Below are 57671 nucleotides of genomic sequence, written 5' to 3' on the forward strand. Positions count from 1 at the left end.
CGCAGATTTCCGCCAGCCAAGAATCAGCTCCCCTCCTGCAGAGTCCGGCGACAGGCAGCACACGCCTCACGGGCTGGTTTTTCAAGGCGGCAGGGGAGGGTGGTTACTCCACCGGTAGATCTCTGTGTTCTACGCTGGTGGAGAATACGATCTGTGTTTTGGTGCGGCCGAACTGCTGGAGTTCGTTGATGAAGTGGTCCAGTTCCATGGTGGAACGGAAGGCTACTTCGATGAGCATGGAGTAATCGCCGGTGACGCAGTTGCATTCGATGACGTTTGGGATGGACTGGATGAAGGGATAGAAGTCTTTTTTTTGGTTGGGTTCTACTTCCAGGTTGATGAATGCTTTTATATGATAACCGAGAAATACCGGGTTGATCTGGGCATGGTAGCCTGTGATCAGCCCGTTTTTTTCGAGGTGTTCGATCCTGGCGGAAACAGCGGGGGATGAGAGGAAGACTTCCTTTGCGATTTCCTTTACCGGGGTGCGGGCGTTTTTCTGAAGCATTTCGATGATCTTTCGGTCGATGTTGTCGAGTTTGTGTTCCATGTAGAATGTCTCCTTTCGATGAAAAAATGTCATTTGTAACTGGTACAGAGCTGCGTAGGGAAGTGGATTGAAAATATGTTTTTCTGTATTGATTATACTGCGTGTGTTATCACAACACAAGAAACGACTTAATAAAAATAAGAAAAATAAAAGAAATTCTTAAAAAGATTAATATAAACTATTGAAAAACACGGATAGTCGTGGTTTTCTATTAAAAGTATTTACAAGCCACAAAGAAAGTGTTAGCTTCTTAGGCATCAGAAAAACAGCTGCTGATAAAAATGAAAATAACAGAATGATTTGTAAACAGTGAATATCCGTCGGACTGAAAAAGATGAGATCAGAGGGCGGAGCAAATCAGATGTGCACAGGATCAGAAGAAAGAAGAGGGATGATAAAATGACAACAGAAACAAGACTGGAAGCAGATTCGATCGGAACTATGGAAGTGCCTGCAGAGGCTTATTACGGAGTTCAGGCTTTAAGGGCAAAACAGAATTTTCCTATTACAGGTACAAAGCTTCATCCGGTATTTATCAGGAACCTGGCACAGATTAAAAAAGCAGCAGCTATCACTAATAATAATGCAGGGCTTCTTCCGGAGGATAAGGCAGACGCCATTGTCAGAGCCTGTGATGAAGTGATCGCAGGAAAATTGGCTGAGGAATTTATCGTAGATGCCATTCAGGGTGGTGCCGGAACCAGCGCAAATATGAATATGAATGAGGTGATCGCAAACAGAGCCGGTGAGATCCTCGGATGTCCGAAGGGAAGCTATAAAATGGTCCATCCAAATGATCACGTAAACATGGCACAGTCCACCAATGATGTGATCCCGACGGCCGGTAAGCTTACCGTTCTGGATCTTCTTGCACCTCTGGAAAAAGCACTGGTAAGACTTGAGAAGGAGCTTGCAAAAAAGGCAGAGCAGTTCGATGATGTGATCACTATGGGACGTACACAGCTTCAGGATGCAGTTCCGATCCGTCTTGGCCAGGTGTTCCACGGTTATGCGTCCATGGTTTCCAGAGACCGGAAACGTATCGAAAAGGCTCACAGGGAAATGTACACTGTAAACCTTGGAGGAACTGCAGTGGGAACTGCTATCAACGTGTCCGATTCTTATTTTTATAAGATCGTGCCAAATCTGGAAAAGCTTACAGGCTATCCGCTGAAACAGGCTGAGGACCTTTTTGATGCAACAGAAAATCTGGACGGTTTTGTTGCCGTATCTGGTGTGGTAAAAACCTGTGCGGTGGATCTTTCCAAGATGTGCAACGATCTTCGACTGATGTCCTCCGGCCCGAAAACCGGATTTGGGGAGATCAACCTTCCGGCGAAGCAGAATGGGTCGTCCATCATGCCAGGTAAGGTAAATCCGGTCATTCCGGAGGTAGTAAGCCAGGTTGCTTTCCACATCGTAGGACATGATACCACCATTACCATGGCAGCAGAAGCCGGACAGCTGGAGTTGAATGCTTTTGAGCCGGTTGTATTTTGTAATCTTTTTGAATCCATTACGACTCTGGAAAAAGCAGTGGATACATTGATCGTAAACTGCATCACAGGAATCACCGCAAACCGCAAACACTGCAAAGACCTGATGGAAAGCAGTGCAGGAATCGCAACGGCTCTCTGCCCGCATATTGGCTACAAGGCGTCTGCAACCATCGCAAAAACTGCAGTAAAAACTGGCAAGTCTGTCCGGGAACTTGTTCTGGAACAAGGGATCATGACTGAGAAAGAGCTGGAAGAGGTTCTTGATCCGTATCTGATGACAGAAGTCGGAGAAGAGCGGAAAGAGGATGAAGCAAGAAGGAAAGCCTGCTGAGAAAGTTATCTGTACCAACGTATGACGGGAACGTCTGATGCAGCAATTCATTTCAGAGCAGCTGAACCTGATGCGGGATTTTATGGAAATGCTATAGGCAGATCAGGAATGAGATATCAATGAGTATTATAAGGAGACTTGCCACAGTGCAGGTCTCCTTTTATAATGGAAGAAACGCGATAAGAAAAGAAGGGAAAGATGCATGCTTAAACGAACAGCCATACGGGCACTTTGTAATACAACGGCATATCAGAGAGGCCTTGATATTTACCGTACCGGAAAGAGGATCCAGTCGCTGGATATTAAGTCGGAAGGAGCTGTGGATAAAATATCTGCAGCAGTGAAGGGAAGTGGGCGTAATGTATACAATACAGGCTTTCAGTATGATACAGAAGCGGACCGCATAAAAGAAGCATACTGTGACTGCCCGGCCTTTCGCAGCTATTCCGGGATCTGTAAGCATTGCGTGGCAGTGCTTCTGGAATATGGAGACCGTAAGGCCTATGAGCGTGTGGAAATCCGCAGACAGCAGGATGAGGAACAGAAGCAGGCAGAGTTATTCAGCGGAACAGCATTTCCGGCTGCTTTATCCGGACCAGGGCAGCCTGCAACGAAAACCACCGTTGAGCTGAAAAGCCTCCTTAATCGCCAGCTATACAGCCGTATGCTTCCGTTTTCCGGGGATCCGTATTTTGGCAGGGTGGAGCTGGAAACCTGCCTGAAATTTAATTCTGTGAGAAATTGTTTTACCGTGGAATTCCGCGTTGGCTGTGAGAAAAAATATATCCTCAAGGATGTGTTGGCCTTTGTGTGGAATCTGGATCATAATGAGAAGGTTTCTTATGGAAAAAATCTGGAATTTATCCATTCAGATGAAGCCTTTTCAGAAGGATCCAGAAGCGTGCTGGCCTTTATCCGGGAATGGGTCGAGAATCATCACGGCACTTACATGTCCAGATATGAACAGCTGAAGAATATAGCTGTGGAAAAGGTGAGGGATCTTACCGTTGACAGAAAAGAACTTGAGGATCTGCTTCTTATACTTGGCGAAAAAAGTTTCAAGTTCAAAATGAACAATGATCCGGAAACAACATGGCATTCTGTCAGAGAAATTCCGGACAGGACGCTGATGATCCGGAAGAAGGATCAGGGGTTATCTCTTGAGATCGCGCCGGTATACAGTGTGACAGGCATACGGTATCATATGTATTTTGATAATGCGAAGGTATATCTGGTTTCCAGGCAGGAGCTTGGAGCAGTGGAGGAATTTGTTGCTTGTCTGGAGCGGCTTCCTGCAGGCCGAGGCTTTATTGATGAACCGGATGTGCCTGCGTTTGTGCGTGAGCTGCTTCCTTCCCTGAAAAAATTTTTTCACTGTGATCTCAGGGATTTCCCGGAAGAAACAGGTCTTGAATGCTACAAGGCTGCATATGAGATCTATCTGGATGCGCCGGAGCGTGACTGGATCACCTGTAAGGCATTTTCTGTTTACGGGAAGGATAAATTTTCGGTTTTTGACCGAGATGTGTCTGCCCGCACCAGGGATATTCCGGGAGAGCTTGGTGTGTTTGCGCTGCTGTCAAAATATTTTAACGGATATGATGACCAGCGGATGGAGCTGGCATTGGATTGTCGTGCCGAGGAACTGGAATCTTTGTGCAGGGAAGGTTCAGGGAAACCCGACAGTGTGAAAGATTCCGAAGAAAAGCTCTACCAGCTTCTTACTGAAGGGATCCCCGCCATGCAGAAAGTTGCAGCTGTCTATATTTCCCAGTCCATCAAACAGATGAGGGTGACAAAGCTGCCAAACATCCGTCTTGGCGTTTCTCTGTCAGCCGGACTTCTGAACCTGGATCTGGATGTGGAGGGGATGGATCAGGCGCAGCTTTTTGATATTCTTTCCAGGTACGATCGCAGGAAAAAATATTTCCGCCTGAAGGATGGCAGCTTTCTGGATGTTTCCGATGGTCAGCTCAGGGAGCTTTCTGCTCTGAAAAATGGACTGCAGATCAGTGATCGTGAACTGAAAAAAGGAAAGACTCAGGTTCCGGCCTATCGTGCTATGTATCTGGACAGTCAGCTGAAGGGCGGCGATCTGATCAAGGTAGAGAAGGACAATGCCTTTCGTGCGTTGATCCGGAACATGCAGACAATGGAAGAACATAAATTTCAGATTCCCAGGGAGCAGGAAAAAATCCTCCGGGGCTATCAGAAAGAGGGCTTTTACTGGATCAAAACTCTGAAGCATAATCAGTTTGGAGGGATCCTGGCAGATGATATGGGACTTGGAAAAACCCTCCAGGTGATCACATTTCTCTGGTCAGAATTTCAGGAATCTGCGCCGGGAGAAAACAGACGTGCCCTTGTGATAACGCCTGCTTCGCTGGTGTTTAACTGGATGAACGAGATCGAACGTTTTGCGCCGGGACTTCCGGCTACCGTTGTGACTGGTGATGTGAAGGAGAGGAAAGCACTGATCAAAAATGCGGGAGAACGGGAGGTTCTGATCACCTCCTATGACCTTCTGAAACGGGATCTGAAGGCTTATCAGAACCTGGATTTTGCTGTGCAGATCATTGATGAGGCGCAGTATATCAAGAATCACGGAACTCAGGTGGCAAAGGCTGTGAAGGAGATCCGGTCGGAATTCAGGCTTGCGCTGACCGGTACACCGGTGGAGAACAGGCTCAGTGAGCTGTGGAGTATTTTTGATTTTCTGATGCCGGGTTTCCTTTATTCTTACGAAAAATTTCGTAAGGAAATCGAACTTCCGGCTGTGCAGTACAGCAATTCCGATGCGATGGAGCGTCTGCAGAAAATGATCCGTCCTTTTGTGCTGCGGAGATTGAAGAGGGATGTGCTGAAGGATCTTCCGGATAAGCTGGAAAAAGATATGTTTTCCCCGTTGGAAAGCGAGCAGAAGGAGCTGTATGAGGCCCATACGGAACGGCTTCGCCTGATGCTTGGGATGCAGTCGGATGCGGAGTTTCGCACTTCTAAACTGCAGATCCTTGCAGAGATCACGAGGCTGCGGCAGATCTGCTGTTATCCGGGACTGGTATATGAAGGATACAAAGGGAATTCTTCCAAGCTGGAGATGTGCATGGAGTTGGTTCAGAATGCGGTGAATGGCGGACATAAGCTCCTGTTGTTTTCCCAGTTTACTACCATGTTGGATGTGCTGGCTGTCCGTCTGAAAAAAGCAAAAGTTTCTTTTTATATGTTGACCGGATCGACTTCCAAGGAAAAACGGGCGCAGATGGTACATGCATTTAATGAGGATGATACTTCTGTTTTCTGCATTTCTCTGAAAGCAGGAGGAACAGGCCTGAATCTTACGGCAGCTGATATTGTGATCCACTACGATCCCTGGTGGAATCTTGCTGTGCAGAATCAGGCAGCAGACCGTGCCCACCGCATCGGTCAGCAGAACGTTGTCAGTGTCTACCGCCTCTTTATGAAAGACACCATAGAAGAACGAATCCGGGCTCTTCAGGAAAGAAAACGGGAACTGGCTGATGAGATCTTAAGCGGCGAGGGAATCGGCCAGGCTTTGATCAGCAGAGAGGAAGTACTGGAGCTGCTAGGCAGGTAAAATTCTTAACTGAATCAAGTAAGTTCCTTGCTTCAATTACGAAAAGCAATACGCGGTGAGGGGACTTGCTTGTATCGGGAAGAATGCAGGCTGTGAATATCCGCCTGACTCAACAAAAACACCCCCGATGGAAATCGCGTGTGTAAATCACATACGATATCCGTCAGGGGTGTTTTGTTTAAAGTTTTATTTTATGCAAAAAACTTGTCGTACAGACCAAAGAAGAAGATAAACAGAATGATCAGCGGCAGGATATAAGTGATGTATCCGCGCATCCATTTCCGGATCTTCATGCCTTTTCCGGTGTTGGCTTCTTTTGTGAAGTTTTCCCAGCCCCAGCCCCGTTTGGAAACACAGAAAAGCAGGTATACAAGAGAACCAAGCGGGAGCAGAATGTTGCTTACCAGAAAATCTTCAAGGTCGAGAATTGCGCCGCCGAATACCTTGAGCCAGTCCCAGGACCATACATTGTATCCAAGTACGCATGGCAGAGACAGAAGGATGATGGCGATGGCATTTACAAGACTGGATTTTTTTCGGCTCCAGCCGGTAAGCTCCATACCGCAGGAAATAATATTTTCAAATACAGCCAGGATGGTAGAGAAAGCTGCAAATGACATAAAGATAAAGAACAAGCTTCCCCACAGTCTTCCAAGCGGAATGTGGTTGAAAATATTCGGCAGTGTGATGAAGATCAGGCTCGGTCCGGAAGTCTGGTCAACATTGAATGTGAAACATGCCGGGAAAATAATAAGTCCGGAGGTGATCGCAACAAAAGTATCCAGAAGCGCAATATTCATGGATTCACCAAGCAGTGCATGATCTTTTCCGATGTAGCTTCCGAAGATAGCCATAGCACCGATACCAAGGCTGAGAGTAAAGAATGCCTGGTTCATAGCACCGGTAATGGTAGAAATAATACCGATTTCTTTCATACGCTCGAAATCCGGGATCAGGTAGAATTTCAGTCCCTCTTTGGCACCATCCATGGTAAAACTGTTGATGGCAAGAACAACCATGATCACCAGAAGAGAGATCATCATAACTTTGGTAACTTTTTCAAGGCCGTTCTGAAGACCGCGGGAGCAGACAAAAACACCTGCAATAACAACAACGATCATCCAGAATCCCATAGTAACGGGCTGGCCAAGCATGTTGGTAAACTGTCCTGCAACACCGTCGGAATCAAGTCCCTGGAATTTACCAGTGGCTGTCATATAGAAGTAATTCAGCATCCAGCCTGTAACAGTGGTGTAAAACATCATCAGGAGATAACATCCGATCAGAGTGATATATCCATGGATGTGCCATTTCTGTCCTGGTTTTTCCAGTGCGTAATATGCTTTGACAGGACTCTTCTGGCTGGCACGTCCAACAGAAAACTCCATAGTCATAACAGGAAGTCCAAGAAGGGCCAGGAAGATCAGGTAAAACAGTACGAATGTGCCGCCACCGCCCTGTCCGGCCATGTAAGGGAATTTCCAGACGTTTCCGATTCCGATGGCACAGCCAGCAGAAATCAGAATGAATCCCAGACGGGATCCAAGTTTTTCTCTTTCTTTCATAACTCACCTCATTATTGCAGTATGGTAAACTGCTATTTGTATAAAGTCGCAGGTTTTATCTTAACACATTCCGGGATATTGCACAATAAAAAGAACTTGCATTTTACATAAAACATATGTTAGAGTAAAATGCAATTTTAATAAGGAGAAGCGGTGAAACGTTACGCTTTAATGAGATAAAGATCATATGCCGATAGAACCTGGATAACTGTTCTTTTCAGTCAGGGATACAAAGTTTTTTGGAGAGATTCCGTAATATTTCCGGAAACATTTGCTGAAATATCCGGAATCAGAAAATCCGCATAAAGAAGCTACATTTTGAATGGAAGGGCTGTCTTCCAGAAGAAACTGTCTGGCTTTTTTCATGCGGCAGACATTGATATATGAGGTAAGTGTAACTCCGGATTCCTGACTGAATACAGCAGAGAGATGCTGGGGATTGACAAAAAAATGGGAAGCAATGGTTTCAAGACGAAGATCCGGATGATTAAAATTCAGACAGATATATTCCTGAACCTGGGATACAAGAGCTGACTTCCGCGGATTTTTTTCATCAGCAAGAGAATCCAGAACTGCCTTGCAGGTAGACTGGAGCAGTTGTTTTAACTGCAGGGCACTCTGGCAGTTCTGGTAAGTATTCAGGGCGTTTTCCAGAAGAGGAAAAAGCGTTTCACGCTGACTGCACTCCGTGATAAAACCGTCAAGTACAGTAAGAAAAGCAGCAGCTACACTCCAGGTCTGCCGGATATGGATTTTTTTGGTGATGATATCGTTGAAATATTCATCAATATATTTACAGAGAGCCGGTGAATTTTGCTGGCGCAGAAAGATCAGGATATCATTATAAACCAGAGGCTTTAATGTAAAATCACCGGAATGGGACTGGGGCATGAAATAAAGAAATCCGGAAGAAGACGCAGTTCTGTTATGAAAAACAGAAAGAGCCTCTTCATAGGAATAGCGGATTCCTTCCACGCCTTCATGAGGTGTTCCACAGCAGAAAAAAGTGGAAATCTGTGCGATATTATCATATATCCCGGCAAGTCTGAGACAGGATTGTTCCAGATCGGTAAAAGAAAAATCAGAGCTTTTTTCCATGATGATATACTGTCTCATCTGAGAATAGTCAATGTAAATAAGCTCTTTGCACACAGGCTGTAAGATTTCCCTGCATATATTTTCCAGGATGGTGTGGAGCAGAGAAAAATCACCTTTTTCATCCCATATTTCCGGATTGGCATTGTGGATCTCCATAAGAATGGTAAGATAATCGGAAGTTTTATGAACCGGAATTTTTTCCAGATCATCCGGGGAAATGGTTGTTCCGCTGATCACCTTCTGGAAGAAATTAAGCTGCATTTGCCGTGTATACAGATCGCGGAACTGAAAATAATTATTCACATAACTGTTTCTGGAATTTTCCTGATCGATCTCGTCACTTACTTTCTGGAGTGTCTCCATAAGCTCCCGGTGATCCAATGGCTTCAGGAGGTATCCGCGGACCTGAAGAGAGATAGCTTTTTTGGCATAGTCAAAATCTTCGTATCCTGTGGAAAGGATGAACCTGGTATGACAGTCTGTTCCAAGAGCTGCGATCATATCCAGACCGCTCATAACCGGCATGGATATATCCACAAGGGCAATATCGGGTTTAACATTTTCAATAAGCCGGATTCCGGCCTGTCCGTTATTAGCTTCCCCTGCAATGTTATAAAGGTTTTGTTTTTCAAGAAAATTGATCAGAGATTTTCTGAAAAAAATTTCATCGTCAATAATTACGAGTGTTTTCAATTTATATTTCCCCCTCAATCAGATTTTTTTGTCAGGTATTACTATGGTTACAGTGGTTCCCTTTTTAGGTGAACTTTCGATGGTGAGTCCGTAATTCTCACCGTAGAGAAGAGCAATCCTGTGGTTGATACTTGGAAGCCCGAAAGAATGTCGGGCAGTTTTGAAGTCTCTGATAGAACGGTTAAGTTCGGCAAGTTTTTCCGGCGGGATACCGGAACCATTATCAGAAACAGAAATACAGATGGTACCATTTCTGATAGAAACATTTAAGTGAATATGGCATATCTGGCTGGTAAGTCCGTGGACAAAAATATTTTCCACAACAGGCTGTATGGTCAGCTTGGGTATCTCTGCCCCATGATCCTCCCAGGACGGCTCATAGGTGATCTCGTAATCAACAAAATCCATATACCGCAGATTCTGGATATAAAGATACTGTTCTGTAAGAAGCAGCTCCTGGCGCAGAGGAATGATAAACTGTCCCTTTGAAAGAGAGTTTCTGTAGAAAGATGACATGGAAGACACTGCTTTTACTGCAGTATCATTCATGTCAAGTTCTATGAGAGACTTGATGGTGTTTAAAGTATTATAAAGAAAATGGGGATTGATCTGGGACTGTAAAAGACGTACTTCCATTTTCTGTTTGGCATTTTGTTCCTCATAGATATCGTTAAGTAATGTCTGGATCTTCTGCATCATAAGGTTAAACTGGTTATAGAGAACTGCAAGTTCATCATTTGAAGAGTAACTGGCAGAAATATTCAGCTTTCCGGCAGATGCAGATTTCATTTTTTCCACAAGTTTCTGTATAGGTGCGGTGACAGTACCTGTACATAATATGGAAAAAAATACAGATAAAATAAACACTACAATGCTGATCAGAAGAATGTTGTGCAGGATCACCATATGATCCAGAGTCAGGCTTTCCAGAGGAATCAGGTTGATCACATTCCAGTTTAGGTCAGGATAGGATTTGCAGATAAAAAGAGTGTCAGTGCCGTCTACGGAAAAAAACTGCCTGTCGGTTTCTGTCAGGGTTTTATAATTCTCTGAACTGATTTTTGTATAGGATGAGAAGTCTTTATAAATACCTCCGGATGAAGAAGAGGAAAGTATCTGTCCATTTTCATCAGTAATATAGAAATCCCTGGAAGAGCTGTCCGGAAGGTCGCGGAATGCAGAGGAAATATTTGTTTCTCTGATCAGAAGGACCAGGGCGCCCAGATATTTGGTGTTATCAATGTTTGTAATACTTTTTAAGGCTACAAAGGTTGGCTCCCCACTTATCTGGAAGGGTCCGAGAAACTGAAAGGCCAGATTAGTCTGAAGGCTGTCAAGGACTTCGGGACCTAAAATGGAATCAAGCTGATCTGTTTCTGTGGTACTGCTGTGAAACCAGTGGTTTTCTGTATCCAGGATATCCCAGGCATAGATGTTTTTGTGAAGTCCGATGATACGCTGGGCCTGGTCTGTAAGCTCGGAATTTACCAGAAAATGTTCCAGTGTGTTTTCGGGAACTGTGGGATTTTCTTTTAAAACATCGGCGATATTGCTGTTGATGGAAAGGGTGATGGCATAGTTTGATATATTATCGATCTTTTCTCCAAGGTTGCTGGTGATCAGGGATAGCTGCTGCTGACTGGAAAGTGCGGCACGCTTGATCAGTACTTTTTTGGATGCAGTATAAAAAAACACGGAAGTAAGCATGAGTATCAGAGAACTGAGCAGCAGATATGTAATAAAAAGCCTGCGTTTCAGACTGATTCCTAAAAATAAGTGAAACACCTTTTTTTTCAGATTTTCTATCATGGAATCCCCCCTCTGGTTTTATTGGCTACATTATATAATAAGGGAAAAATTCTCACAAGTGTGGGGGAAAGATTGGAGAAAATATTCCAGGTACAGCGAAGATTTTCCATGTATTTTTCCGGACGGATTTAATATAATGGTCTCATCGATAAGGAAAGCGGAACAAAATATTCAATCCGGATGAATAGAAATGTACCAAAAGGAGGACGAAAATGAAATTAAAAAAAGTGATGGCTGCTACACTTGCCACAATGATGTGTCTCTCTTCATTCAGCATGATGAATGTGTGGGCAGATAAAAAAGAGGATTCCGAACCACTTGTGATCAATTATATCAGTGCCAGGGGCGAAACAGATGCGGCACTGAAAACATTGAAGAAGCTTGCAGAAGATTATAAAAAAGATCACCCGGATTTTGAATTCAATGTAGAGTCTATTGCAGACAGAGAAACATATCTTCAGAAGATCAAGATCCTTGCATCCAGCAATGAACTGCCGGACTGGTTTGACGCAGATCCGGAGGCATTTTTTGAAGGACTTTGCAAAAAGGATCTGATCTACAGTGTGGATGACCTTTATGATGAACTGGGTATCAAAGACAAGTTCTTTGATATTGCACTGAATTATCCGAAACTCAGTGACGGAAGCAATTACCTTATGACCTGGCAGGGAAATGTAGAGTATTTCTGGTATCACAAAGACATGTTTGAAAAAGCCGGAATTACTGAAACACCTCAGACACTGGAAGACCTCCTGGATGTGTGCAAGAAGCTGAAAGATGCGGGAATGACCCCGATATCCGCAGGAAATTACGACATGATCATGCGTTATCCTGCATTTAAGGCTTTCAGACTGGAAGGAAATGACTTCATTGACAATGCAAGAATGGGAAAAGAAAAATTTAATTCTGAGACAGGTATCGCAACAGCCCAGTATACACAGGATATAGCCCAGTATTTCAGTGAAGGATGGACAAGTTCAGATACTACCGCACAGATGGATCTGTTTCTGAACAGTGGTGCGGCAATGTTATACACCGGAACATGGGATACACCGGATCTTGTAGATGATGAGGGAAATCTTAAAGATGACATTTCCATGTTCAAACTTCCTGTAGACAGCGAAGGAACCGCTACAGGAGAAAATGATTACTATGCGAATTGTGGAATCGGAACTGCCATTCTCAAGGATTCCATGAGTGATGAGATGAAAGATTTCATCAGTTATGTATGGGATAATTTTGCTGATACGGCAATGTATGAGTTCAATATGCTTCCATCCATGATGCCAAGTGATTCGGAGAAGCTTCCGGAGCTTACACAGCAGATTTTAAGTGATCTTGAGAACTGCGGCACTTTTGCCCAGTGCTGGGATGTTCGTCTGGATCCTTCTACAAACGAGGTTTACAGAAAAGAGTTGGCAAGCCTTGGAATGGGAGAATCAACTCCTGAAGAGTTCTGCGAAAACATGGACAAAGCTGTAGAACAGTATGCATCTGATTATTTTGACACTGAAGAATAACTGAGAGAATACGCAGATGCGGAATTTTATCTGCATCTGCGTATGAAAGGGGAGAGGATATGAAGCCCAGAAATAAAATCCAGCCTTTACCGTTTGTTCTTCCTGCACTGTTCGTATATATTCTTACTGTTATCATCCCAATTCTGTGGTCAATGGGTTACAGCCTTTTTTCCTGGAATGGAATCGGTGATATGAAGTTTATCGGACTGGAAAATTATGTGAGGATGTTTCAGGATGAGACATTTCGTGAGGCTGTTGTAAATAATCTTAAATTTGTTGTATTGGGAAGTTTGTTCCAGTTATGTGCAGGACTGATCCTGGCAATTTTGCTTACACATATTTCCAAAGGTGGAAATATTCTGCGGGTTATTTATTTTATTCCATGTATCATTTCATCTATGGCGATCTGCCAGATTTTTTCCAAAATGCTTTCTGTCCAGCCCCAGGGCCTGGTTTGCTATGTGATGGAAAAACTGGGAATGGAACCTATCGCTTTGCTGGCAAATTCCCATACAGCGCTGATTACCATAACCATGATCGATGGATATAAATACTGTGGTCTGTACATGATCATTTTTTATTCCGCATTTGTATCCATATCAAAGGATGTGATCGAGGCATCTACAATGGATGGCTGCAATGTTTTTCAACAGTATCGTTACATAAAGCTTCCACTGGTGAAAAATATATTCAGCATTGTCATTGTAATGCTTGTAAATGGTTGTCTGAAAACCTTTGATGTATTCTATATTCTTGACAATAAATCCAGATCAACAGAGATGGTGGCAACTTATATGTATAAAACCGCTTTTAATTCGGCTGACTTTGGCTATGGAAGTACATTGTCCGTTTTTCTGGTCATTGAATGTCTGGTAGCAGTAGGGATTATACAGAAATGCCTGGGATCGGCGAAAGGAGATGGGTCAGAATGATAAAATCAAGAAAAAATATACCTATTCGTGCTGTGTTCTATGTAGTGATCCTTATTTTTGTCATGATACAGGTCTACCCTATTTTCTGGGTTATCTGCTCCAGTCTGAAAACACCGGATGAAATGACATATACTGCACAGTATGCCCTGCCATCAGGATTTTATCTTGGAAACTATATCAGCGCACTGACGATCTCATCCATTCCAAGATATTTTCTTAACAGTACGGTTGTGGCAGTTCTCACACTTCTTGGCATCGTAGTCCTGGGATGCCCGGTTGCATTTGTGATCAGCAAGGTAAAGGTAAAATATGCCAATGCACTGATGGCATTTTTCCTGTTTGGAATGATGGTGCCTATTTTTTCCTGCCTTATACCCATGTTCCAGATTTATAACAGGATCGGACTGAGAAATACATACTGGGCACTGGTGCTTCCGCAGATCGGGTTCGGACTTCCAATGTGTATCTATCTTTACACCGGATTTTTTAAATTTATGCCGGATTCTCTTCTGGAAGCAGCAGTTATTGACGGTGCCACAATGGGAACCACATTCCGCAAGATCGTGGTACCTATGGCTAAAAATACTACAATGACAGTTCTTACATACAATTTTGTTTTTGTATGGAACGAATTTACATATGCCAATACATTTATCTCATCTTCTGATATGAAAACTCTGCCAATTGGCCTGAATGACTTTGTGGGGCAGTTCGGAAGAGTGGACTGGGGAAGTACATTTGCGGCGATCGTAATATCGATCCTGCCTACACTGATCGTGTATTTTATTCTTAACAAAAACATAATCGAAGGTATGGCTGCAGGTGCGGTCAAGAGTTAGGAGGCTGAAATGGAAACAAGGATTGAATTGAAACAAGGATGGAAAATTTTGCAGGATGTTCATGATACAGGGGAAAAGACCGGGCTTTATGCTGCCAGGGAAGCGGATACTTCCGTAGGTTCCCAGGTGTCTGAATGGGAGGAACTGGAGGAACTGAAACATCTGCAGCTTATCTATGCCAGACAGCCATATTTCGGGCGTGAACTGAGATATTTCAATCAGGCGCCCTGGTGGTACAAAACAGAGTTTGAAGTTCCGGATCAGAAAGTTACGGATGCTGTCCTTAAATTTACCAATGTTGATTATTATGGAAAAGTATGGATTAACGGAGAATTTCTTGGAGAGCATGAAGGATATTCCGCTCCATTTTCCTTTAATGTAAAAGATAAGCTTGTTTTTGGAGAGAAAAATTATCTCATTGTAAAGGTAAGTTCTCCATGGGATGATGAGGTGGAGCTGGATGCACAGGATTCCAGAACCCACCTGGTAAAAAGAAATATGGTAAAAGGTACCTACGAACATTCTGATACATTTATCCAGAGAGATGTAAATCCTGTAGGAATCTACGGAAAAGTGGAACTGATCCTGACAGAAGAAGGTGTTCTGGAAGATCAGACAGATCTGAAGTATGAACTGGATCCGGATGTAAGGAAAGCAGACGTATATGTGGAAACTGAAGCGCGAGGTCTGAAATCCGGGGAGACATATGATTTTAATGTAAAGATCCGGGAAAAAGAGTCCGGTCTTATAAAGGCAGAAAAAACTGTTCAGATAATGGCAGAGAAAGCAGAGACAGGTTTTAAATGTGAGCTTAAAGTGGAAGATGTCAGACTGTGGTCCACATGGGATCATGGTTATCCCTGGATGTATCAGGCAGAACTTACGTTAAGCAGGGGAAAAGACATACTGAGCAGCAGAACAACGAATTTTGCTTTTCGGGACATTCAGATTGAGCGTAATGAAAAAATAACAAGATTCTGGCTTAATAACAGGAAACTGTATATAAGAGGAACCTCTTATTTTCCGGATTGTTATATTTCTGCAATGACAAAGGAACGGTACCTGAGAGATCTTCTTAATGTAAAGGCGGCAGGTTTTAATCTGGTACGAGTACATGTCCACACAGAGCAGGAAGTTTTTTATGATCTGTGTGACGAGCTGGGAATTGCAGTTTTTCAGGATTCGGAGTACAACTGGACGCATCCTTCAACAGATGAATGGGCGCAGAGATTTGCAGATGTTTACAGAGAAAATGTGAAACTTCTGAAGCATCATCCGTCTCTGATCTGCTGGATCATTATGAATGAACCGGGATGTATTGATCCGGATGGAAATGTGAGAAGGAGATTTATGGAGGAAAATCCGGGACCTGCTTTGTACAGGGAAGTACAGAAGATGGATCCGGGCAGACCGATCATCAAGGGTTCTTTCTGCGAAGACGATCTGCTTAGCGGGGACAGCCATAATTATCTGGGTTCTTTATGCGGTGGAGAATATGCAGATATTTATGAGCAGACAGAAAAGCTGAATACAGAGTACGGATTTGATGCACCGGGCAGCAGTGAAAATCTGAAAACTGTTCCGGCGGTATATCATCGTCTGGAAAAACTGGTGGATGATATCCCGAAGATCCAGGAATATCAGTATAAGCTTCTGAAATATTATACAGAGCATTACAGGATCCAGAAATATGAACCTTGCTCAGGATATATACAGTTTATGTTTATCGATCTGTGTCCTCAGAGCTTCTACGGATTATATGACTGGTGGGGAATTCCCAAAAAGGGTCTTCAGGCTATACTGGAAAGCAACGCACCAGTGGGTGCTTTTGCAAAGCACAAAGATTATCTGGACAGTCTGTATATTGTAAATGATACAGATGGAGCTCTGGGAGAGTGTGAACTTACATGGATCATTACAGAAACATTGAACGGAGAACTGGTGGAAAAGGGAAGTGTTAAAGCAGAAGTTCCGGCAGACAGCCGTGTCATGGTAAAAACCTTTGAGAAAGAATACGGAAAAGGCAAGAAGTGGAACCTTACACTAATTCTTTCTGATAATAGCGGTAAATGTATGGCAAAGAATACCTATCAGGATATCTGTACTTTGCTTTCAAGAGTTGATGGGCATCCGGACCGTATGAGCCATGAGTTTGGAATGAGACTCTACTGGGCCTGAGCTATCTGCAGCTCACAGGCACTTTCATCCTTGACTTGTGTCAAAAATCACAACATGTTATACTTTGTGTATAAAGGAAGATTTTAGGCGTGGAAGGAGCGATATTATATGCGTTTACAGAAAGTACAGGATGCTCTGAACAAAAAAAATATCACATTCGAATACACAGAGGAAGATGGTTGCGGAAGTCTGGATTTCATGTTCCGTGGACTGAAATTCCATGTATGGGAATACGAGGACAACGGTTGGGGTGCCGAGACCAATATTTATGCGGCTGGAAGAAGTGAGGACATTGACGGAGATTATGAAGAGAAGATTTCTGCAGAGATTCTTTCCTGGCCGGATATGATCAATAACTGAATATAATAATATTGAATAAAGTGGCTGTAACTGAACGAATACGCTCAGTTACAGCTACTTTTTATCGGAGAAAAGTTTTCTGAAGAACTATAGCTGTACGTTCAGGTATTCACTGGGAGACATCTGACAGTTCTTTTTAAAAACCTTGCTGAAGTAATTTCCATTGCTGAAACCAAGATGCCAGGCAATGTCGTCGAGAGTTATATCCGTAGACTGCAGAAGCCGTTTCACCTCGGTGAGCTTTAACTGCATAGTATAGGAAAAAAGATTCTGACGTTTTTTTAAAACAATCTGGACAGATGCTCCTTACTTAGAAAAAAGATTCTGCAATATCGGCCAGGGAGATATTTTCCAGATAATGTGCATTGATATAATCAAAAACATCACTGATTACCCTACTGGTGAACGCAGAGCAGGGTTCGGGTGATGAAGCAGAATCGGAAGTCCCAGTTTTGCCTGCTTCACTTTCCAACTGAGAAATTGTGGCTGAAAGCGCATTGTTCAAATTCTGGGGATCAACAGGCTTCAGTATGTAATCAATAACACCGGCCTGGATCGCAAGTCTTGTATATTTGAAATCGCTGAATCCGCTGATCACACTGATTTTGCTGTCGATGTGAAGTTCTTCCGGCTTTTTTTAGAGCTGTATTCCGTCCATGACGGGCATTTTCATATCTGTGATAATAATGTCAGGATGCTCTTTGAGAATGATCTTCAGGCCATCTTCGGCATTATCTGCTTCCAGAAGATCACTGTTTGCTCGGATTTATCCCATGGTGTTTTGAACTTCCGGATAAGGAATATGAAGAAGCTTGGGAGCAGATTATGAATGTCTGTGGAACGGTCCATCTTAGCCATTTTCAACGACACAGACACAGACAGCAATGGCAAATCTTCTGAAAGATTATCCGCAGACTTATGTGACAAATATGGTCTATCCGTAAGGTTTTTGGTTGTTACTGAAAAAGATTTCATGGTTCAGGATTCCACATCAGTGACATTGATCTCATCCTGGAATCCGTCAGTATAATGCAGTTCATAATCTTCTGTGATAAAAACGGCCTGCACGCCTTTTTTCTCTGCAAATTTCAGCCCGTCTTTCAGGCCAAGGGCGAAACAGGTGGTGCTTAAGGCATCGCCGTCCACAGACTGGTCGGAGATGATCGTCACAGAAATCAGGCCGTTATCATAAGGATAGCCGGTTTGGGGATTCAGGATATGATGATATAATTTACCGCCCTGCTTAAAGCACCTCTCATAAATCCCAGAGGATACAACGGATTTTCCGGTGATATCCATAACGGCTTCGGTTTCGTTGCGATCTGCAAAGGGCTTCTGGATGCCTACTTTGAAGGGAGTGCCGTCAGGCTTCGAGCCGATGCAGAGGACGTTGCCGCCAAGGTTGATGATGGCACTGTTTACGCCTTTTTTTACCAGAAAATCTTTCAGGCGGTCTGCAATATAGCCTTTGGCAATGGCGCCTACATCGAACTGGATGTCATCAGAGGGAAGTGTGATATCCTGACCATCAATGGTGACGCCGTCGGAGCTGCACAGGGGGAGAACTTTCTGGATATCTGCATCATCCGGAGCCTTCGGGTCTTCTGCTGTGAAATCCCAGAGAGAGGTCAAAGGCGCAATGGCGATGTCAAAGGCACCGTCGGATTCCCTGGTGATAGAAAGTCCTTGGGAAAGCAGAGCAGCAAGGTATTCGGATATATGCCAGGTGTCTGCTGTGCCGCTGACCGGATATGGAGTAGTCTGCCCGTCAGCATTGGGATCTTTATCCGATGTATCTTTGCGGTGATTTAATTTATAAAGCTCGCTGTTCTCATTTGTCCGGCTGAAGATCAGCTCATACCTATCGCACAGTGCCAGACAGTCATCCAGGAGGGATTTATCCTGGGAATCGTAAATTGTGATCTGTACAGCTGTATTCAATTTGATACTGCTGATACTGATGGGCTGATTTCCGGTGGTGGATGTATCTGCATCCGTGATATTTCCGCAGCCTGTGAAAAGGAGCATTGGACAGACAAGAACTGTGCACAATATTAAATAGAAGAAACGGGAATGCGAGCGGCTTCTTTTGGAATGAAAAAAATAAGTTGACATAATATTCTCCTGTTTTCTGATTGACTGACTTAACTGAAGAGCATTTATTTGATGTAAATCTATGTAGTACATGTGGATGGGGTTATTCACTTGACCGGATCAAGTAGCGACGCGGATTGCGGATATACGCTTGACCGACATCGGACAGATTTATGAAATCTCATTATACCATGTATTTCTGAAATCAGAAAGGCATATGCCTGTCGCAAAAATCATTGTATTTTGCAATAATATAAGATATAATTTCTCCGAAAAAAGAACATATTTGCTATGGATGATATGGATCCGAATGATTGACCGGAATTTTTACAGATAAAAGGAGAAATTTTTCATGATAAAAGTAATTGCAAGTGATATGGACGGCACACTTCTTGGTGATGACCATAGGATCGCACCGGAAACCCTTGCAGCAATCAGGCGTGCCTGCGATGCGGGAATCCGTTTTATGGTTGCCACCGGCCGGAATTTTCCCGGTGCCATGGAGGAGCTGAAGGGAACAGAGCTGACCTGTGATTATGTGGTGAGCAGCGGTGCTGAAGTACGGAATCCGCAGCAGGAGGTTGTAAAGAGTACACCGATCTCTATTGAGCTGTGTGAGGAGGTCTACAATACGGCAAAAAAATACCCGGTATCTGTAGCATTTTTTACGGATCGCTATGATTACCGTATTGGAACAAAGAAAGAAATTGAAGACGGGATCATTCAGCAGATCCGTCTTTTCAATATGGACATAGATACCAGCGAGGAGATTGTACGGAAATCCCCGCAGTACCGCAGGATCGCCGGAAACACGAAAGGGATTTCCGATATCCGTTCCCTGGAGAGCAGCGGTGCGCCGGTATATAAGATCTTCATTTTTGCGGCAGATGTGGAGCAGCTGGAGAAACTCAGCGATGAGCTGAAAGAAAATCCAGCCGTTGCAGTGGCTTCTTCCTTTATATATAATCAGGAGATTACAGCAGTAGAGGCGCAGAAAGGCCCGGTGCTGAAAGAATATATCGAGTCTCTGGGTTATACCATGGATGAGGTCATGGTCCTTGGTGACAGTCTTAATGATTATTCCATGATTTCCATGAATTTCGGCGCAACTGTTGCAATGGAAAACGCAGTTCCGGAGATTAAAAGAGCAGCAAAATACATCACAAAGAACAACAATGAATTTGGTGTGGCCTATGCTATTGATCAGGTTTTGGAACGCCAGGGAAAATAGTTTTTCCCCCTTTTGAAAAAGTGTCATATATATTATAATGTAGAAAGATGAATACAGAAAAGCGAAAGGCTTGCGTTCCGGTGTATGAAGCAGAGTGGAATGAGAAGTTTCGCTTTACAAAAAACACAGACAAAGAGAGGAAATCACGATGGAAAAAATGAAAAATGTTTATATTATGGATCACCCGCTGATCAAACACAAAATTTCAATGCTCCGTGATAAAAATACAGGAACAAACGAGTTCCGTAAACTGGTGGAGGAAATCGGAATCCTGATGGGATATGAGGCGCTTCGTGATCTTCCTACAGAGGAAGTGGAAATCGAGACACCGATAGAAACCTGTAAGACACCGATGATCTCAGGTAAGAAGCTGGCAGTGATCCCGGTCCTCCGTGCAGGACTTGGAATGGTAAACAGCATTCTCACACTGGTACCGTCTGCAAAGGTCGGACATGTGGGACTTTACCGTGATCCGGTAACACATGAGCCCCATGAGTATTACTGTAAGCTTCCTGAATCTATTGACGAGCGTATTTCAGTGATCGTTGATCCGATGCTTGCAACCGGCGGTTCTGCCGAAGCTGCCATTGATTTTGTCAAGAAACAGGGCGGAAAGAATATCAAGTTTATGTGCATCATCGCAGCTCCTGAGGGACTGAAACGTCTCCATGAGGCACATCCGGATGTACAGATCTACTGTGGTTCCCTTGACAGAGAGCTCAATGAGAACGCTTACATCTGCCCGGGACTTGGAGATGCCGGAGACCGTATTTTTGGTACTAAATAATTTTGAAAAAATCTTAAAAAATACTTGACACACCCGGCACTGTTATGGTATTGTACCTAAGAACGCTGCCGAAGACAGTAGGTGCCGTAAGGCATAAGGATTAAAACGCCTACCGAGGTCCAAGTATTCTGAGTTAAGATTACACAAGGCCTTATTGCGAAGCAGTAAGGTCTTTTTTTTAAACAGATTGACTTATTGCGACGGCGGTATACAAAATCTATAAGGAGGTGTACCATTTCATGGCAAAAGTAGAACTGAAACAACCAATCGTAGAAGAGATCTCTAACAGCATTAAAGACGCACAGTCTGTTGTACTTGTAAACTACAGCGGTCTTACAGTTGAGCAGGATACAATTCTTCGTAAAGAGTTAAGAGAAGCTGGTGTTCAGTACAAGGTATACAAAAATACCATGATGCGTCGTGCATTCGAGGGTACAGCATTTGAGAGCCTCAGTGATCATTTACATGGCACAAATGCGATCGCTATCTCCGAGACAGACGCAACTGCTCCGGCAAGAATCCTTGCTAAATATGCAAAACAGTTCCCGGCACTGGAGCTGATCGCAGGTGTAGTTGAAGGTAACTACAATGATCAGGCCGGAATTCAGGCACTGTCCACAATTCCTTCAAGAGAGGAACTTCTTGGAAAACTGCTTGGAAGCATGCAGTCTCCGATCGCAAACTTCGCTCGTGTGCTTAATCAGATCGCAGAGCAGAACGGCGGAGCTGACGCAGCAGCTGCTGAGTAATCCCAGCAACGTGCAATTGGCGGCATAACGACCGCATGATTATTAATTAAAATTTATAAATGGAGGGAAATTAAAATGGCAAAATTAACAACAGAAGAATTTATTGCAGCAATCAAAGAATTATCTGTATTAGAGTTAAATGACCTTGTAAAAGCTTGTGAGGAAGAGTTCGGCGTTTCCGCAGCAGCAGGTGTTGTTGTAGCAGCAGCAGGTGCAGCAGGCGAGGCAGCTGAGGAGAAAGATGAGTTTGACGTAGAGCTTACAGAGGTTGGCGCTAACAAAGTTAAAGTTATCAAAGTTGTTCGTGAGGTTACAGGTCTTGGACTTAAAGAGGCTAAAGCTATCGTTGATGGTGCTCCGAAGGTTGTTAAAGAGGGCGCATCCAAAGCTGAGGCTGAGGACATCAAAACTAAACTTGAGGCTGAGGGAGCTAAGGTTACACTTAAATAATCCGATCAGATCAGAAGTTTTAAAGGCTGTTGTGACTGCCGGTTTACCGGCGGCACAGCAGCCTTTTTTAGTGAAAAAATCCAGGGTAAATCTTGCTTTTTGAAGAAAAAGAAAGGATAATAAAGGAGATAGGAAAGGGTGGATGGAATATGAAACGAAAAATAATGGCCTGTATCCTTGCTGCTGCGTTGGGAATCACAGGAGTTTCTTTTCCGACGGCAGCCAAGACAGTGTCTGTCGGAAAAAATGTAAAAAATATAACTGTAAACGTGAAAAATCCTCTGGATGAACTTCGGGCTCAGGAAGCTGCAATGCAGCAGCAGGAGGAGCTTGAAGAAGAGGAAAATATGCCGGAACAGGATCTGGATCCGCTTGTGCTGGATAACGATGGCAGTGTGGTTCCTGCATCACAGGCATCCTGGACAAAAATAGAGTCAGGTGCTGTAGAAGCAGTGGATGTATCAGAGGCACCGGGGGATGAGGAAATATCGGAAAATTCAACTGAAGACACATTTTCAGATGGAAGCACAGATGGAGATTTTGACACAAATAAGAATATTTCTGACAATGCAGCAACGGAAGCTGGCAGTGAGGATATTCAGACAGCAGATGGCAGTATCAGCGGAGAATTGCCGGCAGATTTTTCCGAAGGAACGGAGAACGGCGATAACGGTTCCGAAGAACTTCAGCTTCAGCAGGAAAACGGTAATGTAGAAAACGTCGCAGAGCCGGATAATAATAAAGCTGATGAAGGCGCAGGTCAGGCACAGACTGATTTTACAGATGATGCCAATGCTGCTGGGGATTTTTCCGCAGGAGATGCTTCAGATGGAGAACTTGGAACTTATCAGACTGTGACTCTGGAAGTTGAGGAAGGACAGGATATCACAGCACCCTTGAACACACTGTTTCTTGAACTGAAAGATCAGGCCACAGATGAAAATCCCTGCAAGATTATAATTCCACCGGGAAATTATGAACTGACAGGTACACTTTGCATGTACAGTAATATGTACTTATATGCAAGAGACGCTAATATTACAAAAACGTCTACCACCAAACATCTGATCCTCCGTCTTGGAAATACCAAAGATTCAGAAGGCGGATATGATGGATATCGCAACATTGTGATCGATGGAGGAACCTGGGACTACAATTATCAGTGTGTGGAAAATAAGGATGCACCAGGCGGATTTGTGGGATTTTGCATTGGACATGCTACGAATGTTACGATTAAAAATGCTACATTTCTTAATAATCTAAAATCTCATTTTCTGGAATTTGGCGGAGTGAAAAATGCCAAGATCACAGGCTGTACATTCAGTGGCTATTATAAGAATTATGTGGAAGGCGGACAGGAATGTATTCAGATCGACTGCTGTACAGATGAGAGCAATGTTTTTCCGCAGTACAGACCTTATGATGGAACGACCTGTGAAGATTTTGTGATTGATGGAAATGTGTTCGAAGATGTCTTTACAGGGCTGGGAACGCACAGTATGATGTCCGGAAAAACATATAAAAGGATCACAGTTACGAATAATACTTTCCATAATGTAAAAAAACGCTGTATAAGGTTTATGAATTATGAAGATTCTACAGCAGAAAATAATACCATGGTAAATGTGGGAAATGGAGTGGACATTTCTTCTGTGAGCAGCAATACACACCAGACGCCAGGCTATGATGATGGGCCGGACATGCTGAAAAACAGGAATCTTCGTGTGGCAGGAAACTACATCAGTCTTGCCAGAACTACCAGCATTGGTGGAATTGCATGGATCTGCAGTGGTATAAAAGTTTCAGGCTATAATATGAAAAAAGATGGAGCTGTGCTCCCTAAAAAGATATATCCGGTGAAAGGTGTGACTGTAGAAGATAATCAGATCAGCGGATATGGAAACGGAATCAGCATGTCTCTTACTGACACAGATACCGTAACAGATAATCAGGTAACAATGAAAAAAACTTCTTCATATTCCAATTTTGGGATTTATGCCCAGGATTCCAGAGGAAGCGTTATCAGCAGGAATACAGTGTCCGGAACTGCAAATACGGGAATTTATCTCTCCGGTTCTGTCTATGCAGCAGGATCAGAACAGAGAAATCTTGTAGAGCAGAATACTGTTTCCGGAGCAGGCGGAGATGGAATTTATCTGCAATCTGTAAATACTTCATCCACTGCACAGAAGAATACTGTTAAATCAGTGGCCGGCTCGGGAATACGTGTAAATGCAGGAAAGAACAATAATGTTCTTGGTAATATCTGTTTATCCAACAAAAATCATGGCGTGAAAATTGAGTATGTGGCCGGCGGAGTCAGGGTAAAAAGCAATCGTGTGACATCAAATGCAAAAAGTGGTATTTTGCTCTGGAAATCAAAAGTATCCGAAGTATCAGGAAACCGTGCGGAGAAAAATACGGGGAATGGTGTTTATGCATATGCATCTGTAATACCGGTCATGAAAAAGAATACATTTTGCGAAAACGGAAAGGTTCAGGCGGTATATGTAAAAAGCTGCAAAGGATGGAACGGCATCAACCGTCCTTCATGCAGAACTGTTACATCAAGAAGTACAGCTATAAGCGGAACTGCATCAGGTAGCCAGACAGTTATTGCCTATGCGCGGCGTTCCGGAAAACAGACAAAGCTGGGTGTATCATCCGTAAACAAAAAGAAACAGTACGTTATTAAAATAAAGAAGCAAAAAAAGAATACTGCTCTGAAACTTGTCTCAAAAGATAAATACGGAAATACAGTAACAGTAAATACTGTTGTGAAGTAAGTATGTGTGATAAAAAAAAGATTCTGTTCCGGATATCCATACATCGTATGTATAGAAGGAACAGAATCTTTTTTTTGAAAAATGTAAAAAAATCAAAAAAAGTGCTTGACACACTTTTTTTCTTATGTTAAAGTGGAGGATGCTATATTATGGCTAGATATGCCTGCCTAAAGGTCAGGCGGGATCATGTTGTAATAAATAATAAAAAAACAGGGGTGAAACGTCAATGGAAAAAAACAGAATTCGTTCTGTAAAAACTGGAAAAAGCATGCGTATGAGCTACCAGAGACAAAAAGAAGTCCTGGAAATGCCAAACCTGATCGAAGTTCAGAAAGATTCCTACCAGTGGTTTCTTGACGAAGGTTTAAAAGAAGTATTTGATGATATTTCTCCGATCGCAGATTACGGCGGAAAGCTCAGTCTGGAATTCATCGATTTCACATACGATGAAAAAGATGCAAAATATTCCATCGAGCAGTGTAAAGAACGTGACGTGACTTATGCCGCACCTTTGAAGGTTCGAGTAAGGCTGATCAATAAGGAAACAGAAGAGATCAACGAACACGAGATTTTCATGGGAGATTTACCGCTGATGACAGCTACGGGTACCTTTGTTATCAATGGTGCTGAGCGTGTTATTGTCAGCCAGTTAGTACGTTCCCCTGGAATCTACTACGCGATCGCTCATGATAAGCTTGGTAAGAGACTGTTTTCCAGTACTGTAATTCCGAACAGAGGTGCATGGCTGGAGTACGAGACAGATTCAAATGATGTATTTTATGTACGTGTAGACAGAACAAGAAAGGTTCCGATCACTGTTCTGATCCGTGCACTGGGCATTGGAACCAATGCTGAGATCATCGATCTGTTTGGTGAAGAGCCAAAGATCCTTGCCAGCTTTACAAAGGATACCTCCACAAACTATCAGGAAGGTCTCCTTGAGCTGTATAAGAAGATCCGTCCGGGCGAGCCGCTTGCAGTAGAGAGCGCAGAGAGCCTGATCATGGCAATGTTCTTCGATCCGAGAAGATATGACCTTGCCAAAGTCGGACGTTATAAATTTAATAAGAAGCTTCATTTCAATAAACGTATCGTAGGCCACAAGCTTTCCCAGGATGTTGTAGATACAACAACAGGTGAGATCCTTGCTGAGGCTGAGACACTTGTTACAAAAGAGCTTGCTGATACATTACAGAATTCCGCAGTTCCGTACGTATGGATCCAGGGTGAGGAGAGAGAGATCAAAGTTCTTTCTAGCCTTATGGTTGATATCCGTCACTATCTGCCGGAGCTTGAGGATCCGAAGTCCCTGGGTGTTACAGAATTAGTATACTACCCAGTGCTCGAAAAAATTCTGGAAGAAAATGACACATTTGAGGACAGATGTGATGCGATCAAACGTGATATCCACGACCTGATCCCGAAACACATCACCAAGGAAGATATCCTTGCGTCCATTAACTACAATATGCATCTGGAGTATGGCCTTGGTAACGATGATGATATCGACCACCTGGGCAACCGTCGTATCCGTGCTGTCGGTGAGTTGCTTCAGAATCAGTACCGCATCGGTCTTTCCAGACTTGAGCGTGTGGTACGTGAGAGAATGACAACACAGGACACAGAGAGTATTTCTCCGCAGTCCCTGATCAATATCAAACCTGTAACTGCAGCAGTAAAAGAGTTCTTCGGATCATCCCAGCTGTCACAGTTCATGGATCAGAACAACCCGCTTGGAGAGCTGACTCACAAGAGAAGACTTTCCGCACTGGGACCTGGCGGTCTGTCACGAGACAGAGCCGGATTCGAGGTTCGAGACGTACATTATTCCCACTATGGAAGAATGTGCCCGATCGAGACTCCTGAGGGACCGAACATCGGTCTTATCAACTCCCTTGCATCCTATGCAAGGATCAATCAGTACGGCTTCGTAGAGGCTCCGTACAGAAAGATCGACAAAACAGATCCTTCCAACCCGCGTGTAACCGATGAGGTTGTATACATGACAGCGGATGAGGAAGATAATTACCATGTAGCACAGGCGAATGAGCCGCTGGATGAAGAGGGACACTTCATTCATAAGAACGTTTCCGGTCGTTACCGCGAGGAGACACAGGAGTACGAGCAGCACATGTTCGATTACATGGATGTATCTCCGCGAATGGTATTCTCCGTTGCTACAGCCCTGATTCCGTTCCTGCAGAACGATGATGCGAACCGTGCGCTGATGGGATCCAACATGCAGCGTCAGGCCGTTCCGCTTCTTACAACAGAGGCTCCGGTTGTTGGTACAGGTATGGAGACCAAGACAGCTGTTGACTCCGGTGTATGCGTTGTTGCAAGAAAAGCAGGTACAGTACTTCGTTCCACATCTACAGATATCTCTATCAAGAATGATGACGGAACAAAAGATGATTATCATCTGACTAAATTCATGCGAAGCAACCAGAGCAACTGCTACAACCAGAGACCGATCGTGTTCCAAGGTGAGCATGTTGAGGCAGGACAGGTTATCGCGGATGGCCCGTCTACATCCAATGGTGAGCTTGCACTTGGTAAGAACCCGCTGATCGGATTTATGACCTGGGAGGGTTATAACTACGAGGATGCTGTTCTTCTTAGTGAGAAACTGGTACAGAATGATGTTTATACATCTGTCCATATTGAGGAATATGAGGCAGAATCCCGTGATACCAAGCTGGGACCGGAAGAGATCACACGTGACGTTCCGGGTGTCGGCGATGACGCTCTGAAGGATCTGGATGAGCGCGGTATCATCCGTATCGGTGCTGAGGTACGTGCCGGTGATATCCTTGTCGGTAAGGTTACTCCTAAGGGAGAGACTGAGCTTACTGCTGAGGAGCGTCTCCTTCGTGCTATCTTCGGTGAGAAGGCAAGAGAGGTACGTGATACTTCCCTTAAGGTACCGCACGGTGAGTATGGTATTATCGTAGATGCCAAGGTATTTACAAGAGAGAACGGCGATGAGCTGAGCCCTGGAGTAAATCAGGCAGTACGTATTTATATTGCACAGAAGAGAAAGATCTCCGTTGGTGATAAGATGGCCGGTCGTCATGGTAACAAGGGTGTCGTTTCCCGTGTACTTCCGGTTGAGGATATGCCATTCCTTCCAAACGGACGTCCTCTTGATATCGTGCTGAATCCTCTGGGTGTACCTTCCCGAATGAACATCGGACAGGTCCTGGAGATCCACTTGAGCCTTGCTGCCAAAGCACTTGGCTTCAATATTGCAACACCTGTATTCGATGGCGCAAACGAGGTTGATATCCAGGATACTCTGGAGCTTGCCAACGATTACGTTAATACGGAAGACTTTGAGGAATTCCGTGAGAAATATAAAGACATCCTTGCACCGGATGTTATGCAGTATCTCGATGAGAATAAAGCTCACAGAGCACTCTGGAAGGGCGTTCCGATCTCCAGAGATGGTAAGGTAAGACTTCGTGACGGACGAACAGGCGAGTACTTCGACAGCCCTGTAACGATCGGTCACATGCACTACCTGAAGCTGCATCATCTGGTAGATGATAAGATCCATGCACGTTCCACGGGTCCATACTCCCTGGTAACACAGCAGCCTCTGGGTGGTAAAGCTCAGTTCGGTGGACAGCGTTTCGGAGAGATGGAGGTTTGGGCACTGGAGGCATATGGTGCTTCCTACACACTGCAGGAGATCCTGACAGTGAAGTCTGATGATGTGATCGGACGTGTTAAGACCTATGAAGCGATCATCAAAGGTGACAACATTCCTGAGCCAGGTATTCCTGAGTCCTTTAAGGTACTTCTTAAAGAGCTTCAGTCTCTTGGTCTGGATGTACGTGTGCTCAGCGAGGACGGATCAGAGGTACACATTATGGAAACCTCTGATTACGGAGATACTGATCTTCGTCATGTCATCGAGGGCGATTCCAGAGGACGCAGAGATGAGGAGTCCTTCGGTAAACACGGCTACACCAAGCAGGAGTTCAGCGGAGAAGAGCTTGTCAATGTAGAAGAAGATGAGGACATGGAAGACGAAGATGATATGATCGAGTTTGAAGAGTCCTTTGATGATGAGGAATAAGAAAGGGGAAAGAATACATGGCAGAAACAACCAACGCCAATGAAACATATCAGCCAATGACTTTCGATGCCATCAAGATCGGACTGGCGTCCCCTGAGAAGATCAGAGAGTGGTCACACGGTGAGGTTTTAAAACCTGAAACGATCAACTACAGAACCTTGAAGCCTGAGAAGGATGGTCTTTTCTGTGAAAGGATTTTCGGACCGAGCAAGGACTGGGAGTGCCACTGTGGAAAGTACAAAAAAATTCGCTATAAAGGCGTTGTCTGCGACAGATGCGGTGTTGAAGTAACCAAATCTGCCGTTCGTAGAGAGCGTATGGGACACATCGAGCTTGCAGCTCCGGTGTCTCATATCTGGTACTTTAAAGGAATTCCGTCCCGTATGGGTCTGATCCTTGATATTTCTCCGAGAACACTGGAGAAAGTGCTTTACTTTGCTAACTATATCGTTCTGGATCCTGCAGATTCCGGACTTATGTACAAACAGGTACTCACCGAGCGTGAGTACCAGGAAGCACGTGAGTCTTACGGAGAAGGATTCCGTGTAGGTATGGGTGCCGAGTCCATCATGGAGCTCCTTCAGGCTATCGATCTTGAAAAGGATTCCGAAGAACTGAAGGCAGAGCTTGTGGACGCAACAGGCCAGAAGCGTGCAAGGATCATCAAACGTCTTGAGGTTGTGGAGTCCTTCCGTGAGTCCGGCAACCGTCCTGAGTGGATGATCATGACCGTTATCCCGGTTATCCCGCCGGATCTTCGTCCTATGGTACAGCTGGACGGAGGACGTTTTGCAACATCTGACCTGAATGATCTTTACAGAAGGATCATCAACAGAAACAACCGTCTGAAAAGACTTCTGGAGCTTGGTGCTCCGGATATCATTGTCCGCAACGAGAAGCGTATGCTGCAGGAGGCTGTAGATGCCCTGATCGATAACGGACGCCGTGGACGTCCTGTAACAGGCCCTGGAAACAGAGCTCTGAAATCCCTTTCCGATATGCTGAAGGGTAAATCCGGACGTTTCCGTCAGAACCTTCTCGGTAAACGAGTTGACTATTCCGGACGTTCTGTAATCGTCGTAGGACCTGAACTGAAGATCTATCAGTGTGGTCTTCCGAAGGAGATGGCTATCGAGCTGTTCAAACCTTTCGTTATGAAAGAGCTTGTTGCCAACGGAACTTCCCACAACATCAAAAATGCCAAGAAAATGGTAGAGAAGCTTGAGCCGGCAGTATGGGATGTCCTTGAGGACGTCATTAAGGAGCATCCGGTTATGCTGAACCGTGCACCTACACTGCATCGTCTGGGTATCCAGGCATTCGAGCCGATCCTTGTAGAAGGTAAGGCGATCAAGCTTCATCCGCTTGTTTGTACCGCGTTCAACGCTGACTTCGATGGTGACCAGATGGCTGTACATCTTCCGCTTTCCCAGGAAGCACAGGCAGAGTGCCGTTTCCTTCTGTTATCACCGAACAACCTTCTGAAACCGTCAGATGGTGGTCCTGTAGCCGTTCCTTCACAGGATATGGTCCTTGGTATCTACTACCTGACACAGGAAAGACCTGGAAACAAGGGTGAGGGCAAGTTCTTTAAGAGTGTCAACGAGGCAATTCTTGCATATGAGAACAAGGTCATCACACTCCAGACAAAGATCATTGTCCATTGTCATAAGACAATGCCGGACGGAACTGTTTTAAGCGGCAATGTTCAGTCCACACTGGGACGTTTCCTGTTCAACGAGATCCTTCCGCAGGACCTTGGATTTGTGGACAGAAGCGTACCTGGAAACGAACTGCTTCTTGAGGTTGATTTCCTTGTAGGTAAGAAACAGCTGAAGCAGATCCTTGAAAAGGTTATCAATACTCACGGTGCAACAAAGACAGCCGAGGTACTTGACTCCGTTAAGGCTATGGGTTACAAATACTCCACACGTGCAGCCATGACCGTATCTATTTCCGATATGACCGTGCCGCCGCAGAAGCCGGAGATGATCAAGCAGGCTCAGGATACTGTTGACCGTATCACAAAGAACTACAAACGTGGTCTTATCACAGAGGAAGAGCGTTACAAGGAGGTTGTTGATACTTGGAAGAAGACCGATGATGAGCTTACAAAGGCACTTCTTACAGGTCTTGATAAGTACAACAACATCTTCATGATGGCTGACTCCGGAGCCCGTGGTTCCGATAAGCAGATCAAACAGCTTGCCGGAATGCGAGGACTGATGGCTGATACAACCGGTCATACCATCGAGCTCCCGATCAAGTCAAACTTCCGTGAAGGTCTTGACGTACTGGAGTACTTCATGTCCGCTCATGGAGCTCGTAAAGGTCTTTCTGATACCGCTCTTCGTACAGCCGATTCCGGATACCTGACAAGACGACTTGTTGACGTATCCCAGGAGCTGATCGTTCGTGAGGCGGACTGCTGTGAGAACAGAGCAGAGATCTCCGGTATGGTCGTTCGTGGATTCATGGACGGAAAAGAAGAGATCGAGAGCCTTCAGGAGCGTATCACAGGACGTTTCTCCTGTGAGACAGTTAAGAATAAAGACGGAGAAATCCTTGTTAAAGCAAACCACATGATCACACCGAAGCGTGCAGCCCGTATCATGAAAGAGGGCGTAAGCAACCAGACAGGCGGACCGATCGACAAACTGAAGATCCGTACCATCCTTTCCTGTAAGTGCAAGGTTGGTGTCTGCGCAAAATGTTATGGTGCGAACCTGGCTACCGGTGAGCCGGTACAGGTTGGTGAGTCTGTTGGTATCATCGCAGCACAGTCTATCGGTGAGCCAGGTACACAGCTGACCATGCGTACTTTCCATACCGGTGGTGTTGCCGGTGGAGATATCACACAGGGTCTTCCTCGTGTCGAGGAGCTTTTCGAGGCAAGAAAGCCGAAAGGTCTTGCGATCATCACAGAGATCCCAGGTGTTGCCACGATCAACGACACTAAGAAGAAACGTGAGATCATCGTAAACGATCCGGAGACAGGCGATTCCAAGACTTACCTGATCCCATACGGTTCTCGTATCAAAGTCCTTGATGGACAGGTTCTTGAGGCCGGCGATGAGCTGACAGAAGGTAGTGTAAATCCGCATGATATCCTGAGAATCAAGGGTGTGCGTGCAGTTCAGGATTACATGATCCGTGAGGTTCAGCGTGTATATCGTCTGCAGGGTGTTGAGATCAACGATAAGCATATCGAGGTTATCGTTCATCAGATGCTGAAGAAGATCCGTATCGAGGATAACGGAGATACAGAGTTCCTGCCAGGAACACTTGTTGATGTCCTTGATGTTGAGGAAGTTAACGAGAAACTTGAGGCAGAGGGCAAACAGCCGGCAGAGGGAAAACAGGTTATGCTTGGTATTACCAAAGCATCCCTTGCTACAAACTCCTTCCTGTCAGCAGCATCCTTCCAGGAAACAACAAAAGTCCTGACAGAGGCTGCTATCAAAGGTAAGATCGATCCGCTGATCGGTCTGAAAGAGAACGTTATCATCGGTAAGCTGATTCCTGCAGGTACAGGTATGAAGCGTTACAGTGAGATCAGTCTTGACACAGGAATGCCGGAGGTAAAAACAGCTTCCGAGGAGCCTGAGGATACAGAGGAAATTTCCGTAGAGGAAGAGAAGACTGAGACTGCTCCGGAGGAAGAGACCATTGCTGTTGAAGAGACAGCAGAGGAAACTGCACCGGTAGAAGAATAAGTCGATATACCTTGCTAATATAAATAAATCTCCCCCCGGAAATCCGGAGGGAGATTTCTGTTTATAAGCAGGGATTTTCTGAGAGAGGAGGGATTGCGATGGACAAGGAACTGCCAATTTCCCCGTGGCCGGAATGGAAGATCGTAAGCAAGATCGGGGAAGGCTCTTTTGGAAGAGTGTATAAAGCTCAGAGAACTGAGAAGGGACGTTCTTTTTACTCGGCAATTAAGATAATCACAATCCCCGCCAGTAAAGGGGAGCTGGACAGTGTGCGCTCAGAATCCGGTGATGAAAAATCTGTCCGCGGTTATTTTGAAAATCTGGTGGAGGAGTGCATTCAGGAAGTAAGCACCATGGAGTATTTCCGGGGAAATTCCCATATTGTATCTGTAGAAGATTACAAGGTGATGGAATATCTGGACGAGATCGGATGGGATATTTTTATCCGCATGGAATATCTCACAAGCTTCATGGAATATTATGCGGGAAAAAATCTCACAGAAAAAGAAGTGATGAAGCTGGGTATCGATCTTTGCAGATCACTGGAATACTGTGGGCAGCTTCACATCATCCACAGGGATATCAAACCTGAGAATATTTTTGTATCCAGGTTCGGGGATTTCAAGCTGGGGGACTTTGGAATTGCCAGAGAACTGGAAAAAACCATGAGTACCCTTTCCAAAAAGGGAACTTATTCCTATATGGCGCCGGAGATGTACAGGGGAGAACAGTACGACAGCAGAGTGGACATTTATGCACTTGGCCTGGTGTTATATAAACTGATGAATCATAACAGGCTTCCGTTTCTGAATCTTGAAAAACAGCTGATCACATACAGAGATAAGGAAAACGCACTCACGAGGAGGATGTCAGGCGAAACACCGCCACCACCTGTGGATGCAGGAGAGGCTTTCGGCCCCGTTATCTTAAAAGCCTGTGCTTATGATGCAAAAGAACGATATCAGACTCCTGAGAAATTTCGGGAAGCACTGGAAGAAATCCGGTATGGAGCAGCAAATAGAGAACAGGGAGTTCATGAGAAACAGAAACCAGTGGAGGAAAGACCTGTTCCGAAGTCCATGCCGAAGTTTCTCCAGGAGGGTGCAGCCAGACAGCTGGCAAGAACGAGTCAGCTGAATACGGATGCGATCCGTCAGGCACGTAAAAATCCTGTGCCGGTATCCATACAGCCGGAGAAACCGACAGCCGGAGAAATAGCAAAAAATGCAGCCCGGAATACGCCAAAGGCTCAGAACACAATACAGAAGCCTCAGAAATCTGCATCCGGAAAAACAGCATCCGAAAGGGATAGCCTGTCCGGTTATCCGTCAGGACGTTCCCGTCAGTCAGATCCCGGTATAAGAAAAACCGGAGCTGTAAAGCCTAGAGTTACCTCTATCACAGATCTGGAAGACGACCGTGACCAGAATCTCCAGGAGTGGGAGGGATCCGTGCCAGAGAATGATGGAAATGACGATGACAGAAGGAAACGGAAAGGTATTTTCAGAATGCTTATAACAGCCGGGATCCTTGTTGTGTTGATCGGCGGGATCCTTGCGGTACGAACGATACGGAAACCTGTGGATAACGGGGAACCTTCGTATACAGATTCCGATGATTCTGATGCTCTGAACAAAGGAAATTTCGGTACTGCAGACAATTCGGATAAAAGTTTCGCACAGGCAATGGAAACGATACGTGACCATGCGACAACCATAGAAAATGCTCTGGACAGCTATAGACGTGAAGGTACAGAGGGGGATCGCCTGCGCTTTTATAACGGATCAGGAGAGATCGCCAAAGTACTTGTATATCCCGGCAGTTCCGCAGATGGCGTTTATGAGGAATATTTTTACTGGGGCGAGCAGATGTTTTATACTTATGTATGGGACGGAGATGAGAAGCAGTATTTTTATTATCAGGACGGCCTTCTGATCCGATGGATCGATGCAGATGGTAAGGTTCATGATAAAGAGAGCGATAACGACAAATATGTAGAACTGGGAGACAAATACTGGAGTAATTCTGTAGTGGAGCTTCAGCAGTAATGTCGAAGGGGTTTTACGAAAGGAAAAAGAATGGCCTATCAGATTGATTATGCGTATACATGTCACACCGGAAAGGTGAGGACAAATAATGAGGATAATTTCTGGTGCTGCGGAGTGCGCCTGCCGGTGCACAACCAGGGGGTTGACGGAATCCTGGCAGGTCATACACAGCACTGGCAGCTTCCAATGCTGGCTGTTTTTGACGGCATGGGCGGAGAAAGCTACGGTGAAATGGCAGCTTCTGCAGCTGTGGAAGCGCTGGGAGGCTTCTATGAAGAAAACAAAAAGACCCTGAAAAAAGAGCCTGTGGTTTTTCTGACAGGAGCCTGCGAAAATATGAATGAGGCAGTATGTCGCTACAGCAATGAAAACGGTATCAGAAGCATGGGAACAACCATGGCACTTTTGTCTTTCAGCGAAAAGGCGATCTATGCCTGCAACCTTGGGGATAGCCGTATCTACCGTCATTTTCAGGGGAAGTTCCAGCAGATTTCCACGGACCATGTGATTGGCGGAAAAATGCTGGGAAAAGCTCCGCTGACGCAGTATCTGGGCTTTCAGGAAGAAAACATGGCACTGGAGCCTTCTATCGTGGAGATCGGTTATCAGCCGGGAAGCTCGTATCTGATCTGTTCAGATGGAGTGACAGACATGCTTTCTGATCAGGAGCTTCAGAAGATCCTTGACGGGACAGAAACAGCAGAAGAAAAAGTAGGTAAGATCCTGGAACAGGCATTGGAAAGAGGCGGCAGAGATAATGTGACACTGGTCCTTGCACAGATCAGCGGCTATGAAGAAAAAAATCTTCTCAAACGCTGGGCAGAACGCCACAGTACCGGACGGTAATAAACCCGGGGAGTAAGAAAAGGGATAAGGAGAAAATTTGTGATGAGAAATCGAATGCAGGATCTTGATTTTGAACAGACAGTTGCCTTCGATTCAGTGAAGGACTTTGAATTTACAAGAAAGGCGGCACAGAAGTTCCGCCAGGTTGTCAGTCTGGATTCTTTTGAGGATGAGGATGCAGATGTTATTTTTCATTATCTTTACAAGGAGATGGAACTGGTTTCCTTTGGTGACTATCTGAAACGATATGTGTATGAGCGTGCAGAGCTTGAGGAGCCTTTCTCCCAGGTGCCGCAGGAAGTCTACAGGGAGATCGTTGTGGAATCCTTCAAGGAAACCTACACACCGAAATCTATGTCACCTACATCAGCCAAGCTGAGTTCTCTGGTGAATAACTGGCTGACTCAGGCATCTGTGAAACGTGAAACAGTTTTTCTTCTGGGGTTCGGACTTCGGATGAGTACAGAGGATGTTTCAGGTTTTCTGACCCGGGTGCTTCGTGAGCAGGATTTTGATTTTCATAATCCGGAAGAAGTGATCTACTGGTATTGCTATCGGAATCATCTTGGCTATTATAAAGCGGAGGAATATAAAGAAACCTACAAACAGATGACTCCGGTGGAAAAAAAGACCGGAGAGATCGTGTATGGCACAGGGCTTTGTCTGGACAGTGAAGAAAAGCTTCTGGAATATCTGGCTTTTCTGAAAGGAAGACATGATGATCCGAAATCAGAGAAGAGCCAGGCTTTTCAGGAATTTATGATCCTTCTGGAGCGGGCAAGGAAGATCATTGCAGCCATGTATCAGGAAGATGAGGAAGAAAACGGTGGCAAAAAGATCTGGAAGCCTGAGAATATCAGTGCTTCGGATCTGGAAAAGGTTATCTGCAGCGGGATCCCCATTAATAAAATGGGAAATCTCAAAAAGATGTCCGCATCCATTCTGGCAAAGCATTTCAGCCAGAAGCGCTTCAGCCGCCAGAGGATCAACAATATCCTGAACCATAAATTTCCGGTGGAGCGGTTTGATCTGATCACGCTGGAGTTTTTTGTGATCTCTCAGGAGATGGCAGAGGATGATCCGTATACGAGATACCGTCATTTTCTGGAGGAGATCCAGGAGATCCTGGCCCGCTGCGAAATGAGTGAGATCTACATAGTGAATCCATATGAGTGCTTTCTTCTGATGTGCCTGCTGACAGACTGTCCGCTGGCAGTATTTTCCGAGATCTGGGAAAAATCCTATGAAGAGGGAGAAGAAAAGAACTGAAAAAAGGATGATGCGTTTCGGTGACGCATCATCCTTTTTTTGTCCGATCCGGTAAGTCTGTTATTTTGTTATTCGTTGTAGTATCCATAGATCGCACGGCTGTCCTGTGCGATGGTGTTCTGTGCAGCAGAGGTATCGTTAAGATCCTGTGACATAAAACAGACTACCAGGTCGATCCCCTTTGCGGTGTCATAGATGATGCCGGCATCGTTTTCTACGTGATCCAGTTCACCGGTTTTGTTGGCAACCTTTACCTCGGAAGGCATCTGAGCCGGGATCTTGTTTTTCCTGGTCTGCATTTTCAGAAGACGATACATATATTCGGCTCCTGCCAGAGTATCGTTGTTATCGGTAGCAGTACCCTTGTCGATCTGATAGATGGTCTTCAGAAATTTTCCACAATCCTTTGCGGAAGTGTAGTTATCCCCATTGGAATTATCTGCAAGAAGAAGACGTCCCATGGAAGTGCTGGTGTATCCGTGATCCTGACAGAATTTATTCACACGGGCCATTCCGGCTGCGTCATCCCCGCCGCCAAGATAATTGACAAGTGTATTGGCAGCATCATTGTCGCTGACTGTGATCATGGAGTTCAGTGCATTGTCCAGCTGATCCTTGCTGTATTTGGAGGAAAGACTGTCATAATCCTCATATACAGTACCCATGATATAGAGCTTGATCAGGCTGGCAGCCTGCATCTGCTGATCGTTGATGGTACCTTCGGTATTTTTTGCAAGATTGCATACATATACGGACCAGGTTCCGTTATCGGTGGGAAGAAGAGACTGTACCTGGTTCAGAAGGTTGTCCATGCTGGAATCCGAATTGTCTGTGAAAGTGCTTCCGCTGGATGGAGAAAGAGTTCCTTCTTCCTGAGTGGAAGAAGAACTGTCCTTGCTGCCAGAAGATTCGGAAGAATCGGAGGCTGCAGATGTATCTGTGGATTCTTCCTGTGCGGAAGGACCCTGGACCTCAGTTGAAGATGCTGCGGCAGCAGCGCTGGAAACGGTAGGATCATCAGGATAAAGAGCATCCAGCTGATCGGCTTTGCTGCTGAGCTCAGCGGCAGAATCAGAAACCTCCTGCACACTTTTCTGCAGCTTGTTAACTTTTGTCTGGAGAGATGCAAGCTTGTCCAGGGAGCGGACATTTAGTGCCCCAAGTCCTGCCAGTGCGATGACAAGCACTGCGATCACAATATATAGAAATGTATTTTTTTTCATATATAAACAAACTCCTTTTTATTATTGGAAATAAGCATCGATTCCATTGGCGATCCCCTCTGCCATAGTCTGCTGGAAGGAGGAATCCGCCATTTTCAGATCATCGCTCTGGTTGGTCATAAATCCCATTTCCACAATCGTCACCGGGATCGTGCTCCAGTTAATACCTGTCATGGAATCTGTGTAGATGATCCCGCGGTTCTGGAAGCCGGTAGCTGCGCAGTAGGAATCCACAATGCATTTGGATAGTTTGTTGGAACTGTCATAGAGACTGGAAACATAAGGATTCTGCTGGGACGGACACATGGTCAGAGCACCGGAGACATCTGCAGAATCATCTCCGTTTGCATGGATACGGACACAGATCTCCGCACCCTGGGAAGCGACCAGCTCTGCACGTTCCTTGTTGCTGATAGCGGTATCATTGTCTGTCCTTGTCATTATTACCTGGTATCCACGCTGTTCCAGGATATCCTTAAGCAGAAGAGAAACGTCCAGATTCAGCTGATACTCCGGGAGACCGCTGAAGGAACCTCTGGTTCCGGTGGAAGCCTTGGCCTTCATGGTGGAGGAACCGGGGCCGTTCGGCTCTGTGGCGCTCATATCAACATTTTCACTCTGATGTCCGGGATCGATCCCGACGATATGGCCGTTGTTGGAAGCAGAAGAGGTATCATTACCGCCATCGGTGAATCCCTCACCACCGGCTTCACTGAAAACAGAGGGTTTGGTCGTTTTCTGACTGTTTTCGGCTTCCGGTGCCCGTTCATGTTCAACGGTGTTGTTTTTGACAGCTTTTTCTGTCTGTGCCCGCTGCTGCAGGTATTTGTTGGCTGCCTGTTTCTTTTCGATCTTGGCTGTATAAAGTTCGATATCCTCTTTCATGGATTTCTGCTTTTTCTGGACCGGTTTGATCACAGAGGTCATTTTCTGGTCAACGGCATCGATCTTCCGGTAGGTTTTATAGCTGAGTCCAAAAAGTAATCCAATACAGATAAGACCCGTTAAAAACAGGACGATCGCCATCAGACGGGGCTTTTTTTCCATAAGCTCAAGTCCTTTCTGGGTGAGTATTTTGTATTTGTAAATATTATAAAGAAGGAGTCTGGAAAAAGCAATTGTGAAATTGTGCTTGACAACAGGAAAAAGTGTGGTACTATATATGTAAAATAATTATATATAAAAATTTTATATATAAAATAATTACATAAAGAGGTGTGCCTATGTATTATTATCCAGTGTCTGCAGTGCTGACGGAATGCCTGATCCTTTCTGTTGTAGAGCAGCAGGATTCTTACGGATATGAGATCAGCCAGACAGTGAAGATGGTAGCTTCTATCAAGGAATCCACATTGTATCCGATCCTTCGTAGATTGGAGACGGATGGTTATCTGACAACTTATTCAGAGGAATTTCAGGGACGGAAACGTAAATATTATTCCATTACAGAAGACGGACGGAAGCAGCTGGAATATTTGAGGAAAGAGTGGAGAGAATACCGCGATACTATAGACGATATTGTGGAAGGGAGACTTCGAAAATGACAAGAAAAGAGTATATGGAGCAGCTGAAGAAATATCTGAAGCGGCTTCCAAAAGAAGATTATGACAATGCCATTGAGTATTTTTCGGAATACTTCGATGAGGCTGGACCTGAGAATGAACAGCAGGTTATGGAAGAACTGGGACAGCCTAAAGAGGCGGCAAGGGAACTGCTTCTGAACCTTTTACAGGAGAGTGTTGGTGACAGTAAAGACATCACCGAGGAAAAAACAGCAGCTTTGCCGGCAGCAGGTTCATATTACGGAGAGAGCTCCCATGCACATAGCCGGACAGATTCAGGAAACCTGAGTACAACAGGGTACAGTACATCCGCAGGAAAGAAGCGTTCCCCCGGAAAGATCATTCTTCTCGCATTTCTGGTGATCTGTGCATCGCCGGTGAGCATTGCGCTGCTGTTTGCAGGCCTTGCAGTACTGGCAGCAGTGGTGATTGTCATCGCAGCAGTGATCTTTTCCATGGCAGTTACCGGGGTATCAGCAATTGCCGGAGGCATCGTGCTCACAGGTTGCGGCATGACATTGATCGCAAGATCTCTGGCAGCATCCTGCATGATGGTCGGCAGTGGATTTCTGATGGCAGGTGCAGGAATCCTCGTTGGAGTACTTACCATATATATATGTAAATGGTGTGCAATGGGAATCGGCCGTCTGGTTAACAGACTTGTAAGAAAGAAGGTGCATAAAAATGAATAAGATTGCAAAAACAGTGCTGATGACAGGTACAGCACTCTGTGCAGCGGGAGTTGTTCTTTCCACAGCAGGATATTTTGCAGGGGGAAAAGATTTCACATATACTTCAGATCATATGTATGTATCCGGAGGAAATTCTTCCAGTCGTAAAAATCTTACAGTAATGAAAAAAGAACAGATTGATGATTTTACGAAGCTGAATGTGGATTTTGAGGATTTTGATCTGGATATCCGTACCTCAGATGATGACCATTATTATATGGAATATAAGCTTGAGAAAAACGGGAGGAAAAATCCTCTGACCTGGAAGGATAAGGATGGAGAGCTCACGCTTGAGGAGTCTGCAGGCGGCAGTGGAAGTTATTATATAACCTATGATCTGGGGATATTCTCTACACATGCGGATCTGACAGAAAAGAAAGATGCATTGAATACGGTGGTTCTTTATATTCCGGAGAAGGCACAGCTTTCCGAAGCGGAGTTTCAGCTTTCCGACGGGGATCTTGCTGCCGATCAGCTTTTGTGTAAAGAAATGACCCTGGAACTTCTCAATGGAGATCTGATGCTGGATAAGGGCGAGTTCGAAAAGTTTGATGCAAAGCTTTCCGACGGGGATCTGAATGTAAAAGAACTTCAATGTACAGATAACATGCAGCTGAAATCCGGAAACGGAGATGTGACCATAAAAAAGGCAGAGCTTGCAGATGGGCAGATAGTTCTCAGCGACGGAGATATTCAGATAGACAACAGCAGCTTTAACGGAGATATGAAGATCAATAGCTCCTGCGGTGATGTTTCTGTAGAAATGAAGAACGGCAGTGCAGAGAAAACCAATATTTATCTGAAAGCTGCAGACGGAGATGTGGACACGGAGGGGCTTTCCAGGGGAAAAACCGACAATGAGGAAGACACCTCTGTTTATGAGAACAAGGCCGGTGCTTCAGCACCGACTTTAAATGTGGAATGCAGCGATGGGGATATTACATTAACAGAATCTGAAAAATAAAGAATATGAATATCCGCCTGACTATGCATCTGCTTGTAAAAATCCTAAAAAAGAATAAATGAAATTATATGAAGCGCAGGGGTTTTTCCGGAGAAAAATTCCTGCGTTTTTTGGCTGAAATGTATTGACAAATCCCTGTACTATGATATAATTCAATCAAATCACAGAAAGCATATATAGTTACTAGGAAATAAGGAAATGGACATAAAGGAAATAAGGAGGATATCATCATGGGTAAAATTTACGGAAGCGCACTGGAACTGATCGGAAACACACCGCTTGTAGAGGTTAAGAACGTAGAGAAATCTGAGGGACTTGAGGCTACAGTACTTGCCAAGCTTGAGTATTTTAACCCGGCAGGAAGCGTTAAGGACAGAATCGGTAAGGCAATGATCGAGGATGCAGAGCAGAAAGGTGTCCTGAAACCAGGCGCAACCATTATCGAGCCAACATCCGGCAATACAGGAATCGGACTTGCAGCCATCGCAGCTGCCAAGGGCTATAAGACGATCCTTACCATGCCGGAGACCATGAGTGTTGAGAGAAGAAACATCCTGAAGGCATATGGTGCGGAGGTGGTTCTCACAGACGGAGCCAAGGGAATGAAGGGGGCCATTGCCAAGGCAGAAGAGCTTGCCAAGGAGATTCCGGGAAGCTTCATCCCGGGACAGTTTGAGAACCCGGCTAACCCGAAGGCACATGCAGCAACAACAGGTCCTGAGATCTGGAATGACACAGACGGAAAGGTAGACATTTTCGTAGCAGGTGTCGGCACAGGCGGAACGATCACCGGTACAGGTGAGTACCTGAAGAGCCAGAACCCGAATGTGAAGGTAGTTGCTGTTGAGCCTGCAACTTCTCCTGTACTTTCTGAGGGAAAAGCAGGCCCGCATAAGATCCAGGGTATCGGCGCAGGTTTTGTTCCGGACACACTTGACACCAAGGTTTATGACGAGATCATTCCGGTAGAGAACGAGGATGCATTTGAAACATCCAAACTCCTTACCAAGAAAGAGGGAATCCTTACAGGAATTTCCTCCGGTGCAGCTCTCTATGCTGCGATCCAGCTTGCAAAACGCCCGGAGAACAAGGGGAAAGTGATCGTAGCACTTCTTCCGGACAGTGGAGACCGTTACTACTCCACACCACTGTTTACAAAATAATCGATCCGAAGACCGCTTCTTTTGCCCCGAAGCGTGATTCTGCGGGATTATTTACGGCGCTCCTGAATGCCTGTCCAAGCAGGCTGCCGGAGCGCCGGTTTTATTCTTGATTTTATCGAATTAAGTAAGCCCTCTGTGGGGCTGTGGTTACTGTTCACTGGTAAGGTCCCGCGAAAAGCAATAAGCAGTGTGTGGGGACTTGCTTGTATCTTGTAGCTTTTTCAGGTATAATAGAGAAAACAAACAAAACCTATTAACAATATAAAGAATAAAGTCTGCAAAGCAGATTCTGCTTCCTATGAAAGAAGATACAGGAAGCTACCTGTGCATCACAGAGAAGGGTGCCGGTTATGGAATACAGAGGAATATTTCCGGCTGAACAGCTGCACAATAACAGAAAGAGCAAAAGACTATAAATCAGAAGAATACTGAAATATTGGAGGTAAATATTACATGAGGATTTCTACAAGAGGAAGATATGCGCTGAGACTGATGTTGGATCTTGCTACAAACTATACAGGAAAACCGATCCGCCTGAAGGATGTGGCGAAGCGTCAGGAGATCTCCGATAAATATCTGGAGCAGATCATCTCCATTCTGAACAAAGCAGGCTTTGTCCGCAGTGTCCGTGGCCCTCAGGGTGGCTATGCACTGCAGCAGACCCCGGATAAATACACGGTCGGAATGATCCTTCGTCTCACAGAAGGAAGCCTTTCCCCTGTGGAATGTCTGGACGACAACGGAGCCATCTGTGACCGTGAGGAGAACTGCGTCACACAGATTCTCTGGAAAAAGCTGGACGACGCCATCAAAGGTGTGGTAGATCATATAACATTGGAAGACTTGATGAACTGGCAATCCGTGAAGGCGGACGAATATATCATATAAAAAAAGCTGCGCAAGCAGCTTTTTTTATATCACATTTTTTTACTAACATTTTACAAAACCGCGATTTTATATTTTACCTTCCATTCCTATAATAACACCTGTATTTAAGCAGTAAGCAAGTAAAAATGATCATAGAAATGAGGAGAAAAAAATCATGAAAAAAAGAATCGCAGGTATCTTAACAGCAGCACTTATCGGAACTACAGTAATGGGAACCGTTGTAATGGCAGCACCATCCGGAGCGATCGACGTAATTTCCCGTGAGGACGGATCCGGAACACGTGGAGCATTCGTAGAGCTGTTTGGGATCGAAGAAGAAAAAGACGGCGAGAAAGTAGATATGACAACACAGGAAGCAAGCATCACAAACAACACAGATGTAATGCTTACCACAGTAGCAGGCGATGAGAACTCTATCGGATACGTATCCCTTGGTTCCCTCAACGATACAGTAAAAGCAGTAAAGATCGACGGAGCAGAGGCAACAGCAGAGAACGTTGCAGATGATACATACAAGGTAGCACGTCCGTTCAACATCGTAACAGGCGACAAGCTCAGCGATGCAGCACAGGATTTCATCAACTACATCATGAGCTCTGACGGACAGGACATCATCGAAAAAGAAGGCTACATCAAAGTAGATGAAAAAGCAGAGGCATACAAAGCCGGAGATGCAAAAGGCAAAGTCGTAGTTATGGGATCTTCTTCCGTAGGACCTGTAATGGAGAAGCTTGCAGAGGCATATCAGAAAACAAACAAAAACATCACAGTAGAGGTTCAGGTCAGCGACTCCACAACAGGAATCAATAGCGCAACAGAGGGTGTATGTGATATCGGAATGGCATCCCGTGAGCTGAAGGACGAGGAAACAGAGAAAGGTGTTAAAGCTACAGAGATCGCAAAAGATGGTATCGCAGTCATCGTAAACAACGACAATGACCTTGAGGAGCTTTCAAGTGACCAGGTAAAATCCATCTTCACAGGTGATATCACAGACTGGGAGGACGTGACCAAATAAATTCCCAGGTAAAAAACGATTGAAGTATCTTACAAAGAGCGGCGATCATGACAAGGTCAGGAAAGCCGCTCCGTTATATATCAGCACAGTGGATATCCACTGGGACAGAGAGAAAGGTGTCTTATGAATCATTTAGGAGAAAAGGCCATGAAGGTCGTTTTCCTCATTGCGGCCTGTGCATCGGTTCTCGCAGTATTTCTTATTTGTGTGTTCCTTTTTGCAAACGGCCTTCCTGCAATGGGAAAGATCGGTCCCTTAAAATTCCTCTTCGGAACAGAATGGAGACCAACAAACGATAAATTCGGAATCCTGCCAATGATCGTGGCAAGTATTTATGTAACTGCAGGAGCAATCCTTATCGGAGTTCCGATCGCACTTTTTACATCCGTATTTATGGCAAGATATTGCCCGAAAAAAATCTATAAACCACTGAAATCCGGTATTGAGCTTATGGCAGGCGTTCCATCCATCGTATATGGCTATTTTGGTCTGGTTCTCCTGGTACCGCTGATCCGCCAGCTGTTCGGAGGAACCGGAAGCAGTATGCTGGCAGCATGTATCCTTCTGGGAATCATGATCCTTCCGACGATCATCGGAGTTACGGAATCGGCAGTACGAAGCGTTCCGGAAAGCTATTATGAAGGCTCACTTGCACTTGGCGCAACAAAAGAAAGAAGCATTTTCTTTGTTATGCTTCCGGCAGCAAAGTCAGGAATCCTGGCAGGCGTTGTCCTTGGGATCGGACGTGCCATCGGTGAGACCATGGCCGTGATCATGGTAGCCGGAAACCAGCCACGTATGCCGAAGGGACTTCTTCAGGGTGTCCGTACCATGACTGCAAACATCGTAACAGAGATGGGATATGCATCAGGACTTCACAGAGAAGCACTGATCGCAACAGGAGTTGTACTCTTTGTATTTATCCTGATCATCAACTTAAGTCTTTCACTGCTGAACAGGAGGGCGGAGTATGCAAACTAACGTATCTGTAGCCGCAGATCCTGCGGCAGAAGCAAACATGAAAAAAAGAAATACACTTACCATAGGAGACCAGCTGAAGTCCTATGCGAAACATCCCGGTGCAGGAGTCCTGGCATTTCTCACACTGCTGGGAGCAGTGATCACTTTTGCACTGCTGTTCTTCCTGATCGGCTATGTGCTTGTAAAAGGTATTCCCTATCTGAATGCAAGTCTGTTCAGCCTTACCTATACCTCAGAGAACGTTTCCCTTCTCCCGTCACTGATCAATACCCTGATCATGACACTGGTATCTCTGGCGATTGCCGCTCCGGTAGGAATCTTTGCAGCAATCTTCCTTGTGGAATATGCAAAAAAAGGCAGCCGCTTTGTAAAGCTGATCCGTATTACCGCAGAGACACTTTCCGGCATTCCATCCATCGTATATGGTCTGTTCGGTATGCTGTTCTTTGTAACTGCGCTGCACTGGGGCATGTCTCTTCTTTCCGGTGCCCTGACCATGGTGATCATGGTACTTCCCCTGATCATGCGTACCGCTGAGGAAGCGCTGAAATCCGTTCCGGATTCTTACCGTGAGGCAAGCTTCGGACTTGGAGCAGGCAAGCTCCGTACTATTTTTACTATCGTACTTCCCTCCGCAGTTCCCGGAATCCTGGCAGGTGTGATCCTGGCCATCGGACGTGTGGTAGGTGAGACAGCGGCACTTCTTTATACCTCCGGTACTGTTGCGGCAGTTCCAAACAGCCTGATGGGTTCCGGACGTACCCTGGCACTTCACATGTATGTGCTTTCCAGTGAGGGACTTCATGTAAACCAGGCATCTGCAACAGCAGTAGTCATTCTGGCATTTGTACTTGTTATCAACGGACTGTCCGGTCTGGTAGCCAGAAAAATTGCGAAAGGATAATGATCGATCATGAGTGAAAATACAAAAATTTCAATTGATAATATGAATCTCCATTACGGAAGCTTTCATGCCCTGAAGGGAATCAATATGGAGATCCCGGAAAAAGAGATCACAGCATTTATCGGACCAAGCGGCTGTGGTAAATCCACACTTCTGAAATCCTTAAACCGTATGAACGACCTTGTGGAAGGCTGTACCATCACAGGAAAGGTAGAGCTTGACGGGGAAGATATTTACGGAGATATGGACGTGAATCTTCTGCGTAAACGTGTTGGCATGGTATTTCAGAAGCCCAATCCGTTCCCAATGAGCATCTATGATAACATTGCATACGGCCCGAGGACTCACGGTATCCGTTCCAAGGCAAAGCTGGACGAGATCGTGGAAAAATCTCTCCGTGATGCGGCCATCTGGGATGAGGTCAAGGACCGTCTGAAAAAAAGTGCTCTTGGAATGTCAGGCGGACAGCAGCAGCGTCTCTGCATTGCCCGCGCCCTGGCAGTACAGCCGGAGGTGCTTCTTATGGATGAGCCCACATCTGCCCTGGACCCGATCTCCACTTCCAAGATCGAGGATCTGGCAGTAGAGCTTAAAAAGGATTACACCATTGTCATGGTCACACATAACATGCAGCAGGCAACCCGTATCTCCGACAAGACAGCATTTTTCCTTCTTGGTGAGGTTGTGGAATTTGTGGATACAGACAAGCTGTTCTCCATGCCGGCAGATAAGCGTACAGAGGATTATATTACAGGAAGGTTTGGTTGATATTATGTCAGAACGTTTTGTAAGACAGCTGGAAGAGCTTCACGTGGAACTGATCACCATGGGAAGTCTCTGCGAAAAAGCAATTTCACTTTCTGCCAAAGCTATTCAGGGTGAAGGCGGGATGACTCTCATTGGAAAGATCTTTGAGACGGAAAAAGAGATCGATGCACAGGAAAGAGAGATCGAAAATCTCTGCATGAAGCTTCTTCTTCATGAGCATCCGGTAGCCGGAGATCTGCGATCCATTTCCGCAGCGCTGAAGATGATCTCCGATATGGAACGCATCGGTGACCAGGCAGCAGATATTGCGGATCTGTCCAAGCATATCGAGGACAAAGCAGTTACCGGAGATATCATTAATATCCGGAAGATGGCAGAGGATACTGTCCGGATGGTTACAGAAAGCATCGATGCCTTTGTAAAGGGTGATCTTGAGCTTTGCAGAAAGGTTATTGACGATGATGATAAGGTGGACGATGCCTTCAATGATATTAAGGAAAAGCTGGCCGAGGTTCTGAATAACGGAAAGCCGGATGCAAGCATCGGTCTGGATATCCTTATGGCTGCAAAATATTTCGAGCGTATCGGTGATCACGCTGTGAACATTGCAGAGTGGGTGGAATATTCCATCACAGGAAACCACAGAAGCGGTTCCAGCCATACAGATAACTATTTTGTTGAGGAATAGAAATAAGTAAGAGCAGATTGCAAAGAGTTGCATTATTGTAAAAAAGTGCTGTGGTATTGAAAGAATATCACAGCACTTTTTCTTTAATATTTATCAAACATATTCTGAACCTGTTCGATGTCATTGGTTACAGTTAAGATCAATCTTAACAATGTAGCTGCTTTCTGAGGAGCAAGATCGTTTCCTCTTGCAATATTTCCGATAAAGTAATCATCCTGTGTAATAACACCGGAACCAATTCGAGAACACCGAACTACAGGAATGCCTGTTTCTGCCAGCTCATCAATTTTATTGTTCCACTGTTCGCTGTAGCAACCGGATCCTGCTCCGGCAATGACAATGCCCTGTACGCCGCTCTCTTTGTAATAATCCAGAATTTCAGGATCTGCGTCAATTGTGAAATAGGCAACTCCTACTTTAGGAAGTTCCTTTAAGCTGGATACATCAAATTCGGTTTCGGTGGTATGACATTTGACAGAATCGTTATAGAAATAAGGTACACCATCTACCATATATCCCATTCCGCCAAAGTCTTTAGAGTCAAAAGCATCTGTCTGACAGGTGCTGATTTTTTGAACATCACGTCCCCCGTAAATGCCATCAGAGAATACTACCATGACACCTTTTCCCTTAGCCTGTTCATTGGCAGCGAGAGCGATAGACTGGTAAAGATTCATGGGGCCATCTGCAGAAGTGGCTGTAGAAGGTCTCATAGCACCAGTCATAACAACTGGCTTATCTGTTTTCACAGTAAGATTTAGAAAATAAGAGCTTTCATCCAGAGTGTCTGTTCCGTGTGTGATTACAAAACCGTCAATATTTTCATCCTGAGCTAATTCATTGATCGTATTAGCAATGGTGATCCAGTTTTCGTCGGTGATATCGTCAGAGCCTACATTACATACCTGGATACCACGGACATTGGCAATATCGGTTACTCCAGCAGCGCTATCCACAAGTGTTCCTACATCTAGCTGTCCGGCGGTATAATTGGTAGCTTTTCCTGCAGTTCCTGATCCGGCGATAGTACCGCCTGTTGCTAAAACTGCTACAGTAGGGAGATCTTCTTTTTCATTGTTGGAAACAGTTACGGAAAGACCACTTTTTGTTTCATAAAAAGAATATTCATCGCTTGTCTGACTGCTATTTTTGGATTTTTCTTCCTGTTCTTGTGCAAATATCATGGTTGGTGTTATGGTGCTGATCATAGCTGCGGCAGTTATGGCTGCCAGAAATTTGTATGATTTCATAAGCATTAACCTCTTTCATCGTTAGTTTTGAGTTGCTATATAAAGATTGTGCACAGATCTTTATTTTTAAAGTATTAAAATGTATTTAATACAATTATGTGTAAAATTATATGGAATGTCAATGGGCATTGTATATTTCGGCATAATATAAAAAAATATAAGATAAAAATTGTATAAAATACACATATAAATATATTTAACAAGAAAACACTGGATGAAAATAAAAGATAGTATAGGAAAAATAATTGACGCATGATAATAAATGTATTAGTATGTATTATTGATGAGATATAAACAATCACAAAAAGAGGTAAAAATGAAAAAGGCAGTATTATTTGATTTTGATGGTGTGATCGCAGATACGGAAATGAAGACACTTGCTTATACAGAGGAGCTGTTTTTTAAGTACGGTGCAGTTTTGAGTATGGAAGAAAAAATTTCATATATAGGAACAGATGGAAAAGAACCAACAAGAAAATTGCTTGAAAAAAACGGGATCTGCAAAACAGCAGAGGAATTTCTGGAAGAAAGAAGGACACTTGGTAATGTATATGAAAACAGTCAGGATCTGAAGCCTATGGAAGGACTGGTAGAATTTCTCGTCTGGCTGAAAACGGCAGGGTATAAAATTGGCATTGTATCATCTACCAGCACCAGACTTATTGTAACGGCGTTAAATCGGATGAAGCTTATGAGCTTTCCGGAGGTTCTGATCTGCGGTGATATGGTAACAAAGAAAAAACCCAGCCCGGAGGGATACAGGAAAGCAATGGAGTATCTGGAAGTCATGCCGGAAGAAACGGTGATCATAGAGGATTCTCCTTCCGGAATCCGGGCAGGAAAAGCAGCAGGAGCTTATGTGATAGGATATAAAGGAGCTGAAGTACAGCAAGATACTACAGGAGCAGATACCTTGTGGAAGGATTATGCTCTTTTTGAAGAAAAATGGAAAAAGATACAGTGAGTATGGATAGCTGTTAGGAAAAAATCCCCGGGGGTTTCAAAATTGCCCCCGGGGATTTTTTGCTGTTGACTATGTTGGTATTTAGACGATCAATTTGTATTTATCTCCTATACACAGCTGCAGAGAAAGCTGTGTATAGGCAGAAGTTGAGTCATGTATAATGCTGTCGATCCGAAGAAGAGGGTAACCCTTTGTGATTCCCAGTATTTTGGCATTTCTTGAAGAAGCAAAGGTAATGTCAATGGTTTTGGAAGAATGATCAAAGACAATATTATGCTTATTTTTCAAGAGCTCATATAAAGATGTATTATTCAGATTTTCACTGAACAGAAAACTGAAGGACTCGGGAAATTTATTGATCTCCAGAAGCATAGGTTTATCATCCGCATAGCGAATACGTTCTATTACTAAAATTTTTTCGGTTTCATCAAGTCCCATTAATTCTGCTTCATTAGGAGTTGGATCTTCAATGGCAATTTTTATGGTTTTTGCTCCGGGTTTTTTGTTCATGCGCTGGCACATTTGAGAAAAGCTTACAACAGCAGGAGAAAGAGAACGTTGCATTTTTTTTTCTGCGATAAAGGTTCCTTTTCCTGATTTCTTCTCCAGGTATCCCTGGCTGTCCAGTGCAGCAAGGGCTTTTCTTACAGTAACACGACTGACATGATATTGTTCGCTTAGTTCATTTTCTGTCGGGAGTTTACTGCCGGGAGTAAGTGTTCCACTGGTGATCTTGTCTAGGATCAGTTCTTCAAGCTGTTTATAAAGTGGTGTGGCTATGGCATTATCAAGTTCCATTTAATGAAAACTCCTTTCCGATAAATAAAAAACAGATATTGTGATCTGATTTTATAGTTAAATACTTTTTTGTACATATATGATAATACATTTGAAACTATTTGTATATGTAGATTTGTTCTTTTTAAACAAAAAAAGAAAAAAATATTGAAAAATAAAATACAAACTTTTATGATTTCAATATGACAATATAATACAGAGAATGAGTTGGATGATATTGATAAATGCATCTATGAGTGCATTTATAAGTGCGAAAAAGAGATATTTCGAAACATAGTATGTATTATAATGTATTTTTATTGTGCAGATACAACAAAAAACAATAGGGAAAATTGTAAAATTAAGCGAAAAAAACAAATGGGATTGACAAAGAAGTTTCATGGATATACTATTGTAGCAGATACAAAGTAATACATATTAAACGTGAGATATGAAATTACAATTGTATGTACTACTAATAAAGACATGCGCATGATCTTTAGGTACTATCAAAACAAATGAAAATTGGGAGGTAGAGTTTATGTTTTGGATAGAACTTTTGATCGTCCTGGCGATTATTTTTGTGGGTGTTCGCCTTAGTGGACCGTTTTTAGCATTTGCAGGTGGAATTGGAATGCTGATTATGACATTTGGTCTTCATGTAAAACCGTCAGATCCACCTGTAACTGTAATTTTAATTATGATCGCAGTAATCTGTGCAGCCGGAATGATGCAGTCTTGCGGAGGACTTGATTATCTTGTAAGATTGCTGAGAAAATCCTTCGTAAAAACCCGAAAATGGTAACTGTTCTGGCGCCGATCGTTGCTTACATTTTCACTTTTATGTGCGGAACAGGACATATTATTTACAGCCTTCTTCCGGTTATCAATGAAATTTCTATTGAAACAGGAGTTCGTCCGGAAAGACCGATTTCCGCATCTATTATTTCATCACAGCAGGCAATCACAGCGTGTCCGATTTCGGCAGCGACTGTCAGTGTACTGGCGTTTCTTGCAGAATCACAGTACACATCTGTAAATATTTTCACATTGCTTCTGGTATGTGTTCCGGCAACTCTGATCGGTACAGTTGCAGCAGCATTTTCTGTTCTGAAAAAAGGTAAAGAACTGAAGGACGATCCGGAGTTTCAGAGAAGAGTTGCAGCTGGTGAGATTGAAGATCTTGCAAAAAAAACATTAGAGGGAAACGAAAAAGAAACAAAATTCCAGGCAACAAAAGAGGCAAAGATTTCCGTAGCAATCTTTCTTATCGCAATGGTTGGAATTGTATTACTTGGTGCAGTAAAATCTCTTGTTCCGGTATTTGCAGATGAAACAAGCCTTCCGCTGACATCAGTTATTGAGATTTTCATGCTGGTTGCAGCAGCACTTATGGTTCTTCTTACAAAAACAGACAGTAACAAGCTTCTGGATCAGCCAGTATTTCGTACAGGTATGTTTGCAGTAGTTCTGGCCTTTGGTCTTTGTTGGCTGGTAAATACATTCATCGCAGATCAGTCTTCCTTTATTACAGATAATATGTCTGCGCTGACAAATCAGCATCCATGGATCTATATTGTTGCAGTGTTTATTGTAGGAGCTATTACAACCAGTCAGTCATCCACTACTATGATCATGGTTCCGATCGGAATTGCACTTGGTCTTCCGGTGAATATTATTGTAGCTGGCTGGATCGCATGCTCATCCAACTATTTTATTCCTGCTTCTGGCCAGTGTGTAGCAGCTATTGCTTTTGATTCAGCAGGTACTACAAAAATCGGTAAATTTGTCCTGAATCACAGCTACATGCTTCCGGGTCTTGTTTGTACCGTAGTTTCTGTAGTAGTAGCAATTGCACTTGGAGCAGTAATTTTCTGATTTAATTGATTGGATAGTCGGAGATTTTTATAATCCTGACTTTGTGTAGTGTTTTCCCTTCTTTATGATCCGACTATCCAATATAAGAGAAGTGTTTTCAAAGCATCATAGAGAATATAGGAGGAAAAAATGAAATTTGCACCAATGAATTATCATTATTTGAGATATCCTCTGAAGAAATTTCTGGACAAGGTAGAGCAGTCAGTATTTAACAGTATTGATCTGTATTGTAGTGCACCACAGTTTAACATATTTGATTATTCTCTTTTTTCATTACTTGAATTGGAAAAGGAGATCAGGAGAAGAAACCTAAGTGTTATGGCAATGACACCGGAGAATTGTACATACCCGGTTAATTTCTGCACACAGGACAGAGGAACACGTGAGTCCAGTATTCGTTATTATCAGCGAGCTATTGATACGGCTGAATTTCTTGGCTGTCACAAAGTTCAGATCAGTACCGGATTTGGATATTTCGATCAGTCACCGGAAGAGGCATGGAAGTATTGCAGGGATTCTTTGCAACAGTTGGGGGCTTATTGTGAGAAAAAGAATGTGGAACTGATGCTGGAGGAGTTGAAGGTAACAACAACGAATGTACTGATAAAAAGTTCAGATCTGAAACGAATGATAGAAGAAACAGGTTCATCTCACATACATGGTATGGTAGATCTGGATCAGATGACCTATGCCGAAGAAAGTATAGATAACTATATGGATAATTTAGGTGCTCAGCTTGTTCATGTGCATTTTAACGATCGGGGACATACAGTTCCCGGAGACGGAGATTTTCCAATGAAAAAGCATTATGAGGATCTGAAGCGCAGAGGATATGAGGGGACAATTTCTTTTGAAATATGTGACCGTCGTTATTACTGTGATCCGGATAAGGTAATTGATGACATTACAGAATGGCTTAGGAGCAACACAACCGAATTAAGTTAATAAGGTGGATATCTATCCACTTTATATAGAAACTAAAAAGTCAAGATTAAGAAGAAAAGGAGAACAAACATGGGATACAGAAGTACAGATATTAAAAACATTATTGCAGAGATCATTGAGGACAAAAAAGAAAAAGGAGGAGTAAAATCTTTATATTTTGTAGGCTGCGGCGGTTCTCTCGGAGCACTTTATCCTGCAAAAACATTCATGGAGACAGAAAGTGCAGATATTAAATGTGCACTGATCAGCAGTAACGAATTTGTACATTGCACACCGAAGGATTTTGGTGAGAATTCTATCATCTGCCTTTCCTGCCATAAAGGAAACACACCGGAAACAATTGCAGCTGCAAAGCTTGGTAAAGAGATGGGAGCTTCCGTTATCATTCTTACATGGCTGGCAGAGTCTGAGATCGTAGAGTTTGGTGACTATATTGTTCAGTATGAGTTTGATGCAAGCCCGGATCATCTGGAAGGAAATATTGATTATGCAGGTGAGAAAACAATGTGTGCACTTCTTGTTGCAGTAGAAACTTTACAGCAGACTGCAGGATATGAGAATTATGACAAATTCTATGCAGGCGTTGGAATGATCAGCAATATTATCAAAAATGCAAGAAAGCACGTAAAAGAGAGAGCACTGGCATTTGCTGAAGAGTATAAAGATGATACTGTTATTTATACAATGGGAAGCGGCGCAGGTTATGGCGCAGCATATATGGAAAGTATCTGTATTTTTATGGAGATGCAGTGGCTGGATTCCAGCAGCATTCACACAGGTGAATTTTTCCATGGACCATTTGAGATCACAGATGCAAATCGCGCATTTATGATCCAGATTTCCGAGGGAACTACAAGAGAACTTGATGAGAGAGCATTAAAATTCCTGAACAAATATGGAAAACGTATTGAAGTTCTGGATGCAAAAGAGCTCGGATTATCTACTATTGATGCATCTGTAGTGGATTATTTCAATCATTCTCTGTTCAACAACGTGTACCCAATCTACAATCATGAGCTGGCTGAGAAACGTGAGCATCCGCTTCCAACCCGTCGCTATATGTGGAAAGTAGAGTACTAATCAGAGAAAGCCGGGGTGTGGTACAGATGAAGGATTTCAGGATCATCGCAATAGGCGATAACGTATGTGATAAATATCTTTCCAGGGGAAAAATGTATCCAGGTGGACAGTGCGTAAATACCTGTGCATTTTCCGGAATGAATGGTGCTAAAACAGCATATCTTGGAAAATTTGGAAACGATGAGGTTGCGAAATGTGTACAGGATACATTGAAAGAGCTGAAAATTGACTATAGCCATTGCAGATATTTTGAAGGAGAAAACGGTTTTGCCCTTGTCACATTAAAAGGAAATGATCGTGTATTTCTCGGATCAAATAAAGGCGGGATCGCCAAGGAACATGCCTTTGATTTTACAGAAGAGGACATGGAATATATAAAAGGATTTCAGCTTATTTACACGAATCTGAATTCTTATATTGAAGAAGAACTTTCCATATTAGAAGAAACCGGTGTACCGATTGCCTATGATTTTTCTACAAGATGGACAGATGAATACCTTAAAAAGATATGTCCGTATGTAACGGTGGCAATCATGTCCTGCGCACATCTGAGTTCAGAGAAACGGGAAGAAGAGATGAAAAAAGCACAGGCAGCCGGAGTTAAGATCGTTCTTGGTACAATTGGAGAAGATGGCTCATGGGTGCTTTATAAAGATAATTTCTATTATACAAAAGCTATATATGCAGAAAATGCTATTGATACCATGGGCGCCGGAGACAGTTACTTCTCTGCTTTCTTAAGCTCCCTGCTGGAAACTTCAAAGGATGGAAGCCTTATTGAGGAAAGCGATGAGAAAATGAAAGAACGTCTGTTAACCGCAATGAATAAGGGTGCTGCTTTTTCCGCAAAGGTATGTGCAATGGAAGGTGCTTTTGGCTATGGAGTTCCGATTGAAGGAAAGACAGAACTGTAAAAACATGTATGAAAGGGGATTTATACAATGAAACCAGATATGTATGAAAATAATGGAGAAGGTATTCTCTGCGTTTACAAAAATGAAAAATGGCTTGTATGTATCAAGAATTGGAAACCAGATAATGATATTGAAGGAATCGCACATCTCGAGATCCATCATTCCACAGACGAACAGTTTATTTTGGCAGCCGGGAAAGCAATTCTTATTACAGCAGAGCGTAAAGATGGTAAATTTGATATTGAACTTACATTAATGGAGCAGGGTAAAGTTTACAATGTACCAAAGGAAGTATGGTTCTATTCTATTACTCAGAAAGATACTAAGATGATGTATGTACAGGATTCTAATTGCTCTATGGATAACAGCGATTTTATGGATCTGACTGCAGAAGAGGTGACGTATATTCAGGAAAATGCAAAAAAACTTTTTGCAAAATAAACAAGGATAAAACAGAGCCAGTATCTGATCGTTTATGAAAAGACAGGGAGAATGTGCCTTTTGTTTAAGCACATTCTCCCTGTTTTTTATGATAGGAGGAAATTTACAAGGATTTAACTTTTTCCGGATAATTATTTTTACATTGCTTTTGTAAAATGCTATATAGATTTCGGAGAAAGGAAAGGGCTGAGCTTTGAGTAAAAAAATATTTAAGTATATCATGCTGGTTTCATCACTGATCACAGTACTGGGACTGGCATTTGTCGTGGGGATCCTTTATCACTATTTTCAGGGACAGCTGATGGGTGAGCTGAAGAAAGAAGCCGTGTATATTTCCAGAGGTGTGGAAAGTACCGGGACAGATTATCTGAAGAAGCTGAATGATGAGGATTCCAGGATCACTTATGTGGATGAAAGTGGAAAAGTTATCTACGACAATGAGGCAAATGTGGAAAGCATGGATAATCACGGACATCGCAAGGAGATCCGTGAAGCAGAGATCAACGGAGAAGGTGCGGATGAAAGAATGTCATCCACGCTTTCCGAAAAAACAATGTATTATGCAGTACGCCTTGAAAATGGCAATGTGCTGAGAGTTTCCAGTAACCAGGCTTCTGTATGGATGTTGCTCCTGCAGCTGCTTCCGCCTTTTGCTGCAGTTCTGATACTTATGCTGCTCCTATCCGGCGTATTTGCATCCAGGCTTTCCGGGAAGGTTGTGGAACCTCTTAATGGGCTTGATCTGGAGCATCCGGAGGAGAATGATGCCTATGATGAGGTACAGCCGCTTCTCAGCAAGATCAGCAGACAGAGCCGGCAGATCCGTCTGCAGCTTGAGGCAGCCAGAAGACAGCAGAAAGAATTTTCTATTATCACGGAGAACATGCAGGAGGGACTTCTTGTGATCGACCGTTATACCATGGTACTTTCTGTCAACTCCAGTGTGGGAAAGCTTCTTAAGGTAAAGGAGATCAAAACAGGAGAAAGTGTATATCTTCTGAACCGCTCGGAGGAGTTTCGAGGTGTCGTTGGGCAGGTCCTTGAAGGAAAGCATGAGAACAAGATCCTTCGTCTGGATGGCAGTGAGATTCAGGTGATCGCCAATCCGGTCACAAGAGAAAACAAGACAGAAGGTGCGGTGATTCTTCTGGTGGACGTAACTGAAAAAGTAGAACGGGAACAGCTGCGCAGAGAATTTTCCGCCAATGTTTCCCACGAGCTGAAAACACCGCTGACTTCTATTTCCGGCTTTGCAGAGATCATGCAGGACGGATTTGTGAAGGATGAAGATGTGAAAGTTTTTGCAGGGCGTATCTATAAAGAGGCGCAGAGACTGATCCGTCTGGTTGGAGATGTGATCCGGATCTCCCGTCTGGATGAAGGCGGCCTTCCCTATCAGTGGGAAGAACTGGATCTTTACAGTATGGTTCACGATATTTTTTCCACCTTACATGAAGCTGCCGGGAAGCAGGAAGTGCATATGTATATGGAAGGTGGAAGTAC

General features: G+C 44.1%; 45 protein-coding genes, 1 pseudogene and 1 other annotated feature (1 of these 47 running past the window's edge). Of the genes and pseudogenes, 34 read left to right on the forward strand and 12 right to left on the reverse strand.

Annotation, left to right across the window (positions count from 1 at the left end; translation table 11 throughout):
• Positions 1-103 precede the first annotated feature (103 nt).
• Positions 104-550, reverse strand: a complete 447-nt coding sequence (locus tag EAI83_RS12270) for an Lrp/AsnC family transcriptional regulator (protein WP_021652217.1) — start codon at positions 548-550, stop codon at positions 104-106.
• A 399-nt stretch (positions 551-949) separates the two neighbouring features.
• On the opposite strand from EAI83_RS12270, the gene EAI83_RS12275 reads away from it, so the two are divergent.
• Positions 950-2380, forward strand: coding sequence for an aspartate ammonia-lyase (locus EAI83_RS12275; RefSeq protein ID WP_092069682.1), 1431 nt, complete (start codon positions 950-952; stop codon positions 2378-2380).
• A 202-nt stretch (positions 2381-2582) separates the two neighbouring features.
• Positions 2583-5975, forward strand: a complete 3393-nt coding sequence (locus EAI83_RS12280) for a DEAD/DEAH box helicase (RefSeq protein ID WP_129975533.1) — start codon at positions 2583-2585, stop codon at positions 5973-5975.
• 191 nt (positions 5976-6166) lie between these two features.
• Here EAI83_RS12280 and EAI83_RS12285 read toward each other — a convergent pair whose 3' ends face one another.
• The 3 genes from EAI83_RS12285 to EAI83_RS12295 all read right to left on the reverse strand — a co-directional run bounded on the left by EAI83_RS12285 (position 6167) and on the right by EAI83_RS12295 (position 11140).
• A complete protein-coding gene (locus tag EAI83_RS12285; protein WP_021652213.1) occupies positions 6167-7540 on the reverse strand; it encodes a sodium-dependent transporter in 1374 nt (457 codons plus the stop codon).
• Positions 7541-7723: 183 nt separating this feature from the next.
• Complete coding sequence (locus tag EAI83_RS12290) at positions 7724-9331, reverse strand: response regulator (protein WP_161206372.1); 1608 nt, start codon at positions 9329-9331, stop codon at positions 7724-7726.
• 18 nt (positions 9332-9349) lie between these two features.
• Complete coding sequence (locus tag EAI83_RS12295) at positions 9350-11140, reverse strand: sensor histidine kinase (RefSeq protein ID WP_129975537.1); 1791 nt, start codon at positions 11138-11140, stop codon at positions 9350-9352.
• 212 nt (positions 11141-11352) lie between these two features.
• Between EAI83_RS12295 and EAI83_RS12300 the strand changes: the two genes are divergently transcribed.
• The 5 genes from EAI83_RS12300 (at position 11353) to EAI83_RS12320 (ending at position 16969) form a co-directional block, all read left to right on the forward strand.
• Positions 11353-12660, forward strand: coding sequence for an ABC transporter substrate-binding protein (locus EAI83_RS12300; RefSeq protein WP_092069690.1), 1308 nt, complete (start codon positions 11353-11355; stop codon positions 12658-12660).
• A gap of 59 nt (positions 12661-12719) precedes the next feature.
• A complete protein-coding gene (locus EAI83_RS12305) occupies positions 12720-13592 on the forward strand; it encodes a carbohydrate ABC transporter permease (protein ID WP_129975539.1) in 873 nt (290 codons plus the stop codon).
• Positions 13589-14431 carry a carbohydrate ABC transporter permease gene (locus tag EAI83_RS12310; RefSeq protein WP_015526309.1) on the forward strand — a complete coding sequence of 281 codons (843 nt, stop codon included), beginning with the start codon at positions 13589-13591 and terminating at the stop codon, positions 14429-14431. Before EAI83_RS12305 ends, EAI83_RS12310 begins: the two co-directional genes overlap by 4 nt.
• A 9-nt stretch (positions 14432-14440) precedes the next feature.
• Positions 14441-16609 (forward strand): glycoside hydrolase family 2 protein, encoded by a 2169-nt coding sequence (locus EAI83_RS12315; protein WP_015526308.1) that lies wholly within the window; start codon positions 14441-14443, stop codon positions 16607-16609.
• Between the two features lie 108 nt (positions 16610-16717).
• Positions 16718-16969, forward strand: a complete 252-nt coding sequence (locus EAI83_RS12320; RefSeq protein WP_129975541.1) for a kinase — start codon at positions 16718-16720, stop codon at positions 16967-16969.
• An 87-nt stretch (positions 16970-17056) separates the two neighbouring features.
• Here the strand turns inward: EAI83_RS12320 and EAI83_RS17910 are convergent, their stop codons facing one another.
• From EAI83_RS17910 to EAI83_RS12340, 4 genes are all read right to left on the reverse strand, one after another.
• Entirely contained in the window at positions 17057-17260 is a 204-nt protein-coding gene (locus EAI83_RS17910; RefSeq protein ID WP_255363757.1) for a helix-turn-helix domain-containing protein, read from the reverse strand.
• Positions 17261-17279: 19 nt separating this feature from the next.
• Positions 17280-17567, reverse strand: a complete 288-nt coding sequence (locus EAI83_RS12330; protein WP_129975543.1) for a hypothetical protein — start codon at positions 17565-17567, stop codon at positions 17280-17282.
• A gap of 39 nt (positions 17568-17606) precedes the next feature.
• On the reverse strand, positions 17607-17735 hold the full coding sequence (locus EAI83_RS18030) for a response regulator (protein ID WP_084449174.1): 129 nt from the start codon (positions 17733-17735) through the stop codon (positions 17607-17609).
• Between the two features lie 212 nt (positions 17736-17947).
• Positions 17948-19084, reverse strand: coding sequence for an FAD:protein FMN transferase (locus tag EAI83_RS12340; RefSeq protein ID WP_129975545.1), 1137 nt, complete (start codon positions 19082-19084; stop codon positions 17948-17950).
• A 331-nt stretch (positions 19085-19415) separates the two neighbouring features.
• Here EAI83_RS12340 and EAI83_RS12345 point away from each other — a divergent pair, with 331 nt between their 5' ends.
• From EAI83_RS12345 to EAI83_RS12390, 10 genes are all read left to right on the forward strand, one after another.
• Positions 19416-20294, forward strand: coding sequence for a Cof-type HAD-IIB family hydrolase (locus tag EAI83_RS12345; protein WP_129975547.1), 879 nt, complete (start codon positions 19416-19418; stop codon positions 20292-20294).
• A gap of 157 nt (positions 20295-20451) precedes the next feature.
• Positions 20452-21081: a uracil phosphoribosyltransferase gene (upp, locus tag EAI83_RS12350; RefSeq protein WP_044961929.1), complete on the forward strand. Its 630-nt coding sequence runs from the start codon at positions 20452-20454 to the stop codon at positions 21079-21081.
• Positions 21082-21131: 50 nt separating this feature from the next.
• Positions 21132-21268 (forward strand) — a sequence feature (ribosomal protein L10 leader region).
• 52 nt (positions 21269-21320) lie between these two features.
• Positions 21321-21830 carry a 50S ribosomal protein L10 gene (rplJ, locus tag EAI83_RS12355; protein WP_021652200.1) on the forward strand — a complete coding sequence of 170 codons (510 nt, stop codon included), beginning with the start codon at positions 21321-21323 and terminating at the stop codon, positions 21828-21830.
• Positions 21831-21905: 75 nt separating this feature from the next.
• Positions 21906-22280 (forward strand): 50S ribosomal protein L7/L12, encoded by a 375-nt coding sequence (gene rplL, locus EAI83_RS12360; RefSeq protein ID WP_015526302.1) that lies wholly within the window; start codon positions 21906-21908, stop codon positions 22278-22280.
• Positions 22281-22429: 149 nt separating this feature from the next.
• Positions 22430-25066: a right-handed parallel beta-helix repeat-containing protein gene (locus tag EAI83_RS12365; protein ID WP_129975549.1), complete on the forward strand. Its 2637-nt coding sequence runs from the start codon at positions 22430-22432 to the stop codon at positions 25064-25066.
• Between the two features lie 226 nt (positions 25067-25292).
• Entirely contained in the window at positions 25293-29150 is a 3858-nt protein-coding gene (gene rpoB / locus EAI83_RS12370; RefSeq protein WP_021652198.1) for a DNA-directed RNA polymerase subunit beta, read from the forward strand.
• Between the two features lie 17 nt (positions 29151-29167).
• Complete coding sequence (gene rpoC / locus EAI83_RS12375; RefSeq protein ID WP_129975551.1) at positions 29168-32866, forward strand: DNA-directed RNA polymerase subunit beta'; 3699 nt, start codon at positions 29168-29170, stop codon at positions 32864-32866.
• A gap of 98 nt (positions 32867-32964) precedes the next feature.
• Entirely contained in the window at positions 32965-34914 is a 1950-nt protein-coding gene (locus tag EAI83_RS12380) for a serine/threonine protein kinase (protein ID WP_129975553.1), read from the forward strand.
• A gap of 30 nt (positions 34915-34944) precedes the next feature.
• The gene (locus EAI83_RS12385) at positions 34945-35760 is read left to right on the forward strand and encodes a PP2C family protein-serine/threonine phosphatase (RefSeq protein ID WP_129975555.1); all 816 of its coding nucleotides are present in this window, start codon (positions 34945-34947) and stop codon (positions 35758-35760) included.
• Positions 35761-35802: 42 nt separating this feature from the next.
• Positions 35803-37029 (forward strand): hypothetical protein, encoded by a 1227-nt coding sequence (locus EAI83_RS12390; protein WP_129975557.1) that lies wholly within the window; start codon positions 35803-35805, stop codon positions 37027-37029.
• 68 nt (positions 37030-37097) lie between these two features.
• Here the strand turns inward: EAI83_RS12390 and EAI83_RS12395 are convergent, their stop codons facing one another.
• Complete coding sequence (locus tag EAI83_RS12395) at positions 37098-38252, reverse strand: serine hydrolase (protein ID WP_129975559.1); 1155 nt, start codon at positions 38250-38252, stop codon at positions 37098-37100.
• Between the two features lie 21 nt (positions 38253-38273).
• Complete coding sequence (locus tag EAI83_RS12400) at positions 38274-39299, reverse strand: N-acetylmuramoyl-L-alanine amidase family protein (protein WP_243113494.1); 1026 nt, start codon at positions 39297-39299, stop codon at positions 38274-38276.
• Positions 39300-39475: 176 nt separating this feature from the next.
• Between EAI83_RS12400 and EAI83_RS12405 the strand changes: the two genes are divergently transcribed.
• The 10 genes from EAI83_RS12405 (at position 39476) to phoU (ending at position 47919) form a co-directional block, all read left to right on the forward strand.
• On the forward strand, positions 39476-39796 hold the full coding sequence (locus tag EAI83_RS12405; protein WP_015526294.1) for a PadR family transcriptional regulator: 321 nt from the start codon (positions 39476-39478) through the stop codon (positions 39794-39796).
• Positions 39793-40506 (forward strand): DUF1700 domain-containing protein, encoded by a 714-nt coding sequence (locus EAI83_RS12410; protein WP_059086665.1) that lies wholly within the window; start codon positions 39793-39795, stop codon positions 40504-40506. Before EAI83_RS12405 ends, EAI83_RS12410 begins: the two co-directional genes overlap by 4 nt.
• Positions 40499-41509: a DUF4097 family beta strand repeat-containing protein gene (locus tag EAI83_RS12415; RefSeq protein ID WP_129975561.1), complete on the forward strand. Its 1011-nt coding sequence runs from the start codon at positions 40499-40501 to the stop codon at positions 41507-41509. The genes EAI83_RS12410 and EAI83_RS12415 overlap by 8 nt, the downstream gene beginning before the upstream one ends.
• Positions 41510-41739: 230 nt before the next feature.
• Positions 41740-42672, forward strand: coding sequence for a cysteine synthase A (gene cysK / locus EAI83_RS12420; RefSeq protein ID WP_015526291.1), 933 nt, complete (start codon positions 41740-41742; stop codon positions 42670-42672).
• Positions 42673-43125: 453 nt separating this feature from the next.
• Positions 43126-43560 carry an RrF2 family transcriptional regulator gene (locus tag EAI83_RS12425; RefSeq protein ID WP_114001811.1) on the forward strand — a complete coding sequence of 145 codons (435 nt, stop codon included), beginning with the start codon at positions 43126-43128 and terminating at the stop codon, positions 43558-43560.
• Positions 43561-43714: 154 nt separating this feature from the next.
• Positions 43715-44578: a substrate-binding domain-containing protein gene (locus tag EAI83_RS12430; protein WP_021652475.1), complete on the forward strand. Its 864-nt coding sequence runs from the start codon at positions 43715-43717 to the stop codon at positions 44576-44578.
• Positions 44579-44701: 123 nt separating this feature from the next.
• Entirely contained in the window at positions 44702-45559 is an 858-nt protein-coding gene (gene pstC / locus EAI83_RS12435; RefSeq protein WP_021652474.1) for a phosphate ABC transporter permease subunit PstC, read from the forward strand.
• Positions 45549-46463 carry a phosphate ABC transporter permease PstA gene (gene pstA / locus EAI83_RS12440; RefSeq protein ID WP_021652473.1) on the forward strand — a complete coding sequence of 305 codons (915 nt, stop codon included), beginning with the start codon at positions 45549-45551 and terminating at the stop codon, positions 46461-46463. The genes pstC and pstA overlap by 11 nt, the downstream gene beginning before the upstream one ends.
• 9 nt (positions 46464-46472) lie before the next feature.
• Positions 46473-47231, forward strand: a complete 759-nt coding sequence (gene pstB / locus EAI83_RS12445) for a phosphate ABC transporter ATP-binding protein PstB (RefSeq protein ID WP_129975563.1) — start codon at positions 46473-46475, stop codon at positions 47229-47231.
• A gap of 4 nt (positions 47232-47235) precedes the next feature.
• Positions 47236-47919 (forward strand): phosphate signaling complex protein PhoU, encoded by a 684-nt coding sequence (phoU, locus tag EAI83_RS12450; RefSeq protein ID WP_015526283.1) that lies wholly within the window; start codon positions 47236-47238, stop codon positions 47917-47919.
• Between the two features lie 83 nt (positions 47920-48002).
• Here phoU and EAI83_RS12455 read toward each other — a convergent pair whose 3' ends face one another.
• On the reverse strand, positions 48003-49169 hold the full coding sequence (locus tag EAI83_RS12455; RefSeq protein WP_243113495.1) for an asparaginase: 1167 nt from the start codon (positions 49167-49169) through the stop codon (positions 48003-48005).
• Between the two features lie 316 nt (positions 49170-49485).
• On the opposite strand from EAI83_RS12455, the gene EAI83_RS12460 reads away from it, so the two are divergent.
• A complete protein-coding gene (locus EAI83_RS12460) occupies positions 49486-50133 on the forward strand; it encodes an HAD family hydrolase (RefSeq protein WP_161206373.1) in 648 nt (215 codons plus the stop codon).
• Positions 50134-50214: 81 nt separating this feature from the next.
• On the opposite strand, the gene EAI83_RS12465 is transcribed toward EAI83_RS12460, so the two are convergent.
• The gene (locus EAI83_RS12465; RefSeq protein ID WP_118609096.1) at positions 50215-50931 is read right to left on the reverse strand and encodes a GntR family transcriptional regulator; all 717 of its coding nucleotides are present in this window, start codon (positions 50929-50931) and stop codon (positions 50215-50217) included.
• Between the two features lie 520 nt (positions 50932-51451).
• On the opposite strand from EAI83_RS12465, the pseudogene EAI83_RS12470 reads away from it, so the two are divergent.
• The 6 genes and pseudogenes from EAI83_RS12470 to EAI83_RS12495 form a co-directional block, all read left to right on the forward strand.
• Positions 51452-52788: pseudogene (locus EAI83_RS12470) on the forward strand (anaerobic C4-dicarboxylate transporter family protein).
• 129 nt (positions 52789-52917) lie between these two features.
• Positions 52918-53733, forward strand: coding sequence for a sugar phosphate isomerase/epimerase family protein (locus tag EAI83_RS12475; protein WP_118512702.1), 816 nt, complete (start codon positions 52918-52920; stop codon positions 53731-53733).
• 69 nt (positions 53734-53802) lie between these two features.
• Complete coding sequence (locus tag EAI83_RS12480; RefSeq protein WP_118512701.1) at positions 53803-54813, forward strand: SIS domain-containing protein; 1011 nt, start codon at positions 53803-53805, stop codon at positions 54811-54813.
• 26 nt (positions 54814-54839) lie between these two features.
• On the forward strand, positions 54840-55727 hold the full coding sequence (locus EAI83_RS12485) for a fructoselysine 6-kinase (protein WP_118512771.1): 888 nt from the start codon (positions 54840-54842) through the stop codon (positions 55725-55727).
• Between the two features lie 27 nt (positions 55728-55754).
• Positions 55755-56168, forward strand: coding sequence for a cupin (locus EAI83_RS12490; RefSeq protein WP_129975567.1), 414 nt, complete (start codon positions 55755-55757; stop codon positions 56166-56168).
• Between the two features lie 193 nt (positions 56169-56361).
• Positions 56362-57671: the 5' portion of a sensor histidine kinase gene (locus EAI83_RS12495; protein WP_330547798.1), read on the forward strand. It continues 376 nt past the right edge of the window; only the first 1310 of its 1686 coding nucleotides appear in the window; the start codon lies at positions 56362-56364; its stop codon lies beyond the right edge, outside the window.

The organism is Blautia sp. aa_0143, from assembly GCF_004167315.1.
GTDB lineage: Bacteria > Bacillota > Clostridia > Lachnospirales > Lachnospiraceae > Blautia_A > Blautia_A fusiformis.

Coding starts and splice junctions, on each gene's coding strand:
- rpoC (WP_129975551.1), top strand. CDS start 29,168: ATGGCAGAAACAACCAACGCCAATGAAACATATCAGCCAATGACTTTC.
- EAI83_RS12465 (WP_118609096.1), bottom strand. CDS start 50,931: ATGGAACTTGATAATGCCATAGCCACACCACTTTATAAACAGCTTGAA.
- EAI83_RS12315 (WP_015526308.1), top strand. CDS start 14,441: ATGGAAACAAGGATTGAATTGAAACAAGGATGGAAAATTTTGCAGGAT.
- pstC (WP_021652474.1), top strand. CDS start 44,702: ATGAATCATTTAGGAGAAAAGGCCATGAAGGTCGTTTTCCTCATTGCG.
- rpoB (WP_021652198.1), top strand. CDS start 25,293: ATGGAAAAAAACAGAATTCGTTCTGTAAAAACTGGAAAAAGCATGCGT.
- EAI83_RS12415 (WP_129975561.1), top strand. CDS start 40,499: ATGAATAAGATTGCAAAAACAGTGCTGATGACAGGTACAGCACTCTGT.
- EAI83_RS12365 (WP_129975549.1), top strand. CDS start 22,430: ATGAAACGAAAAATAATGGCCTGTATCCTTGCTGCTGCGTTGGGAATC.
- EAI83_RS12275 (WP_092069682.1), top strand. CDS start 950: ATGACAACAGAAACAAGACTGGAAGCAGATTCGATCGGAACTATGGAA.
- phoU (WP_015526283.1), top strand. CDS start 47,236: ATGTCAGAACGTTTTGTAAGACAGCTGGAAGAGCTTCACGTGGAACTG.
- EAI83_RS12405 (WP_015526294.1), top strand. CDS start 39,476: ATGTATTATTATCCAGTGTCTGCAGTGCTGACGGAATGCCTGATCCTT.
- EAI83_RS12400 (WP_243113494.1), bottom strand. CDS start 39,299: ATGGAAAAAAAGCCCCGTCTGATGGCGATCGTCCTGTTTTTAACGGGT.
- EAI83_RS12490 (WP_129975567.1), top strand. CDS start 55,755: ATGAAACCAGATATGTATGAAAATAATGGAGAAGGTATTCTCTGCGTT.
- EAI83_RS12320 (WP_129975541.1), top strand. CDS start 16,718: ATGCGTTTACAGAAAGTACAGGATGCTCTGAACAAAAAAAATATCACA.
- EAI83_RS12310 (WP_015526309.1), top strand. CDS start 13,589: ATGATAAAATCAAGAAAAAATATACCTATTCGTGCTGTGTTCTATGTA.
- EAI83_RS12270 (WP_021652217.1), bottom strand. CDS start 550: ATGGAACACAAACTCGACAACATCGACCGAAAGATCATCGAAATGCTT.
- EAI83_RS12410 (WP_059086665.1), top strand. CDS start 39,793: ATGACAAGAAAAGAGTATATGGAGCAGCTGAAGAAATATCTGAAGCGG.
- upp (WP_044961929.1), top strand. CDS start 20,452: ATGAAAAATGTTTATATTATGGATCACCCGCTGATCAAACACAAAATT.
- EAI83_RS12455 (WP_243113495.1), bottom strand. CDS start 49,169: ATGAAATCATACAAATTTCTGGCAGCCATAACTGCCGCAGCTATGATC.
- EAI83_RS12460 (WP_161206373.1), top strand. CDS start 49,486: ATGAAAAAGGCAGTATTATTTGATTTTGATGGTGTGATCGCAGATACG.
- EAI83_RS12300 (WP_092069690.1), top strand. CDS start 11,353: ATGAAATTAAAAAAAGTGATGGCTGCTACACTTGCCACAATGATGTGT.
- pstB (WP_129975563.1), top strand. CDS start 46,473: ATGAGTGAAAATACAAAAATTTCAATTGATAATATGAATCTCCATTAC.
- cysK (WP_015526291.1), top strand. CDS start 41,740: ATGGGTAAAATTTACGGAAGCGCACTGGAACTGATCGGAAACACACCG.
- EAI83_RS12475 (WP_118512702.1), top strand. CDS start 52,918: ATGAAATTTGCACCAATGAATTATCATTATTTGAGATATCCTCTGAAG.
- EAI83_RS12380 (WP_129975553.1), top strand. CDS start 32,965: ATGGACAAGGAACTGCCAATTTCCCCGTGGCCGGAATGGAAGATCGTA.
- rplJ (WP_021652200.1), top strand. CDS start 21,321: ATGGCAAAAGTAGAACTGAAACAACCAATCGTAGAAGAGATCTCTAAC.
- EAI83_RS12295 (WP_129975537.1), bottom strand. CDS start 11,140: ATGATAGAAAATCTGAAAAAAAAGGTGTTTCACTTATTTTTAGGAATC.
- EAI83_RS12390 (WP_129975557.1), top strand. CDS start 35,803: ATGAGAAATCGAATGCAGGATCTTGATTTTGAACAGACAGTTGCCTTC.
- EAI83_RS12285 (WP_021652213.1), bottom strand. CDS start 7,540: ATGAAAGAAAGAGAAAAACTTGGATCCCGTCTGGGATTCATTCTGATT.
- pstA (WP_021652473.1), top strand. CDS start 45,549: ATGCAAACTAACGTATCTGTAGCCGCAGATCCTGCGGCAGAAGCAAAC.
- EAI83_RS12485 (WP_118512771.1), top strand. CDS start 54,840: ATGAAGGATTTCAGGATCATCGCAATAGGCGATAACGTATGTGATAAA.
- EAI83_RS12430 (WP_021652475.1), top strand. CDS start 43,715: ATGAAAAAAAGAATCGCAGGTATCTTAACAGCAGCACTTATCGGAACT.
- EAI83_RS12305 (WP_129975539.1), top strand. CDS start 12,720: ATGAAGCCCAGAAATAAAATCCAGCCTTTACCGTTTGTTCTTCCTGCA.
- EAI83_RS12395 (WP_129975559.1), bottom strand. CDS start 38,252: ATGAAAAAAAATACATTTCTATATATTGTGATCGCAGTGCTTGTCATC.
- EAI83_RS12385 (WP_129975555.1), top strand. CDS start 34,945: ATGGCCTATCAGATTGATTATGCGTATACATGTCACACCGGAAAGGTG.
- EAI83_RS12280 (WP_129975533.1), top strand. CDS start 2,583: ATGCTTAAACGAACAGCCATACGGGCACTTTGTAATACAACGGCATAT.
- EAI83_RS12425 (WP_114001811.1), top strand. CDS start 43,126: ATGAGGATTTCTACAAGAGGAAGATATGCGCTGAGACTGATGTTGGAT.
- EAI83_RS12345 (WP_129975547.1), top strand. CDS start 19,416: ATGATAAAAGTAATTGCAAGTGATATGGACGGCACACTTCTTGGTGAT.
- EAI83_RS12480 (WP_118512701.1), top strand. CDS start 53,803: ATGGGATACAGAAGTACAGATATTAAAAACATTATTGCAGAGATCATT.
- rplL (WP_015526302.1), top strand. CDS start 21,906: ATGGCAAAATTAACAACAGAAGAATTTATTGCAGCAATCAAAGAATTA.
- EAI83_RS12340 (WP_129975545.1), bottom strand. CDS start 19,084: ATGTCAACTTATTTTTTTCATTCCAAAAGAAGCCGCTCGCATTCCCGT.